The following is a 57252-nucleotide window of genomic DNA, read 5'->3' as shown; positions in this document are numbered from 1 at the left end:
AAGGGTCGTCGCCGTGGTGGAGCACGACCACGTCGTCGCGCTCGGAGACGACCGGGAAGTACCCGTAGGCGACCGAGGCATCCAACATGCCCTCTGCGAGGATCCGATCGAGCCAGTACCGCAGCCGCGGCCGCCCCTCGCGCTCGACGAGTTCGTCGTAGGATGCCCCGTCGGCGCCGCGCCCGGGCTTCAGCCCCCACTGCCCCATGAACGTCGCACGCTCGTCGAGGTACGCGGCGAAGTCGGCGAGCGCGATGCCGCGCACGACGCGCGTTCCCCAGAACGGCGGAGCCGGAACGACGTTGTCGCGTGCGACATCCGACCTGGTGGGCATGGCCGCCGGCTCGGTCAGGGTGAGCTTCGCTCCCTGCGCGTGGATGCGCTTCTTCAGCGGCGGCAGCCCGACCTCGTCGGGCGCGGCGCCGCGCGCGACCTTGACGAGCGGTTCCATCAGCGCGAGCCCCTCGAACGCGTCGCGCGCGTAGCGTACCTCGCCGTCGAAGATCGAGGCGAGGTCGTCTTCGACGTAGGTGCGGGTGAGGGCTGCGCCGCCGAGAATGATCGGCCAGCGCTTCGCCAGCCCGCGCGAATTCAGCTCCTCGAGGTTCTCTTTCATGACGACGGTCGACTTCACGAGCAGACCGCTCATGCCGATGACATCGGCGCCGTGCGCTTCTGCCGCGGCGATGATGTCGGAGATGGGCTGCTTGATGCCGAGGTTGACGACCTTGTACCCGTTGTTCGTGAGGATGATGTCGACGAGGTTCTTGCCGATGTCGTGCACATCGCCGCGGACGGTGGCGATCACCATGGTGCCCTTGCCGGATGCCTCCTGCTTCTCCATGTGCGGTTCGAGCAGCGCGACCGCGGCCTTCATCGTCTCGGCCGACTGCAGCACGAACGGCAGCTGCATCTCGCCCGAGCCGAACCGCTCGCCGACCACCTTCATGCCGGCCAGCAGGTGCACGTTGATGATGTCGAGGGCGCTGAGCCCGCCCGCCATCGCGAGGTCGAGGTCGGCCTCGAGCCCTTTCTGCTCGCCGTCGATGATGCGGCGCTCGAGGCGCTCGCCGACGGGCAGGGCGGCGAGCTCGGCGGCGCGCTGGTCGCGCAGTGCCGCCGTGTCGACGCCGGCGAACAGGTCGAGCATGCGGGCGAGCGGGTCGTACGTCAGGTTGCCGTCGTCGTCGTAGCGGCGGCGGTCCCACACCAGGTCGAGCGCGACTTCGCGCTGCTCGGCGTCGACTGACGCCAGCGGCACGATCTTCGCGGCGTCCACGATCGCCGAGTCGAGGCCGGCCTCGACGGCCTCGTGCAGGAACACCGAGTTCAGCACGCTGCGGGCGGCCGGGTTGAGGCCGAACGACACGTTCGAGACGCCGAGCGTCGTGTGGATGCCGGGATAGCGGCGAGTGATCTCGCGAATGGCCTCGATCGTCTCGATCGCGTCGCGGCGGGTCTCTTCCTGACCCGTCGCGATCGGGAAGGTCAGGCAGTCGACGATGATGTCGCTGACCTTGAGGCCCCATTCGCCGACGAGCGAGTCGACGAGCCGTGACGCGATCGCGACCTTTCCTTCGGTGGTGCGGGCCTGCCCCTGCTCGTCGATCGTGAGCGCGATGACCGCGGTGCCGTGCTCTTTCACGAGCGGCATGATGCGACCGAACCGGCTCGCCGCGGCATCCCCGTCTTCGTAGTTGACCGAGTTGATCACCGGACGCCCGCCGATGAGCTCGAGGCCGGCCTGGATGACGGCCGGCTCGGTCGAGTCGATCACGAGCGGCAGCGTCGACGCGCTCGCGAACCGCGAGACGACCTCGCGGATGTCGGCGACGCCGTCACGGCCCACGTAGTCGACGCACACGTCGAGCAGGTGCGCGCCGACCCGGATCTGATTGCGGGCGATCTCGACGCACTCGTCCCAGTTCTCGGCGAGCATCGCCTCGCGGAACGCCTTCGACCCGTTGGCGTTCGTGCGCTCGCCGATCGCCAGGTACGAGGCGTCCTGATCGAAGGGCACGTGCTGATAGAGGGATGCCACGCCGGGCTCGGGCTGGGCATGCCGGGATGCCGGGGTCGAGGCATCCGACCCGCGCAGCCGCTCCACCACGGCGGCGAGGTGCTCGGGCGTGGTGCCGCAGCATCCGCCGACCAGGCCCAACCCGAACTCGCGCACGAACTGCTCGTGCGCGGTCGCGAGTTCGGCGGGCGTGAGGGGGTAGTGCGCGCCGTCGGCGCCGAGCACCGGGAGCCCGGCGTTGGGCATGCACGCGACGGGCACGGGCGAGTGCTTCGACAGGTGCCGCAGATGCTCGCTCATCTCGGCGGGGCCGGTCGCGCAGTTGAGGCCGATCGCGTCGACGCCGAGGGGCTCGAGCGCGGTGAGCGCGGCGCCGATCTCGCTGCCCATGAGCATGGTTCCGGTGGTCTCGACGGTCACCTCGACGAGGATGGGCAGTCGGATGCCGCGGTGCACGATCGCCTGCTTGCAGCCGTTGACCGCGGCCTTGGTCTGCAGCAGGTCTTGGCTCGTCTCGATGAGGAATGCGTCGGCGCCGCCGTCGATGAGCCCCTCGGCCTGCTCGGCGAAGGTCTGCTTCAGGTGCGCGTAGGTGGTGTGCCCGAGGCTCGGCAGCTTGGTGCCCGGGCCCATCGAGCCGAGCACCCAGCGGATGCGGCCGTCGTCGTGTTCGAGCGCCTCGACGCGCTCGCGGGCGATGCGGGCGCCCGCCTCGGCGAGTTCGTGGATGCGGTCGTCGATGCCGTAGTCGGAGAGGTTCGACCAGTTCGCGCCGAACGTGTTCGTCTCGATCGCGTCGACGCCGACCGCGAGGTACGCATCGTGGATGCTGCCGACCACGTCGGGCCGCGTGACGTTCAGCACCTCGTTGCAGCCCTCGTGGCCCTCGAAGTCGGCCTCGATGGAGAGGTCGTGCTGTTGCAGCATCGTGCCCATCGCACCGTCGGCGATGACCACCCGGCTCTGCAGTGCGTCGAGCAGCGCCTGCGCCCGCTCGGGGCGGGGCACGCCGTCGATGTCGAGGGCGAAGCGGACGGCGGTGGCGGATGTCACGCGGGGATTCTAGCGGCGGCCACCGACCGCGGTGCCGGGCCGGCCCGCTCGCGCCGCGCGGCGCCGCTCGCCCATGGTCGCGAGCGCGGCCCCGGCGACCAGCAGCACAGCGATCAGGGCGAGGGATGCTCCGGGAGCGACGCCGGTGGCCGGCAGCCCGCCCGGTTCGATCGGGGCCGGCGGTTCGGGTGGAACCGGCGGCGTCGGCGGGGGCGTCGGCGTCGGGGTCGGCGGGGGCGTCGGCGTCAGCGTGTTGACGATCGTGCAGACGGCGTCGTCGCCCGCCTCGAGCGTGACCGACGTCGACGTGAAGGCGGTGGCGCCGACGCACACCCACCCCGATGGGGCGTATCCGGCCGGGCCGGATTCGGAGAGCAGGTACGTGCCCGGGTCGACGATCGCGTCGGTCACGGTGTCGTCGCCGGTCGCACCCGTGATCGTGATCGTGTCGCCCTCGGCGGTGAGCTGCCAGTCGCCCTGGCTCGCCGTACCGCCGACGACCTCCTTCACGAGAGTGAGCTCGGCCTGCTCGGCGAAGGTCGTGCAGCTCAGTTCGGCAGCGAACGGGAAGTCGTGGATCTCACGAGGAGTCCCGGTCGCCGGCTCCCCGCCGTGCGTGAACGCCGCCGCGATGATGTTGCCCTCGATGTTCTGGGTGACCTCCCAGTGCAGGTCCGCGCGCGGCGCGTAGATCGTGCCCTCGAGCGAATCGCCGCCGGTCACGGTGATGGCCGTGGCATCCGCGAAATTCCACAGGATGTAGGGCGCCGCCGCCGAACCCGATCCGGGCATGTTCGGCGTCGTGACCGAGACCTCTGTGCCCGTGACGTTCACCAGCAGCGGCGTCGTGGCCGTCGGCACGTCGTCGAAGACCATCTCGCTGAGCGCATCCCAGTCGTCGCCGCTGATGGTCAGCACGTTCGTCTGCCCCTCGACGAGTTGCACGTGCCCGCGCGCGCCGGCCGGAATCGGCGACGGCAACGAGACGCCCTGGTCGTCGAGCAGCTGGATGGTGGCCGGGCAGGCGGCGAGATCGGTCGACAGCGTGCGATAGAGCTCGAAGGCGGCGGGGATGTCGATGAGCCCGGGCGGCACGGGCGTCGCGATCGACTCGGCGGACTGCGGGACGACGCCCTCCATGCGCGGCAGCGAATCGGCGGGCGTGCCCGCCGGCGTCACCTGCCACCCCGGGGGAACCTGGTAGGCACTGTAGGTCGAGGTGTCGCCGATCTTGGCGTAGCCGCCGTTCAGCACCCGCAGGATGTTGCCGCCCGCCTGGCTGAAGTCCATGCCGCCGGCCACGTAGGCGTAGACATACGCCCCGTCGGGGTCGCCCGGCGCGACGAAGGTGGGCGACGGGTTGCCGGACGCACCGATGTTGTAGCCGGTGCCGAACCCGAGGTCGCCGCCGACCGCGATGGTGCCCTCGGCCTCGTCGGCGCCGAGGAACGCGTCGCCCTCGATGAACGCGAGGAAGCCGCTGTTCGCCGGGTGCCCGTCGAGGTCGACCCGCACCGGATTCACGGGCTCGACATCGGCGGCGGCGGGCGGCGCGCCCGCCGTCGCGCCGGTCGCGAGCAGTCCCGCCGCAAGCGCAGCGACTGCGCCGAGCCCGATCCGTCGAGTGCGTTCTGGCCGTTCCCCCATCTCCTCACCTTGCGCGACGGGGGCCGCGAGGTCAACCGCTCGCGGACATCGGATCCCCGAGGCATCCGCCCGAAGCATCCACCCGAGACATCGCTCAGGCCGGCACGACCGACCCCGGCCAGCAGCGGTACTCGAGCGCATTGTCGAAGGCGGCGACCGACTCGTTCTGCGATCCGGGGCGGTGCCGCCACCACAGGTCGGCGCCGCCCTCCAGCTGGAAGTCGAACCGCAGCAGCGTCGTGAGGATCATCGACACCCCGCGTCGGCGCAGGTCCGCGAAATCGGCGTCGAACCGCAGGATCGGACCCCAGCCGAGGAACTCGTTCACGTTCGCCTGCCCCACCGGGTTCGCGTTCTCGAGGAAGATCAGCGAGTCGTGCAGGGCGGAGGCCGCGAGCGACTCGCCCGAGCTCAGCGTCAGGTTCGCCTCGAACCGGCGCCAGAGCTTCGACCACTTGTCGTCGGCGTGCCAGATGGGGTGGTACTGGTCGGTCCACCCCGACAGCCAGCCGCCGGTGCGCAGCTCGGGCCGCACCTCGAAGGTGCGCTTGGGCATGCGCGGGTACCGGTCGGGGCTGAGGATGAACGTCATCGCGATGCCGACCGACCCGGTCATCAGGTCGTCGCCGGCGTAGCGGATGTGCCCCCAGATGCGGGAGCGGTCGCCGCTGTCGATGTCGACGAAGAGGCTGTTCGCGGGTGCGGTCACGCCCCAGCTCGTCTCGGCCCACCAGAGCTCGCCAGCCCCCGCCGGCTGGGTGAGCGCGCCGACATGCGCGCCGCCGATCAGGTCGAGGTCGTCGAAGGTCACGAGGTGCGGGGGCGCCGGGAAGGCGACGAGGTCGTCGAGGTCGAAGCCGCGCGCAGGGTCGATCACGCCGCCGAGGCCCTTGACCTCGTCGAACGCGGTCTCGAACGCCTCGGAGTGCTCGCGGGCGCGATCGGACAGGCCGGGGATGAGTTCGGTGAACGCGTCGCGCGTCAGTCGGTTGAGCTCGCGCCTCGAGCGCTCGACGCGCAGGTCGGCCTCGCTCGGCGCGGGCGCGGCGAGCCCGCGGGCTCCGATCCGCTCGGCGACGCCGCGCTCGGCGTCGGTGAGTGTCAGACGTTCGTTGCGGGATGCCCCGCCGGTGCCGTCTTCGATGCGCATGAGGCGCCCCTCTCCCTGGTCGGGTCCGTCGGGGCCGGGTCGTGCGGCCCGGTCGGCACCATGTTCCGCCTGCGCGGCGGTCGGCTGCCACGGTGCCAGCACTGATTCGGGACGGACGGCACTGCGGCCGGGCTCCGATCGGATGTCTCGGGCGAGGGAATGCGGGCCCGACCTGCGTGTTCGCCGACCGCGTACCGCGGTTCGAGGCCCCCGGCGTGACGATGTCGGAGGCCCCGTCCAGAATGGACGAGTGCCCGCCGACGGGCACCCGTCTCGGAGATCTCCTCGTGCTCATCAAGCTCATGGCGCGCTACCTGAAGCCCTACTGGCTGCTTCTCGTGGGCGTGCTCGTCTTCCAATTCCTGTCCGCGCTCGCCAGCCTCTACCTGCCGAGTCTCAACGCCGACATCGTCGACAAAGGCGTCTCGCAAGGAGACACCGCCTTCATCTGGTCGACGGGGTCGTTCATGCTCGCGATCTCACTCGGGCAGATCCTCTGCTCGATCATCGCGACGTACTTCGCCGCCAAGGCCGCGATGCGGCTCGGCCGCGACATCCGCAACGACGTCTTCGAACGCGTGTCGGGCTTCTCCGAGCGCGAGGTGAGCACGTTCGGCCCCGGCTCGCTCATCACCCGCAACACCAACGACGTGCAGCAGGTGCAGATGCTCACGATGATGGCGGCGACGTTCCTCGTGACCGCGCCGCTGCTCGCCATCGGCGGCATCATCCTCGCCCTGCGCCAAGACGTCGGCCTGAGCTGGATCATCGCGGTCGCGGTGCCCACGCTGCTCATCGTCGCGGGCCTCATCATCAGCCGCATGGTGCCGCTGTTCCGCAGCTTCCAGGGCAAGCTCGACGGCGTCAACCGCATCATGCGCGAGCAGCTCACCGGCATCCGGGTCATCCGTGCCTTCGTGCGCGAGCCCATCGAAGAGGCGCGGTTCCGCGACGCGAACACCGACATCATGATCGTCGGTCGCAAGATCGGCTCGCTGTTCGTGCTGCTGTTCCCGCTCGTCATGCTGGTGCTCAACGTCACCATCATCGGCGTCATCTGGTTCGGTGCGATCCGCATCGACGCCGGCGACATGCAGATCGGCACGCTGTTCGCGTTCATGCAGTACGTCATGACGATCCTGTCGGGCGTGCTCATGGCGAGCTTCATGACGATGATGATCCCGCGTGCAGCGGTTTCGGCCGGCCGCATCGGCGAGGTGCTCGCGACCGACACATCGCTCGCACGCCCCGCCGACGCGGTCACCGACTTCCCCGAGCCGGGCGCGGTCGAATTCCGCGGCGCGACGTTCACGTACCCCGGTGCCGAGCACCCGGTGCTCTCGCAGATCACCTTCCGGGCCGAGCCCGGTGAGACGGTCGCGGTCGTGGGGTCGACGGGCGCCGGCAAGACGACGCTCGTCTCGCTGATCCCGCGGCTGTTCGACGTCACCGGCGGCGAGGTGCTCGTGAACGGCGTCGACGTGCGCCGCGCCGACCTCGATGCGCTGTGGCAGAGCATCGGGCTCGTGCCGCAGCGACCGTTCCTGTTCGCCGGCACCGTCGCGTCGAACCTCCGCTTCGGCCGGGAAGACGCGACCGACGACGAACTCTGGCGGGCGCTCGAGATCGCCCAGGGGCGCGACTTCGTCGAAGAGATGGAGGGCCGGCTCGACGCGCGCATCGCGCAGGGCGGCACGAACGTGTCGGGCGGGCAGCGGCAGCGACTCGCGATCGCACGCGCGATCGTGCACCGGCCGAAGATCCTGGTCTTCGACGACTCGTTCTCGGCGCTCGACCTCACGACCGACGCGCGGCTGCGCCAGGCGCTCTGGAACGAGCTGCCCGAGGTGACGAAGGTGGTCGTCGCACAGCGCGTGTCGACCATCACCGACGCCGACCGCATCATCGTGCTCGACGACGGCGGCATGGTCGGCATCGGCACGCACGACGAGCTGCTCGAAACGTGCCAGACCTACCGCGAGATCGTCGAATCCCAGCTCGGAGTGGAGGCCGCGCGATGAGCGGGCGCAAGGAATTGAAGGCGGAGAAGGCCGGCGAGATCGTCGGCGAAGCCGCCGCACCGGCGGTCGCGCAGACCGAAGAGGAGCGGCTCGAACTCGAGCTCGCCGAGCAGGCCCGCCTGTCGGCCGACGACTGGAGCGGTGCGGTCGCGCCCGGCAAGGCGCAGGACTTCCCGAAGGCGTTCCGCCGCATGCTCGGGCTGCTGAAGCCGTGGGCGTTCGGGTTCGCGTTCGTGTCGCTGCTCGGCGCGATCGGCGTCGTGCTGACCGTGGCCGCGCCCAAGATCCTCGGCGAGGCGACGAACATCATCTTCGCCGGGTTCATCGGCGCGCAGCTGCCGCCCGAGCTCACCACCGAGCAGGCCGTCGAGATGCTGCGCGCCTCGGGCCAGGGCGACATCGCGAACATCGTCGCGGCAGCCGGCGCGGTGCCCGGCGAGGGCGTCGACTTCGTGCGGCTCAGCCAGGTGCTGATCCTCGTGATGTTCCTCTACCTCGCCGCATCGGTGCTCACCTGGCTGCAGGGCTACGTCATCAACGTCATCATGGTGCGGGCGATGTGGCGGCTGCGCGACCAGGTCGAGGCGAAGATCAACCGTCTGCCGCTCAGCTACTTCGACCGGGTGCAGCGCGGCGAGCTGATCTCGCGTGTGACGAACGACATCGACAACATCACCCAGACGATGCAGCAGTCGCTGTCGGGCGCGCTCACCGCGGTGCTCACGGTCGTCGGCGTGCTCATCATGATGTTCTCGATCTCGTGGCAGCTCTCGCTCGTGGCGCTCGTCACCCTGCCGCTCATGGCCGTCATCTTCGGCGTCATCGGGCCGAAGTCGCAGAAGGCGTTCGGCATCCAGTGGCGCAAGGTCGGCCGTCTGAACGCGCGCGTCGAGGAGTCGTTCTCGGGCCACGCGCTCGTGAAGGTCTTCGGTCGCGAGCGGTCGTCGCTCGAGGCGTTCCGCGCCGAGAACGACGAGCTGTACGAGGCATCCTTCAAGGCGCAGTTCCTGTCGAACATCATGATGCCCGCGATGATGTTCATCGGAAACCTGACCTACGTCGGCATCGCCGTGATCGGCGGGCTCATGGTCGCGACCGGTCAGCTGCGGCTCGGCGACGTGCAGGCGTTCATCCAGTACTCGCAGCAGTTCACGCAGCCCCTGTCCGAACTCGGCGGCATGATGGCCGTCGTGCAGTCGGGCACCGCGTCGGCCGAGCGCGTCTTCGACCTGCTCGACCAGGACGAGCAGGAGGCCGACGACGCCGACGCCCCGGCGCCCGCCGACGGCGACGGCACGATCGAGTTCGAGCACGTCGCGTTCTCGTACTCGCCCGAGCACCCGCTGATCCGCGACCTGTCGTTCCGGGTCGAACCCGGGCAGACGGTCGCCATCGTCGGGCCGACGGGTGCTGGCAAGACGACGCTGGTGAACCTGCTGATGCGGTTCTACGAGCTCGACGGCGGGCGCATCCTCGTGAACGGTCAGGACATCGCGGCACTCACCCGCCACGATGTGCGGGCGCGCACCGGCATGGTGCTGCAGGATCCGTGGCTGTTCGCCGGCTCGATCCGCGAGAACATCCGCTACGGCCGCGACGACGCCACCGACGACGAGATCATCGAGGCGGCGAAGGCGACCTATGTCGACCGGTTCGTGCATTCGCTGCCCGACGGCTACGACACGGTGCTCGACGAGGACGCCTCGAACATCTCGGCCGGCGAGAAGCAGCTGATCACGATCGCCCGCGCGTTCGTGTCGCAGCCGTCGGTGCTGATTCTCGACGAGGCGACGAGTTCGGTCGACACCCGCACCGAGCTGCTGCTGCAGCACGCGATGGCCGCGCTGCGCGAGGGTCGCACGTCGTTCGTCATCGCGCACCGGCTCTCGACGATCCGCGACGCCGATCTCATCCTCGTGATGGAGCACGGCGACATCGTCGAGCAGGGCACGCACGACGAGCTGATCACCGCGCAGGGTGCGTACTTCCGCCTCTACAACTCGCAGTTCGAGCAGGCCGCCACCGACCTCGATGCCGAGGCGGCGCTCGCAGGCGGTCAGGGTGCGACCGGCGACGAGGGTGCATCGGGTGACGAGGGTGCGACCGAACCGGAGTCGGCGCGCGTCTGACGCCCTGTTCCCCGCTGAAGGCACCGTGTTCAGTCCGAGGCACGCCAGGCGGTGCCTCCGTCTGAACACGGTGCCTCGGTTGCGAGTGCGCGGCTCAAAGCGCGGCGTACACCGCCCGCGTGTACGCGTCCGACCGCTCCGAGCCGATGATTCCCGGAGACATCCGGTTCATCACGTAGGCGAAGGTGACGCCGCGGTCGGCGTCGGCGATCACGATCGAACCGCCCCACCCGCCCCAGAACGCGACCCGGCCCTCGGGGATCGCGGGCGTCGAGACGGGATTCGACACCGCCCACCCGAGCGCGAACCTCAGCGGGATGCCGAGCACGAGGTCGATGCCGTCGGTGTGCTCGGCGAACACCCGCTCGACGGTCTCGGGCGCGACGATGCGACGGCCGCCGGCCTCGCCTCGGCCGGCGAGCACCGAGTTCAACCGGGCGACCGAACGGGCGTTGCCCTGCCCGCCGGCGCCGCCGATGCCGGCCGTGCGCCACTCGGAGGTCCAGGTGAGCTCGGCACTCAGGATCGGGCCGGTGAAGGTGCGGAACGCGGGCGAGTCGGGCGGCACCGCGCCGAGATCGAGGGTGCCGGCGGGCGGAACGACGTCGCTCACCCGGTGATGCTCCGACTCGGGCAGGCCGAGCCAGAAGTCGGCGCCCAGCGGCTCGGCGAGCTCCTCCCGCACGAAGTCGCCGAGCGCCCGCCCGTCGACCCGCCGCACGAGTTCGCCGACGAGGTGCCCGTAGTCGAGCAGGTGGTAGCCCGACATCGCGCCCGCGGGCCACCAGCTCGGCTGGGCGGCGAGTCGCGCAGCCGCCGCCGGCTGGTCGTACAGGTCGGCCGGCGCGATGGGCTGCGCCCACCCCGAGACGCCCGACGTGTGCATGAGCACGTGCTTGACCAGCACGCCCTCCTTGCCGGCGGCGGCGAACTCGGGCCAGTACTGCGCGACGGGCCGGTCGGGGTCGAGTTGCCCGCGGTCGATGAGCACGAGCGCGGCGAGCGCGCTCACCGTCTTCGAGATCGACCACACGTTGGTGAGCGTGTCGCGCTGCCACGGCCGGGTACGGTTCGCGTCGGCGAAGCCGCCCCAGAGGTCGACGACGAGGTCGTCGCCCACGAATACGGCGACGGATGCTCCGAGCTCGTCGCCGTTCGCGAGCCGGTGGGCGAACTCGTCGCGGAGGGCGGCGAACTCGGGCGCGCAGGTGCCGGCGGGTTCGGGGGCGGGGCTGCTCGCGGTGCGGTCGCGTTCGGTGGTGGTGTTCGTCATGGGTGCTCCTCAGCGTCGTCGGTGGGAGGCTCGTCGCGCTCGGCGCGAGAGTTGACTCAACATACCGCGCGGTCGGTATGCTTGTCATCTTGCGCACGATTCGTGCGACAACTCGACGAGGAGGCGAGATGCGCATCACCGGAGCCGTGCTCGAACGCTCGGGCGCCGAGGCGCCGTTCGCGGTGAGCCGCCCGTTCACGGTCGGTGAGCTCGAACTCGACCCGCCGGGCCCCGGCGAGGTGCTCGTGCGCATCGAGGCCGCCGGCGTCTGCCACTCCGACCTCAGCGTCGTCGACGGCAACCGCGTGCGACCGACGCCGATGCTGCTCGGCCACGAGGCCGCGGGCATCGTCGAACAGATCGGCGCCGGCGTCGACGATCTCGCGGTCGGCACGCGCGTGGTGATGACGTTCCTCCCCCGGTGCGGCGAGTGCGACGGCTGCCGCACCGACGGACGCCTGCCGTGCGATGTCGGCACGGCGGCGAACACCGCGGGCACGCTGGTCGGCGGCGGCATCCGGCTGCGACGCGACGCGGGCGAGCCCGGCGAACGCGCCCAGCCCGTGCACCACCACCTCGGCGTCAGCGCGTTCGCCACGCACGCGGTCGTGAGCCGCACCTCGATCGTGCCGGTCGAGGCCGACGTGCCCGCCGACGTCGCCGCGCTGCTGGGCTGCGCGGTGCTCACGGGCGGCGGCGCGGTCGTGAACGCCGGCCGACCCGCACCCGGCGACCGCGTCATCGTGGTCGGCCTCGGCGGCGTCGGCATGGCGGCCTTGCTCGTCGCGATCGCGCTCGGCCACGAGGTCGTCGGCGTCGACGCCGTGCCCGCCAAGCTCGACCTCGCACGCGGCTTCGGAGCATCCGATGCGCTGCTGCCGCAGGACGCGACCGACCGAGGCCTGCGCGCTCCCGTCGTGATCGAGGCCGCCGGGTCGGCGCGCGCGTTCGAGACCGCGTTCGCGCTCACGGCGCCGGGCGGTACGACCGTGACCGTCGGCCTGCCGGCACCCGGGGCGAGGGCGTCGGTCTCACCGCTCGCCCTCACCGCCGAGGCGCGAACCGTGATCGGCAGCTACCTGGGCTCCGCGGTGCCGAGCCGAGACATCCCGCGCTACGTCGACCTGTGGCGAGCCGGCCGGTTGCCGCTCGAACGGCTGGTGTCGTCGCGCATCCGCCTCGACGAGATCGACGCCGCGATGGACCGACTCGCCGCCGGCGACGAACTGCGCCAGCTCATCGACCTCGAGGCATCCGCTTCGCCCGACCGCCCCACCACCCCCGCAACCGAGAGGACCACCGCATGACCCGCACCGCCATCGTCACCGGAGCCGCCCGCGGCATCGGCGCCGCGACCGCACGCCGACTCGCCGCCGACGGGCACGCCGTCGCCGTCGTCGACCTGCTCGAAGACCAGGCCGCCGCGACCGCGGCCTCGATCGAGGCCGACGGCGGTCGCGCGATCGCGGTCGGGGCGGACGTCTCCGACGCCGACGCCGTCGCATCCGCCGTCGCCCGCGTGACCGACGAGCTCGGCGCGCCGACGATCCTCGTGAACAACGCCGGGATCCTGCGCGACAACCTGCTGTTCAAGATGAGCGAGGCCGACTGGGACGCGGTGCTGAACGTGCACCTGCGCGGCGCGTTCCTCATGTCGCGCGCGGTGCAGGCGCACCAGGTCGAGGCTGGGTGGGGGCGCATCGTCAACCTGTCGTCGACGTCGGCGCTCGGCAACCGCGGGCAGGCGAACTACGCCGCTGCGAAGGCCGGCATGCAGGGCTTCACGAAGACCCTCGCGATCGAACTCGGCCGGTACGGCGTCACCGCGAACGCGGTCGCACCCGGGTTCATCGAGACCGATATGACGCGCGCGACCGCCGAACGCGTCGGCGTGCCGTTCGAGGACTTCCTCGCGGCCGCGGCGCGCGAGATCCCCGTCGGGCGCGCCGGGCAGCCCGAGGACATCGCCGCCGCCGTCTCGTTCTTCGCCTCCGAAGAGACCGGGTTCGTGTCGGGCCAGGTGCTCTACGTGGCGGGTGGGCCGCGCGCATGAGCACCGCACCCGACGCGCGCACCGCGCCCGCCCGCTTCGCTTCGCCCGCCGACCTGCTCGGCGCCGCCGGAACCGCGCTCGGACCCGGCGACTGGTTCGCGATCGACCAGGCGCGCATCGACGCGTTCGCCGACGCGACCGACGACCACCAGTGGATCCACGTCGACGTCGAGCGGGCCGCCGCCGGTCCGTTCGGCGCGCCCATCGCACACGGGTTCCTCACGCTCTCACTGCTCACCGCGCTCGCCGGGCCCCTGCTCGCCGTCGACGGCGTCGCGATGGGGGTGAACTACGGGTTCGAGAAGGTGCGATTCTTGCAGCCGGTCACGGTCGGCTCGCGCGTGCGCGCGGTCGGCTCGATCGCGTCGGCCGAGCAGACCGGCACCGGCATCCGTGTCGTCCAAGACCTCGCGATCGAGATCGAGGGCGCAGGCCGCCCCGCCCTCGTCGCCCAGTGGGTGACGCTGATCGTGCCGGGCTGAGCGTCGACCGTTGCGACGAACACGAATGGATGCCTCGGGCGCGACGCCCGAGGCATCCATTCTGTTGCTCGCGGCCTCGTCAACCCGCCGAGCAGGCCGCTTCCCGTGATCACGTACGCATTCCAGACCGGAACCGGGTCGAAGTGATTCAGGTCTTCGCGTGTGCTGAAGACCGACGTGGGGAACAGGACACCGGCTCCGAGCAGCCATCCGCCGATCAGGGCTCCCGGTGCGATCAGGCTCAAGACGAGGATCACGCCCATGCGTCGATCCGATCGGCGCTGCGCGATGTCGATCTCATCTGCTTCCTCTCGTCCCGCGCGTCACTCCCGGGCGGGCGCGGTCAGCCATCAACAGTCGCCGCCGAGAGCACTCCTACGACGGCGACGTGACTCGTGCAGCGGTCGGCCCGTTGATGGCGCGCTTGCCTCGATTCACCCGGTTCTGAACCTTCGGGTTCACGCCCTTCGACCCGAGGATCTGAGAGACACGGCCTGGCGACATCTTGAGCACGCCGGCGATGTCGCGCACCGAGTAGCCGGCTGCTGCCAGCTTCGCCGCGGTCGTAGCCGTTGCGGCATTGAGGTCACGCTGCCGGCGTTCGGCAGCATCACGAGCTTCGCCGAGCTCGGCGGCGCGGGTGAACTCGGCGTCGACGCCGACGTAGACGTAGTGCAGGTCAGGGCGTTCGTCGTCGTCAGCAGCATCGGTGACGAGCGCGATGACCTCGTGCACAGCCTCGTCGAGGGCGGTGAGGTTGCGCGCGTAGGTGTGGGCTCCGTCGAGGTCGATGACGTCTGCGATCCACGCGTCGCCCTCGCGGGTCACTTCGACCGTGTAGCTCATCGGAGCCATCCCTTCCCGAGCACCGGTTCGAGGTCTCGTTCGATCTTGCGGAGGAGCCCGGTCGGGATATCGCCGGTGTGCTGTGGGACCGTGGTGTGCCCAACGACACCGTCGACCTCGACCCGGTAGAAGCGGTGCGATCCCTTCTGGCGGAGCACCGCGCCACCGCGGACCTCGATCGCCCGGTTCACCTCGCGTGCCTTCACAGTCTAAGTTTAGTTCCTAAACAGCGCAAGTGTCCAGACGCTAAACACCTTGGCTCGGGAGGCCGTTCCCGCATTTCGCCTCCCTCGTCTCGTGCGTTCGTCTGATCATGTCCGGAACCAGCGAGATCGATATGCTCACGTCCAGATGCACGCCGAACACGAGAAGAGTGTGACGCAGATTCCACGAACCGAGCGGCAGGGATGAGCCGACATCGACGACGATTCCGTATCGCGACGGGAATCCTCGCCGCGGGGTGTTGCGCGTTCTACCTGGGATTCGCCGCCGTGCTCTTCGTCAACCAGCGCGTGGCCGAGGCTGAACACATCACCGCAGACGGCTGGTTCGCCACGCCGATCGCCCTCGACCCCGACCTGATGAACACCGCGCTCGTCGTCGTCGCGATGGTCGCGCCGCCGTTGATCTGGTTCTTCGGGTGGCTCGCCGCGCTGGCGCGCACCAACCTCCGACCCGCCGGGATCCTCTGTTGGATGGTCGCGGTGAGCGCAGCACTCGCCGGCGCCCTCGCCACGTCGCCCGTCGTCTTCGTCGTCTTGCACATCGTGTCAACGGTGATCGCGGTCGTCGTCGCGATCCTGCTCGTCCTGTCCGTGACCGGCATGGTCCGCGACATTACGGCATTGCGAGCAGAGGATGCACTGAGCCGCCCATCGGATTCGGACGGGACGCCGGGTCGCGTGCGTTGGCCGTAGGCCCCGCGGAATCCGCGTCTCATCACGAGCAACAGCACGGATGCCTCGAGCGCGAAGCACGAGGCATCCATCTGTGTAGAGCGCAAATCAGACCCGCTCGACCACCATCGCCATGCCCTGGCCGCCGCCGACGCACATGGTCTCGAGGCCGTACCGGCCGCCGGTCGCGGCGAGGCCGTTCAGCAGCGTCGAGGTGATGCGCGCGCCCGTCATGCCGAACGGATGCCCCACCGCGATCGCCCCGCCGTGCACGTTCAGCCGCTCGGGGTCGATGCCGAGCTCGCGTGCCGACGGGATCACCTGGGCCGCGAACGCCTCGTTCAGCTCGACGAGGTCGATGTCGTCGATCGACAGGCCGGCGCGGGTGAGCGCCTGCCGCGAGGCATCCACTGGGCCGAGGCCCATGATCTCGGGCGAGAGCGCCGAGACGCCCGTCGAGACGATGCGCGCGAGCGGCTGCAGGCCGAGCTCGTCGACAATGCGCTCGGACACCACGACCACGGCCGCCGCGCCGTCGTTGAGCGGGCAGCAGTTGCCCGCCGTCACGGTTCCGTCGGCGCGGAACACCGGGTCGAGCCCGGCGAGCGCCTCGACCGTGACCCCGGCGCGGGGGCCGTCGTCGGCGTCGACCACCCGCCCGTCGGGCAGCGTGACGGGCGTGATCTCGCGCGCCCAGAACCCGGAGGCGATCGCGCGCTCGGCGCGCTGCTGGCTGCGTGCGGCGAACTCGTCCTGCTCGGCGCGGGTCACGCCCATCAGCTCGGCGACGTTCTCGGCGGTCTGGCCCATCGCGATGTACGGGTCGGGCAGCGCGCCGTCGTCGCGCGGGTCGCGCCACGGGCGAGCGGATGCCTCACCCCCGGCCCGTGCGTCGGTGCGCGCCCACGACTCCGCGAACCTCGGGTTGCGCACATCGACGCCGGGCGTGACATCCGCCGCGCCGCGGTCGTAGTGCGTGACCGACTCGACCCCGGCCGAGACGAACACGTCGCCCTCGCCGGCCTTGATCGCGTGGAACGCCATGCGCGTGGTCTGCAGGCTCGACGAGCAGTACCGGTTCACGGTCGTGCCGGGCACGCCGTCGAGCTCGAGCAGCACGGCCACGATGCGGGCGAGGTTGTTGCCCTGCTCGCCCGCGGGCTGACCGCAGCCGATGAGCAGGTCCTCGACGCGGGCGGGGTCGAGCCCCGGCACCGCGGCGAGCGCGGCGGCGACCATCTGCGCGGCGAGGTCGTCGGGTCGCAGATCGACGAGCGACCCTTTGCGGGCGCGCCCGATCGGCGAACGGGCGGTGGCGACGATGAAGGCTTCGGTCATGCGTGTCATCCCCGATCAGTGGAACGCCGCGATGCCGGTGATGGCCCGGCCGACGATGAGGGTGTTCATGTCGTAGGTGCCCTCGAACGTGTACACCGCTTCGGCGTCGGCGAAGAAGCGGGCGACGCCGTGGTCGAGCTGGATCCCGTTGCCGCCGACGAGCTCGCGGCAGCGGGCGACGACCTCGCGCATCTTCTTCGTGACGTACGCCTTCGCCATGGCCGAGTGGTGGTCCTTCTGCTCGTCCTCGTCGAGCATCTCGCTGACGCGCACGCACATCGCGATCGACGCGGTGATGTCGCCGATCGACTCGGCGAGCTTCTGCTGCACGAGCTGGAACGATGCGATCGGCTTGCCGAACTGCACGCGCTCCTTCGCGTAGGCGAGCGCCGCCTCGTAGGCGCCGACGGCGACGCCGACGGCCTGCCACGCGACGCCCTCGCGGGTGAGGCGCAGCACGACCGCGAGGTCGCGGAATCCGTTGATCGCCTGGAGCCGGTCGGACTCGGGCACGATCACGCCGTCGAGCACGATGTCGGCGTTCTGCACGCCGCGCAGCGACTGCTTGCGCTCGATCTTCGTGGCGGTGAAGCCGGCTGCGGGCTGGCGCACGAGGAATCCCTTGACCTGGTCGTCGGCGGTGTCGCGCGCCCAGATCACGACGACGTCGGCGAACGTCGCGTTGCCGATCCAGCGCTTGGCGCCGTTCAGCACCCACTCGTCGCTGCCGTCGGCGGCGGTGCGCCGGGTGGCGGTCGTCTCGAGGCCGCGCGCGGTGTCGGAGCCGTGCCCGGGCTCGGTGAGCCCGAAGGCGCCGATCAGCTCGCCGCGGGCCATCGGCTCCAGCCACTCGGCTTTCTGCTCGGGCGAGCCGCCGACGGCGATGGAGTTCATCGCGAGCCCCGAGTGCACGCCGACGAACGTCGCGCACGACGGGTCGATGCGCGAGATCTCGAGCGCGACCCAGCCGCGGTAGACGGCGCTGTTCGCGAAGTGGCGCACCTCGGGCAGGGCCGAGCCGAACATGCCGAGCTCGGCGAAGCCGGGGATGAGGTGCCGCGGGCTCTCGGCGCGCTCCCACAGGTCGTCGGCGTGCGGGCGCACCTCGCGCTCGAAGAACGCGCGGATGTCGGCGATCGACGCCTGCTCGGCGGGCGTCAGCTTCTGCTGGAAGCGGTAGAAGTCGGCGTCGAGCAGGGCGGCCGGCTCGCCGACGGCCTCGTCGGGGCCGTCGAGGGGGGTGGTGATGGTGAGGGTCATGGGGTCTCCGATCGTCGGTGATCACAGGCAGTATGCAACATTTTCTAGAATGTTGCATCATTCGGATGCCACGGGGGTACGATTCCCGCATGCCCTCCACGTCCTCCACCGCGACGGTCGAGCCCGGTGCATCCGGCGCATCCGGCGCATCCGGAGCATCCGCGACGCCCTCCCGCCCGCCGATCGCGACGGTCGGCCTCGAGTCCGCGCCCTCGTGGCTGAGCGAGCGCCTCGAGACGCACGCCGACGCACGCCGGGCGTTCGACGAGGCCCGCGAGACCTTCATCGCGGGCCGCCGCATCGACATGGGTGCGCTCGCGACCTCGCTCGGCGTCGATCGCACGTCGCTGTTCCGCTGGGTGGGCAACCGCGACGCACTGCTCAGCGAGGTGCTGTGGTCGCTGGCCATGCCGACCCTCGCACAGGCCGAGGAGGCCGGCGACGAAGCCGGACTCGCGGGCGCCGAGCGGGTCGCCGCGATCCTCACCCACTTCGTCGCCGACCTGAACCGGGCCGACTACTTCCGCCAGTTCCTGCGACGCGAGCCCGCGCGGGCGCTGCGGCTGCTCACCACGAAGGAGAGCGAGATCCAGCGCCGCTACCTCGCGACCGCCGAGTGGCTCGTGCGGCGCGACCTCGGCGAGACGCCGCTCGGCGGCGCGATCGACCCGGCGTCGCTCGCGTACCTGCTCGTGCGGGTGTCGGAGTCGTTCACCTACGCCGACCTCATCACCGGCGACCAGCCCAGCGCCGAGCGCGCACGGGTCGCGTTCCGCGTGCTGCTGCGGGCCGACTGAACCCCTGCCCCGATCCCGACCCGAACGGATGCCCCGATGACGCGCTGGCCCGACCGCCACCCCTTCCCGACCCGCTGGAACGACAACGACCAGTACGGGCACGTCAACAACGTCGTCTACTACGCCGCGATGGACACGGCCGTGAACGCGTGGATGATCCGCCACGGCGGGCTCGACCCGCACGGTGACGGGCCGATCGCGGTCGTGAAGGCGTCGTCGTGCGAGTACCACGCGTCGGCCTCGTACCCAGAAGAGCTCGAGGTCGGCATCGGCGTGGGCCGGCTCGGGCGCACCAGCGTCACCTGGTCGCTCGGGATCCTCCGGCCGGGTTCGGATGCCCCGATCGCCGAGGGCTCGTTCGTGCACGTGTTCGTCGGGGCCGACGACCGGCGGCCGGTGGACATCCCGGCGGGCGTGCGCGCCGCGATCGAGGCGCGGCTCGGCGCCTGAGCCGCGTGCCGGCCCCGCCGACCGGTGCCGACCGGTGCCGACCGCGCCGACCGCGTGCGCGGCGTAGGAAATTCGCAGCGACACGCCGATCGCCCGCCGGCATCCTCGGCGAGTCGCCGGGAATCTCCTACGCCGCGCACGCGGTCAGGCCGGCACAGTCGGTTTCCGGCGGTCGCGGTACATACCGACCGCGCGGTATGCTGTCGAGGTGCGGCGAACGCCGGGCTCCGATCGGATGCCTCGCGCCGACGCCGGCACCACCTGATGACGAACGGCGCGCAGCGCCGCGAGACGACGAGAGGCGGTCGAGGATGACCGACGTCCCTGGCCTGGACACCGCGGGGCTGACCCGCTGGATCGCGGCGGAGCATCCCGAGCTCGTGGCGGGCGACGACCCCGCCACTCCGCTCACCGCGACCCTCATCGCCGGCGGGCGCAGCAACCTCACCTACCGCGTCGACGGCGCCGCGCGGCCGCTCGTGCTGCGCCGTCCGCCGCTCGGGCACGTGCTCTCGAGCGCGCACGACATGTTCCGCGAGCACCGGGTGATCGACGCGCTCCGGGACTCGGCGGTGCCGGTGCCCGACGCGATCGACGTCGTCGACGACACCGCCGACGCGCGCGTGACCGGCACGCCGTTCTTCCTGATGGAGCGCGTCGAGGGTGTCGTGCTGAACGACCGCCGGCACAACGCCGGCCGCCCGCCCGCCGCGCTGCACCGACTCGGCCTCGAACTCGCCGAGGTGCTCGCCGAGCTGCACTCGGTCGATCCCGATCGGGTCGGCCTCGACGGGTTCGGCCGCGGCGACGGCTACCTCGACCGGCAGCTCGCGACCTGGCGGCGCCAGTACGACGCCAGCCGGTCGCGCGAGCTGCCCGCGCTCGACGAACTGCAGCACCGGCTCGGCGAGCGCCGCCCTGAGGCATCCGTCTCGACCCTCGTGCACGGCGACTACCGCCTCGACAACGCGATCGTCGCCGGGCCGGTCGAGGCGCCGCGGATCGCGGCGATCCTCGACTGGGAGATGGCGACGATCGGCGACCCGCTCGTCGACCTCGGCATGCTCGGCCTCTACTGGACCATCGCCGATCTGCCGGGCGGCTCCGGCATCGCGCCGAGCTCGGTCGACCCGGTGGCCGGCTACCCGTCGTTCGACGAGCTCGTCGACGCGTACGCGGCCCGGCTCGGCCGACGCGCACCCGACCTGGCGTGGTACCGGGCGTTCGCGGCGTACAAGCTCGCGGTGATCCTCGAGGGCATCCACTTCCGGTTCCAGGCCGGCGGCACCGTCGGCGACGGCTTCGACCGCATCGGCGAGCTGGTCGAACCGCTCACACGCGAGGGGCTGGCGTGGGCGACGAGGCGCGCAGCCACCGCGCCGGCAGCCGCCGCGGCCTCGGCCGGAGGCATCCGCTGATGGATTTCGCACTCGACTCCCGCACCGCCGCCCTGCGCGACGAGGTGCGCGCCTTCGTGCGCGACGAGGCGATCCCCGCCGAGGCGGTGCTCGACGCCCAGCTCGCCGCGACGCCCGACGAGTGGCGCTTCCGCCCGATCGTCGACGACCTGCGCACCGCCGCCCGCGACCGCGGGCTCTGGAATCTGTTCCTGCCCGGCGAGCGCGGCGCGGGCCTCACGAACCTGCAGTACGCGCCCCTCGCCGAGGAGACCGGCTGGAGCCCGCGCCTCGCGCCGGTCGCGTTCAACTGCGCGGCCCCCGACACCGGCAACATGGAGCTGCTCGCCGAGTTCGGCACGCCCGCGCAGCAGGCCGAGTGGCTCGACCCGCTGCTCGACGCGCGCATCCGCTCGGCGTTCTGCATGACCGAGCCCGAGGTCGCCTCATCGGATGCCACGAACATCGCGACCCGCATCCGCCGCGACGGCGACCACTACGTGGTCACCGGTCGCAAGTGGTGGTCGACGGGTGCGATGAACCCGGATGCGCGGTTGCTCATCGTGATGGGCAAGACCGATCCGGATGCTCCGCGCCACCGCCGGCAGTCGATGATCCTGGTGCCGCGGGACGCTCCCGGGGTGCGGGTCGTGCGGCCGCTCACCGTGTTCGGCTACGACGACCGCGACCACGGCGGGCATGCCGAGATCGTGTTCGACGACGTGCGCGTGCCCGCCGCGAACCTGTTGGGCGGCGAGGGCGAGGGGTTCGCGATCGCGCAAGCGCGGCTCGGGCCGGGGCGCATCCACCACTGCATGCGCGCGATCGGCATGGCCGAGCGGGCGCTCGCGCTCGTCGGCGACCGGGCGCGTGAGCGCGTGGCGTTCGGGGTGCCGCTGGCCGAGCAGGGCGTCGTGCGCGAGTGGGTCGCCGAGGCGCGCGTCGAGATCGAGGCGCTGCGACTGCTCGTGCTGAAGACCGCATGGCTCATGGACACCGTCGGCAACCGACGGGCGATGACCGAGATCCAGGCGATCAAGATCGCCGTGCCCCGTGCGGTGCAGCGCATCGTCGACCGGGCCATCCAGGTGTTCGGCGCGGCGGGGCTGAGCGCCGACCAGCCGCTGGCCGAGCTCTACGCCGGCGCGCGTGCGCTGCGCCTCGCCGACGGCCCCGACGAGGTGCACCTCGCCTCGCTCGGGCGGGCCGAACTGCGGCATGCCGACCCCCGGCGTGCCGACCCCCGGCATGCCGACCTCCGGCATGCCGACCACGCCGCGGGCGAGTGACCCCGGCCCGAGGCATCCGACCACCACCCAACCCCAACGGAAGGAACCTGCAATGACGCACTCCCCCGACCCCGCCGTCGACGGCGCCGGCTTCGGCACCCTCTCGGTCGCGAGCATCCTCGCCGAGACCGCGGCGCGGCACCCCGACCGGCCCGCCCTGCACTTCATGGGCGCGACCACCACGTACCGCGATCTGTGGCAGCAGACCCGCGCCTACGCGGGCGCCCTCGCGGCCCGCGGCATCGGCCGCGGCGACCGGGTCGCGATCATCGTGCCGAACGTGCCCGACTTCGCGCGCGTCTACTACGCGGTTCTGTCGCTCGGCGCGGTCGTCGTGCCCGTGCACCTGCTGTTCAAGGCCGAGGAGATCGAGTACGTGCTGCGCGACTCGGGCGCGGACCTCGTCGTGGTCGCCGCACCCCTGCTCGGCGAGGCCGTGCCCGCCGCGACCGCCGCGGGCGTGCCGCTCGTGACCGTGCTGCTGCCCGCACCGGGCACCGTCGCGGGGGTGCCGCCGCTGCCGCGGCTCGAGGACGAGGCATCCGCGGCGACGCCCATCGAGCGTCACGTCGCGGTGCAACCGACGGATGCCGCGACGATCCTCTACACGAGCGGTACGACCGGGTTCCCGAAGGGCGCCGTCGGATCGCACCTCGCGGTCGTCGAGCAGGTGCACTGCTCGCTCATCGACTCGTTCGACATCAGGGCCGACGACGTCGTGTTCGGCGGGCTGCCGCTGTTCCACGCGTTCGGGCAGACCGCGGTGCTGAACATCGCGTTCCGGGTCGGCGCGTCGATCATCCTGCTGCCGAAGTTCGACCCCGACCAGGCCGTCGAGCTGCTCGTCGCGCACCGCGCGACGGTGTTCACGGCGGTGCCGACGATGTTCGTCGGGCTGATCGAGGCGGCCGGCCGCACCGAGGCGCGCCCGCCGCTGCGGTTCGCCGTGTCGGGCGGAGCGGCGCTGCCGGTCGCGGTGCTCGAGGCGTTCCGCGAGGCGTTCGCCGCCGACGTGCACGAGGGCTACGGCCTCACCGAGACCGCGCCGATCGTGTCGTCGAACATCCTCGGCGAGCCGATCCGCCCGGGCACCGTCGGCCGCCCGCTCTGGGGCGTCGACGTCGCGGTCGCCGACCCCGAGGTCGAGGGCCGCATCGAACTGCTCGCCGAGCCCGGCGCGCTCGGCGAGATCGTCGTGCGCGGGCACAACCTCATGAAGGGGTACCTGGGCCGACCCGACGCGACCGACGAGGTGATGGTCGACGGGTGGTTCCGCACCGGCGACCTCGGCACCGTCGCCGACCGGGTCGTCACGATCGTCGACCGCAAGAAGGACATGATCGTGCGCAACGGCTACAACGTGTACCCGTCGGAGGTCGAGGCGGTGCTCGCACGCCACCCGCACGTCGCGCTGTCGGCCGTGTTCGGCGTCGACGACCACGTGCACGGCCAGGAGGTGCACGCCGCCGTCATCGCGCACGACGGGCACGAGCTCGACGCCGACGAGGTCGTCACGTTCGTGAAGGAGCGCCTCGCCGCCTACAAGTACCCGCGCGTCGTGCACGTCGTCGACGAGCTGCCGATCGGCGCGAGCGGCAAGGTGCTGAAGCGCTCCCTGGTCGAGCAGTTCGCCGGCGTCGCGAGCTGAGGCGGGGCCGGGCCGGGCTGCCCCGGTCAGCCCCCGCGTCCGCCGGGCACGGTGTTCAGCGCGTCACGTCACCGCGATGCCGCGATGACGGCGGCCATCGCTTCGGCAGCCAGTCGCTCGTGCGTTCCACCACGATGTACGCGCCCGGCACGCTGTCGGGCTGCGTGTCGTCGGCGTCGTTGCCGCCGGCATGCAGCGCCGCCAGCGCGATGGTGCGCGCGCGACGCAGCAGCTCACGGTCACCGCGAACGGCGAACACCTGCTCGAGCTCGGCGAACAGGCGCTGCCGCTCGTGCTCGACCTCGACGAGCACCTCGGCCCGCACGGTCTCGAGCGCGGCGTCGATGCGGGCCGTGGATTCGGGATCGCGGATCCGGCCGAACCAGAAGACGATGACGGCGAGCACGAGGCCGATCGCCCCGACGGCCAACCAGGTCCGCGTCGACGGGTCTGCGCCCGACGCGAGGATCCACAGCAGCGCGAACCCGCCGAGCAGCACGCAGACGACGCCCGACTGGAAGAAGGTGGGCCGTGCGACGGGCCGTCCGAGCGTGAGCATCGACGCGGCCAGCATCACCGTGCCGACGATCGCGGTGAGGAGTGCCCCGGTTCGGGGATCGGGTTCGAGCGCGTGCCCGCGATAGCCGATCCCGAGCAGCACGAGCGGCGCCACCATGCCGAGCACGCACACGAGCACCAGGACGGTGACCAGCCCGCCGCGGGGACTGCGGATGCCGTACCGAGCACGCAGCAGCGCTCCGACCCGTCGGTGCGCGCGATCCGAGACGGCGCGCGACTCGCGCCACACGCGGGCCGACTCGTCGCGGAGGCCGAGTTCGACGAACAGCGCGGACTCGATCTCGGCGCCGCTCAGCGGCCGCGACCCGCCGCCGTTGCTGCGCCGCCAGAACCACGGTGCCGTGACTCGCTCTGCGAGCGCGTGTGCTTCGGCCGCCCGGTCGGCTGGTCGACCGGGATCTGCGGGCGCAGCATCCGTCATCGTCGGTGCTCACCCTCCCTGCCGCGGACCGACACGGCCCGGCCATCCTACGGGCGTCCGTGGGTTCGGCTCAGTCCGAGCGTCGTCGTGCTGCAATCTCAGCTCGGTGTTCCACGACCCAGTCGGCGAGGGCGGACAGCGGCACGAGCAGACTCTCGCCGAGCGGGGTGAGGCGGTATTCGACGCTGGGAGGGGTGGTCGGGAACACCGCAGCTTCGACGCAGCGAGTCCGGCGTGATCGTCAACATCGCCGGAGTCGGCATCACGAAGGGCGGGATCCATTGGGGCGATCTGCAACTCGAGCACGGCTACGGGATGGTCGCCGCCCAACTCCAGGCCGGCCGGGCCAACGATCTGCTCGGCGTCGCCTTCGCCGCCCGGCGCGACAACCCGATCCGCTATGTGCTCTACCACCCCGGCTTCACCAGGAGCGGAGACCTCAGCCCGCTGCCACCCGTACTGCGTGCGTCGATTCGCGCCGCCGCGCGCCTCTCGGCGCGCCCCGTCACCGAGTCGGTCGCGCCGATCCACGACTTCATCGACCGCCCTCCTTCCGCACCCCTGACCGCGATCGACCGCGACAAGCCCGTCCCGCTCACGCTCTCCACATTGGATCCGGCCGACGCCGAGCGCCTCGCGGGGATCACCGGGTCTCTCCTCGCGACCATCCGTGGGCGGTCGTGACGGCGATCGATCGTGCAGCTGCGAACTGACGCCGCACGGGCCGGCCCTCTCGTGGAGGGCCGGCCCGTTCCGGGTGCGCCGTGAGGGTTCAGTCGCCCGTCGGCACCCCGGCGTTCTCGACCGGCACGTCCTCGGGCTCGACCGCCTCGACGGTGTCGCCGTCGAGCACGTACGTCGCGCCGACGAAGTCCTGCACGCCCTGGTCGACGGTCGTGATGCCGACGCCGAGGTAGGCGGCGTGAATGTCGGCCGAGAACGCGAGCGGCACGATGCCGTTGCCGACCAGGTCGCCCGACGTGATGGCGTCGACGATGCCCTGCCGGGTGGGGTGTTCGCCGGCGCGCGCGAGCGCCTCGGCGAACAGGTAGCCGACGCTCATGCCGTAGACGGTGTTGCCGGTGAACGGTGCGCCGTCGTTGTACTCGTCGTTGATCTGCTGGAACAGCGCGACCCACTCGCCCGAGGGGCTGAACGGCAGGTAGTTCGACGATGTGAAGCCCTGGAGCAGCTTCGGGCCGAGGTCTTCGCCCAGGTAGCCGACGAGCGTCGGGTAGTCGCCGCCCGACGACGACGAGTACCACTGCGGGAACCAGCCGAGCTTCGCGGCGGTGCCCACGGCGAGCGCGGTGAACCCGTTGATGGTCGCGAGCAGGTTGATCTCGCAGCCGGCGGCCTGCATGGCGCCGATCTGCGCGGTCACGTCCTGGTTCGACACCGAGTACCGCTCGATGTGCGCGAGCCCGCCCTCGCCGAGGACGAGTTCGGCACCTTCGATGAACTCGTCGCCGAAGTCGTCGTCCTGGCCGAGCAGGCACACGGTCGCATCGGGCGCCTGGTCTTCGGCGTACTGCGCGAGCGCGGCCCCCTCGACGACGTAGTCGGCGTTGAATCCGAAGGTCCACGGGTATTTCTCGGGCTGGTTCCAGCTCGTCGAACCGGATGCCACGAACAGGTCGGGCACCTCGTTCTGGTTGAGGAAGTCGAGCACGGCGGTGTGCGTGGGCGTGCCGAGGCCGTTCAGGATGGCGAACACCTCGTCCTCCTGCACGAGTTCGCGCACGACGGTCTGCGTGGTCGCCGGGTTGTAGCCGTCGTCCTTCACGAGGTACTCGATGGTGCGGCCGTTGATGCCGCCCTGGTCGTTGACGTAGTCGAAGTACGCCTTCGTGGCGGCCGAGATCGACGAGTACCCGGCGGCGGCCGGGCCCGTGAGCGGCGTGTGCGTGCCGATGGTCACGGTGTCGTCGGTGATGCCGGGTGCGGCCGCGGCTTCGCCGCCGCCCGAGACGGCGGCGGGCGAGCTGCAGGCGGCGAGGGCGGCGACGAGCGCGACCGACGTGGTGAGCGCCGCGAAGGTGCGGCGGCGGGGTGTGCTGTGGAACATGATCACCTCTCTGATTCGGTTGGGACTGACTGCGGGTGCGGTGGGGCGGGCACGGGAGCGAGCGGGTCGGATGCCACGGGCGAGACGGATGCCACGGGCGAGACGGATGCGACGGGCTGCGGTGCTCCGCCGGTCGAGGAGCGCCCGAGCGCAGCGAGGACGCGTCTCGAGAACCCGCGCGCCGGGGTCGACACGCGCGCGACCGCCCCCGCGAGTCCGCCGGGCCAGGCGGCCATGACGACGATGAGCAGCGCGCCGAACACGAGCACGGGCAGGTTGCCGCTGAGCCGCTGTTCGAGGTCGCTCGGCAGTGCCAGCGCGGCGGTCAGCGTGCCGATGACCCACGGCAGCAGCACGACGACGACCGCGCCGGCGAGTGCGCCGCCGAGGCTGCCGAGCCCGCCGACGACGACCGCGACGACGAGCAGCAGCGAGTAGGCGAGCGTGTAGGCGCCGGGACTCACCGACTGCGCGATGAAGCACAGCAGCGCCCCGCCGGTGCCGGCGGCGACCGCGCTGACCGCGAACGCCTGCACCTTGACCCGCCGGGTCGGCACGCCGGCGAGGCGCGCCGCGGTCTCGTCGCCGTGCACGGCCCGCATGCGCAGCCCGAGCCGGCCGCGCCGCAGCGCCGCGAGCCAGGTCACGACGACCGCGGTGACGAGGATCGCGACCCACGCCTGCCACTGCTCGACGACGATGACGAGCTTCAGGAACTCGGGCACCCCCGAGTACGCGATCTGCACGCCCTGGTCGCCGCGGAACACGCTCGGGAACACCGCGGTCACCGCCGGCAGCGCGATGACCACCGCGAGCGTGACGCCCGCGAGGTACGGCCCGCGCAGCCGCGCCCCGGCGAGCCCGAGCAGCAGCCCGAGCGCGCCGGACGCGGCGATCGCGCCGGCCATGCCGATGAGGAACCGCGGCACCCCGTCGACGCCCGCCTCGGTCACGGCGTTCGCGGCGAGTGCGTACCCGTAGCCGCCCGCCGCCATGAGCGCGGCATGCCCGAGCGAGAGCTGGCCGCTGAGGCCGATGAGCAGCGTGAGCCCGCCGGTCGCGCAGAACGTCGCCGCGACGAGCGCGAGCTGGTAGTTGCGGTATGGGTCGAGCAGGAACGTTCCGCCGATCGCGAGCGCGGTCAGCAGCAGGGCGGTCGCGAGGAGGCGGCCGGTCGAGGCGCGGCGCGCGACGGCCGGTCGCGCGGCAGCGGCGCGAGCGGCTGCGGGGTGCACCGCCGCTGGGAGCGGCTGGTTCGCGGATGCCTCGGGCACGGACGCCCCCTCGGGCACGGACGTCTCGCTCACGGATGTCTCGCTCACGCTGCCCTCGCCTCCCGCATCGCGAAGATGCCTCCGGGTCGCACGAGCAGCACCGCGACGAGCAGCACGAGCACCGCGATGGGCGCGACGGTCGAGCCGAGGTATCCGGTGACGAGGCTCATCAGCACGCCGACGACGAGCCCGCCGACGAGCGCGCCGACCGGCGAGTCGAGCCCGCCGACCACCGCGACGGTGAACGCGTAGACGAACAGCAGGTCGGTCGAGTGTGGCGTGAGCCCGAGCTCGGTGGGCACGAGCAGCAGGGCGGCGAGCGCGGCGACCGCCGACGCGAGCATCCACCCGGTGGTGAGCATGCGCGGCACGCGCACGCCGAGCAGGCGCGACACCTCGGGCGCGAACGCCGAGGCGCGCAACTGCAGGCCGAGCGTGGTTCGGGTGAACAGCAGCCCGAGCCCGCCCATTACGACGATCGCGACGACGAGCACGAACACGTCGTACGGCGAGAGCACCGGGACCCCGCCGATCACGATCGGCGACTGGTCGAACGGCGCCCGCATCGGCAGGTGCTGCTGCCCGAACAGGATGCCGAGCAGCGACTGCAGCACCATGACGAGCCCGATCGCGATGATGACCCCGGCCAGCGGCGACCGGGCGGGGGCGAAGCGCATGACCCCGCGTTCGACGCCGACGCCGACGAGCGCGCCGGCGATGAGCGCCGAGGCGAGCCCGATCCAGTACGACCCGGTGAGTCCGGTGACGGCGAACGCGACGTAGGCGGCGACCACGGCCATCGCGCCCTGCGCGAAGTTCACGATGCGCGCGGCGCGCCAGATGATGACGAGCGACAGCGCGAACAAGGCGAAGATCGCGCCGCGCGCGAGCCCGGTGGCGAGGAGGAAGAGCAGGCGGTCCATTCAGAATCCCAGGTAGGCGTGGCGGAGGGCGGGGTCGGCGGCGAGGTCGGCCGCTGGCGCGTCGGCGACGATCTCGCCGAGGCCGAGCACGATGCCGCGGTCGGCGATCGACAGCGCACTGGTGACGTTCTGCTCGGCGAGCAGCACGGTGAGCCCGGTGCGGTCGGCGGCGTCGCGCAGCACGCCCATGAGCTGGGCGACGACGAGCGGCGCGAGGCCGAGCGAGGGTTCGTCGAGCAGCAGCACGCGCGGGTTCGCGACGAGCGCGCGGGCGAGGGCGAGCATCTGGCGTTCGCCGCCCGAGAGCTGGTGCCCGAGGCTGCGCCGGCGCCGGGCGAGCGGTTCGAACAGCTCGTACATCGCGGCGACGGCGCGGTCGCGTTCGGCGCCGCGGTACCGCCAGAGCGCGCCGAGCCGCAGGTTCTCGTCGACGGTGAGCTCGGCGACGACGCTGCGCCCTTCGGGCACCTGCGCGAGCCCTGAGCGGGTGCGGTCTTCGACGGCGACGCCCGCGAGGTCGCGGCCGTCGAAGCGGATGCCTCCGGCCCGCGTCGGCAGCAACCCGGCGACGGCCCGCATGAGCGTGGTCTTGCCGGCGCCGTTGGCTCCGAGCAGGGCGACGACGGCGCCTTCGGGGATGGAGAGCGTGAGCCGGTCGAGCACGGGCGCGCCGACGTAGCCGACGGTGACGGCGTCGAGTTCGAGGATGCCGTTCACGATGCCGCCGTGACGCCGAGGTAGGCGGCCTCGACCGCGGGGTCGGCCTGCACGTCGGCGGGCGCGCCGCGCGCGATGACCCGGCCGAAGTCGAGGACGACGACCCGGTCGGCCAGCCCCATGACGAAGTCGACGTGGTGCTCGACCAGCAGCACGGAGCATCCGTCTGCCGCGACCTTGCGCACCACCGCGGCGAGCGCGTCGATGTCGTCGGAGCCGAGTCCGCCCGCGGGCTCGTCGAGCAGCAGCAGCGACGGGCGGGCGGCGAGCGCCCGGGCGAGCGCGACCCGTTTGCGCACCGGGTAGGGCAATTCGTCGACGCGGCGGGCGGCCTCGGCGGTCAGGTGGAGGTCGTCGAGCACCTGCGCGATCCGATCGGATGCCTCGCCGGCGCGGGCCGTCCGCGACAGCGGGACGAGCAGGTGCTCGGCGACGGTCATGCCGTCGAACAGGCCGAGCCCCTGGAGCGTGCGGGCGACGCCGGCCGCGGTGAGGCCGACGGGGGTGCGCGGCGCGGGGCGCCCGTCGAGCCGGATCGCACCCGCGCGGCGACGCACGAGCCCGCAGATCGCGTTGAAGACGGTCGTCTTGCCGGCGCCGTTCGGGCCGATAAGCGCGACGGTCTCGCCGCGGCCGACGTCGAAGGTCACGTCGTCGAGGGCGAGGAGCCCGCCGAACGCGACGGTCAGGCCGTCGACCTCGAGACGCGGGACGGCGCTGGGTGGAGTGGGGGTTCGGTCGGGCATCGGCACCTCTTCGTGTCGGAGTGATGCTCACTGTACCCGAGAAACCGACTAGACGGTATGTCAATGTTGCGCGCGCATCCGTTGGTCGAGGAGCGCGCGACGAAGGAGCACGCGTCTCGAGACCTCGTGACGTGCGCTGGGTCGCGCTGCGCTACTCCGCGGCGGGCTGCTTCACGACGGTGAGGAGCACGGCGGCGTCCTCGAGTGCGTCGAGGCTGTGCCGGCGCGGAGGGATCGCGATGTGGTCGCCGACGGCGCCCTCCCACGAGTCGTCGCCCGCGACGAGCCGCACCCGCCCGACGAGCACCTGCAGGGTCGCCTCACCGGGGCTCTCGTGCTCGGCGAGCTGCCGGCCGCCGGCCAGCGCGATGACCGTCTCGCGCAGGGCGTGCACGTGATCGCCCTGGATGGTGCGGGCGGCGCGCCCGCTCGAGGCGGTTCGGGCGATCGCGAGCAGTTCTTCGACCAGCTCGACCAGGCTCTCGTCCTGCGCCACGATGCCACCCTTCGTCGTCGACGACACGTGCGGTCAGGCTACGGCATCGCCGGCCGTGCCGGGCGGAACCCCTCAGCGGTGCGCGATCGCGGTGACCATGCCGCCGTCGACGACGAGCTCGGCGCCGGTGACGAACGACGACGCGTCGGAGGCGAGGAACACGACCGCGCCCGCGACGTCCACCGGGTCGCCCGGCCGCCCGAGCGGGATGTCGAGCCGTTCGGGGTCGATCCGCGTCGTCATGTCGGTGCGGATGAACCCCGGATGCACCGAGTTCACCCGGATGCCGTCGGCTCCGAGCTCGACGGCGAGCGACTTCGTCAGTCCGCGCACGCCGAACTTCGACGCCGTGTACCCGTGCAGGTGCGGGCTGCCGCGCAGCCCCTCGACCGACGAGACGTTGACGATCGATCCGCGTCCGGCGGCCTTCATCGCGGGCACGACGGCCCGGCAGCCGAGGAACACCCCGGTGAGGTTCACGCCGATCACAGCGTCCCATTTCGCGAGCGAGAAGTGCTCGATGGGCGCGGCGTTCGCGATGCCGGCGTTGTTCACGAGCACGTCGACGGCGCCGAGCTCGGCCACGGCCTGTTCGATGAGCGCGGCCCACCCGGCTTCGTCGGTCACGTCGAGGTGGGCGAACCGGGCGCGTTCGCCGAGCTCCGCGGCGAGCGCGGCGCCGGCGTCGTCGAGCACGTCGGCGATGACGACGGTCGCCCCGGCCGCGTGCAGCGAGCGGGCGTACGCCTCGCCGAGTCCGCGCGCACCGCCGGTCACGACGGCGACGCGCCCGTCGAGCGCGAACGAGGGCGCGGCGAAGGGCGCAGACACGGATGCTCCGCTCACGAGCCGACCCGCACGACGATGCGGCCCGTGGTCGCTCCGCCGGCGAGGCGCTGCACGGCGGCCGGTGCGTCGGCGAACGGCACCACATCGATGACGGGGGCGATCGCACCCGAGGCGGCGAGCTTGGCGAGTTCGTCGTGCGCTTCGGCGACGAGGTCGGGCCGGCGCTGCTGGTAGAGCGCCCAGTGCAGTCCGAGCACCGAGTAGTTCTTCACGAGCGGATGGTTCGCGGCGACCTGCTGGATGCGCCCGCCGGCGAATCCGACCACGACGATGCGGCCCTCGAACGCGATGCACTTGGTGGACGCGTCGTAGGCGTCGCCGCCGACCGGGTCGAACACGACATCGGCGCCGTGGCCGCCCGTCGCCTCCTTCACCGCGGCGACCAGGTCGTCGCGTCCGCGCACGAGCACCGCCTCGGCGCCGGCCGCGCGCGCGACCTCGGCCTTCGCGTCGCTGCCGACGACGCCGATCACCCGCGCGCCGGCCGCGACGCCGAGCTGCACCGCGGCCACGCCGACCCCGCCTGCGGCGGCGTGCACGAGCAGCCAGTCGCCGGCGCGCAGCTCGGCCCGCCGGCGCAGGCCGAACCACGCGGTCTGGTACGCGATCGTCAGCGCGGCGGATGCCTCGTCGTCGAGCGCGTCGGGCGCGAGCCGCACGGCGGCGGCGGGCAGCACGGCGTACTCCGAGAGCACGCCGATCTCGGATCCGACGACCCGGTCGCCGATCGCGAACACGTCGGGGCCCGAGGCATCCGGAGTTCCGCCGACCGCGACGACGTCGCCGCTCAGCTCGATGCCGGGCACGAAGGGCAGTTCGGGCCGCACCTGGTACTGGCCGCGCGCGAGCAGCACGTCGGGGAAGTTCAGCGCGACCGCGCGCGTGCGCACGAGCACTTCGCCGGGGCCGGGCGACGGCACGGGGACGTCGTGCAGTTCGAGCACGTCCTCGGGCTCGCCGAGCCTGGTCACACGCCAGGCGCGCATCGTCGCGGGCAGGTCGTCGGTGGGGGCCATCCGTCCTCCTAGGTTGCGGATCCGTTCGTGAGCCTGATCCCGGTGAGGAACAGGTCGGTGAGCTGCTCGGCGACCTCGGACTTCGTCTCGGGGCCTTCGGGCGAGTACCAGTGCGACAGGTAGTGCACGTCGCTGAAGAAGTGCGCGATGAGCACGGGCTGCGGGATGTCGGTGCGGTACAGCCCGGCGTCCTGCCCCTGCTGCAGCAGCGCAGCGAACCGGTCGTGGTAGACGCGGCGGCGTCGGGTGACCTCCTGCTGGCGCGGGGCGCTCAGCATGTGCAGGCTGCGGAAGAACACGGTGCCCTCGGGCAGGAAGTCGATCGACGTCTCGATGACGTCGACGCAGACGGCGCGCAGCACGTCGTCGACCTCGCCGCCGCGCGCGATGATCTCGTCGAGCCGCGATTGCTGCAGGGTCAGCATGCGGTCGTAGATCGCGAACAGCAGGTCGTCCTTCGATTCGAAGTAGTGGTACATGGCGCCCTTGGTGACGCCTGCGGCCTCGACGATCTGCTGCACGCTCGTGTTGGCGTACCCCTGTGCTGCGAAGAGCTCGACGGCGGCCCTGGTGACCTCGTCGGCGACGCTGACGTCCTTCATATGCGGCTTCCTCCTGCGTCCATCCTCGCCCGTGCGGGCGGTGCATCCGCGGTCATCCGATCGGCCGGATGCTCGCGCCGCCGTCGATGAGCAGGGTCTGCCCGGTGATCCAGGCGGCATCGTCGGAGAGGAGGAATGCGACGGGCCCGGCCACGTCGTCGGGTTCGCCCAGCCGGGCGAGGGGGTATTCGGATGCCACGGATGCTTCGCGCCCCTCGTAGAGCGCACGGGCGAAGTCGGTCTTCACGACTGCGGGGGCCACCGCGTTCACGCGCACGCCGGGCGCGAGCTCGGCCGCGAGCTGCTGCGTCAGGTTGATGAGCGCGGCCTTCGAGACGCCGTAGAAGGGGATGTTCGGCGCGGCCGCGACGCCCGAGATCGAGGAGAGGTTCACGATCGAGCGCAGCCCGGGCGACGACTCGGCGCGGGCGCGCACCGCGTCGCGGGTCCACTCGAAGGCGGCGATGACGTTCACCTCGAGGATCTTGCGGATGACGACGGGGTCGGCGTCGAGCGCCGGACCCCAGATCGGGTTGATGCCGGCATTGTTCACCAGGTGGTCGAGCCGGCCGTGCGTCGCGACGGCGTGGGCGATGGCGGCTGCGCGGTGCTCGGGGTCATCCGCCCGACCGGCGATCGCGCTGACGCGCGGCCCGGCGCCGCTCCCGGCCGCGACCTGCTCGGCCTCGAGCACCGCCTCGAGCTCGGCGACGGCGGCGTCGAGCGAGTCCTGCTTGCGCCCGGTGATGACGACGGATGCCCCTTCGGCGACGAGTCGACGGGCGATGGCGAACCCGATGCCGCGGCTGCCGCCGGTGACCAGGGCCACCCTGCCCTCGAATCGCTGCACTGCTGCTCCTTTGCGTTCCGGCCCGCCAGCCACATACCGTCTGGTCGGTTTGGCCAACCTATCACAGCCCCGACCAGCCGCCTTGCCCCGATTGCGCCGGAAGGTACAGACTCGCCCCAGGGGGAAACCGGGTGGATGGCAGCGCCGCCGCCCGCGGACGGCAGGCCGAGCGCCCGCCCGGGGAGGAGCACGCGATGAGCGGATCGACGACCGAGGGGCCCACGAAAGCCATGCAGGCCAAGGCCATCGGCCTGGCGATCGCCGCCGCCGTCGGCGGATTCCTGTTCGGGTTCGACTCGTCGGTCATCAACGGCGCGGTCGACGCGATCTCGCACGACTTCGAGCTCAACGACGTGATCACGGGCTTCGTCGTCGCGATCGCACTGCTCGGCTGCGCACTCGGCGCGTGGCTCGCCGGCGGCATCGCCGACCGGTGGGGGCGTCTGCGGGTGATGTTCCTCGGCGGCATCATGTTCCTGGTGAGCTCGATCGGCTCGGGCTTCGCGTTCGCCGCGTGGGATCTCGCGCTCTGGCGCGTCATCGGCGGCATCGGCATCGGCATCGCCTCGGTCGTGGCGCCGGCGTACATCGCCGAGATCGCGCCGAAGCGCATTCGCGGCAGCCTGGCATCCCTGCAGCAGCTCGCGATCACCCTCGGCATCTTCGCCGCCCTGCTCAGCGACGCTCTGTTCGCCTGGGGCGCGGGCGGTGCGAACCAGCCGTTCTGGTTCGGGCTCGACGCGTGGCGGTGGATGTTCCTCGCCTGCGTGGTGCCCGCCGCGGTCTACACGTTGCTCGCGTTCACCCTGCCCGAGTCGCCCCGCTACCTGCTCACCAAGGACCGCGAGGAGGAGGCGCGCGAGATCTTCGCCCAGTTGGTGCCGTCGAGCGAGCTCGACCGGTCGATCGCCGACATCGAGAAGCAGATCGCCGAGGATCAGGCCGGCAAGCAGGCCAGCCTGCGCGGCCCGAAGCTCGGCCTGAAGGGCATCGTCTGGATCGGCATCATCCTGTCGGTGTTCCAGCAGTTCGTCGGCATCAACGTGATCTTCTACTACTCGACGACGCTGTGGAGCGCGGTCGGGTTCGACGAGAGCGACTCGTTCGGCATCAGCGTGTTCACCTCGGTGACGAACGTCGTCGTCACGGTGGTCGCGATCCTGCTCGTCGACCGCGTCGGCCGGCGCCCGATCCTGATCGCGGGTTCGGCGGGCATGTTCGTGTCGCTGGGAGTGATGGCGATCGCGTTCGCGTTCGCGAGCACCGACGCCGACGGCAACGTGACCCTGCCCGGCGCGTGGGGGCCGATCGCGCTCATCGCGGCGAACCTGTTCGTCGTCGCGTTCGGCGCGTCGTGGGGCCCGATCGTGTGGGTGCTGCTCGGCGAGATCTTCCCGTCGCGCATCCGCGGCAAGGCGCTCGGCGTCGCGGCCTCCGCCCAGTGGATCGCGAACTTCCTCATCACGGTCAGCTTCCCGGCCCTGTCGGGCTGGTCGCTGCCGCTCACGTACGGCATGTACACGGTGTTCGCGCTGCTGTCGGGCATCTTCGTCATCGCGAAGATCCCCGAGACGCGCGGCATGGCGCTCGAGGAGGCCGAGGTCACCTTCGCGCGCAAGGGCAGCGCGAAGACGGGCACGTCGGCCTGACGGCGAGGGCTCGGGCGAAACGGTCGCGGCAGGGCGGAGCATCCGGATGGCCGAGCACGAGCGGATGCCTCGCCGCCGCGAGTGGCCCGCCCGCGTGCGCCGCGCGTGGCTGACCACGCTGAAGCACACCCTCAACCGCCTGACCGGCGCGCTCGCGCGATGGGGCCACGGGCCGTTCTCGCTGATCCGCACCACCGGGCGCAAGACCGGCCGCACGTACGAGACGCCGCTCATCCTCGCCGAGGTACCCGACGGGTTCGTCGCCGAGCTCACCTACGGCGAGAACGTGAACTGGTACCGCAACCTCGTCGCCGCGGGCGGCGGCGTCGTGGTGCGCGGCCGGCGCGAGGTGCCGATCGACGCGATCGAGCCGATCTCGACCGAGGAGGGCCTGCGCGCGTTCGGGCCACCGGCGTCCTGGGTGCTGCGGTTGCTGCATCGGTCGGAGTTCCGCCACCTGCACGCGACGTACCATGGAGGGCAGTGACCGCAACTCCCCCGCCCCTCGCGCGCCCCTGGCGCATGTGGCTGGTGTGGTCGGTCGCGGTCGCCGCGTACGTCGTCTCGGTCACCAACCGGTCGTCGCTGTCCGCCGTCGGCGTCGATGCTGCGGTGCGATTCGACGCGGATGCCTCGGTGCTGTCGATGTTCGCGGTCATCCAGCTGGCCGTGTACGGCGGCATGCAGATCCCGGTGGGGCTGCTGCTCGACAAGTTCGGCGCGCGGCCGATCATCACGATCGGCATGGCGCTGCTGGCCGTCGGGCAGGGGGTGATGGCGTTCGCGCCCGACACGGCGACCGCGCTCATCGCACGCGTGCTGCTCGGCGCGGGCGACGCCGCGATCTTCCCGAGCGCGCTGCGCGTCATCGCGACCTGGTTCCCTCAGCAGCGGGCGCCGCTCATGGTGCAGCTCACCGGCATCATCGGGCAGGGCGGCCAGCTGCTCGCGCTGCTGCCGATGGCGGCACTGCTGCACGCCACGAACTGGACGATCGCGTTCGGCAGCCTCGCCGGGCTCGGCGTGCTGTTCACGATCCTGACCGTCGCGATCATCCGCAACCACCCGCCCACCGTCGACGCGGATGTCTCGGTGAACACCGACACCGGCGCCATCCAGGTCGTGCGCTCCTCGGCCGACCTGCGACAGGGCTTCCGCGAGTCATGGTCGCACCCCGGCACGCGGCTCGCGTTCTGGTCGCACTTCACGACGCCGTTCGCGGGCACCGCGTTCGCGCTGCTGTGGGGGTTCCCCTTCCTCACCGCCGGTGAGGGGCTGTCGCCCGCGATGGCCTCGACGGTGATCAGCACGTTCGTGATCTTCGGCATGGCGGTCGGCCCGGTGCTCGGGGCGCTCTCGGCGAGGCATCCGCTTCGTCGGTCGCGGATGCTCGTCCTGCCCGTCGTGGCCGTGCAGGCGGTGGTGTGGATCGCGGTGGCCGCGTGGCCCGGGCCCGCGCCGCTCTGGCTGCTGTTCGCCCTCGCGCTCGCGCTCGCGACCGGAGGCCCGGCGTCGATGATCGCGTTCGACCACGCCCGCACCCACAACCCGAGTCACCGGCTCAGCACGGCGACCGGCATCGTGAACGGCGGCGGATTCATCGCCGGGCTCATCGCGATCTTCCTGATCGGACTCGCGATGGACCTGCAGGGCGCCGGGTCGCCCGAGACGTACTCGCTCGACGCGTTCCGGCTCGCGTTCCTCACCCAACTGCCGATCTGGGCGATCGGCACGCTGTTCATCGTGATCGAGCGGGCGCGTACGCGGGTGCACATCGGGCTGGACGAGCCGCGGGCGCGGCGGCGCGGGCGCTGAGGTTCGTGTCGGTGGGGCGGCGCTCACGTCGGTGTCGGTGTCGGTGTCGGTGTCGGTGTCGGTGTCGGTGTCGGTGTCGGTGTCGGTGTCGGTGTCGGTGGGGCGGCGTAGCGTCACGATATGAGCGCGCTCCGTGGCATCCGGCCCTTCGAACTCCACGTCGACGACGCCGTGCTCGACGACCTGCGCGAGCGGCTCAGGCGCACCCGGTTCCTCGACGATTCGCCGCGCCGGCCGCCGTCGGGCATGACCGCGGCGTACCTGCGCGAGCTCGTCGACAGCTGGCGCGAGTGGGACTGGCGCGGGCGCGAAGCGTGGCTGAACGCGCACCCGCAGTTCCTCGCCGAGATCGACGACACGGTGGTGCATTTCGCGCATCTGCGCTCCGCCGCGGCCGATGCGCCCGCGCTGCTCGTGATGCACGGCTGGCCGCACACGTTCGCGCTGCAGCTCGACTTCGCCGACGCGCTGCCCGAGTTCGACGTCGTGGTCGCGAGCCTGCCGGGGTTCGCGTTCTCGACGCCGTACGCCGCCGGGCCCATGAGCGAGACCCGCATCGCCGCGACGATGCACCGCCTCATGACCGAGGTGCTGGGCTACGAGCGGTACCTGACCTACGGCGAGGATGTCACGGCGAACGTCAGCGACCTCATCGCGGCGACCTACCCCGGGCACGTCGCCGGCATCCTCGTGACCCACGCGCACTTCCCGACCGACGACGAACGTGCCGCGCTCACCGAGCCGGCCGAGCGCGCGTTCTTCGACGAACTGGCCGCCAAGCATGGCACCGATGGCGCGTACGGGCACGTGCAGGCGACCCGCCCCGACACCCTCGCCGCGGCGCTGAACGACTCGCCCGCGGGCCTCATCGCCTGGCTCGCCGAGAAGCTCGTCGAGTGGAGCGACACGCCGCCCGGCGACCCGTCTGCCGTCGAGCGCCGCATCTCACGCGACCGCATCCTCACCGAGGCGATGATCTACTGGACCACCCAGTCGATCGGCACGTCGTTCCGCCCGTACTTCGAAGGCGCCGACAAGCCCGCCCCGATCCCGCCGACCTCGGTGCCGGCATCGGTGCACATCCAGCGCCACGAGGCGTCGAACCCCGAGTCGATCTCACGCCGCCACTACCGCGACCTGCGGACCTTCGAACGGCTGGACGAGGGCGGGCACTTCACGGCCGCCGAGGTGCCCGAGGTGCTCGCCGATCGGTTGCGGGGGTTTGCACGGGAGCTGGGGTTGCTTGTGGGCGCCTGATCCCGCCGGCGTCGTGCGAAAACAGGATGAGCCGGGTCATCCCCGCCATATGGGGTGGATGACCCGGCCCATCCTGTTCTCGCAGGCGTCTTGCGCCTCGGCGGCCTACGAAAGCACCTCGAGAACCTCTGTCAGCCCGTCCACGGTCAGCACTGGAGCTGCAAGAAGGACGGTCGGCCCCCTCGCCCTCGCGTTGACAGGCACTCGTGTGCAATGAAGATCCAACTGACGTCGCTGTACTTCCCGGTGTTGCGCGACAGGAGGACCTCATGCCTCGACGACACGTCCACATCGCACCCAGGCCAGGCGACACGATCTTCTCCACATAGACGCGCCTTCAACACGGCCGGGTCTGGTCCGACTATCCCGTCGCCTGCGAGAGAGCACCGAGCATCTGGCGGAACCACTCGGTCATCGTCAGGCCGTCGTCGCGGGGATCGTAAGCGGCGTCAGCCTCTTTCAGCCAAAGTAACGCCAACTCATCCTCAGACGGGTGCGAGGCGACAACGGACCGCAGTTCCTCTTTCAACAACTCGACGTCCGCTGGCGGCTCGTCATCTCGAAAGGTATGAACGACGTCGATCGGAGTCGGGGCCTCAAGGTCATAGTCCTGGTGAAAGTACGCCCGCGCCAGGTAGACGAGCTGCCCGTCGCTGTCGATGTTTGCCATTGCGATCTCCTCATGGGGTTGGGTACGAGGTCGTGATGCGAAAGCCGATTTCCAAGGTCGTGCTTCGGTGGAGGACCGTTCGAATGCCGCTGGGTTTTACGAACTCGTGAGTGCTGCGAACCCACACGCGACCGCCTTGTGGATTCATCGTCCCATCGAGAACGAGCTTCGGCTTCGAGCCGGCAAGCCACTCCGTGATCTTCGCTTGGTGCGTCAACAGGTTCGCCCTTGTCGCTGCGGAGGCAGTCGCCAAGTCGACGAACGTCGAGGCGTACTCGATGTTGCGGCCTTTGAGATAGTCAACGGACTTATCCACATGGCGGGCGATCACATGGCCGCCCGCAGCCTCATGATTCACGAGGTCGATGGTGTGAACCCGATCGACGCTGAACTTGATCGGGCCGCTGTTCGGCAGCGCCGCGCCCGATGCCCCACCGACGACACCGGCGATGAGCCCTCCGGCGAGGGCGTCGCTGAGGCTTTGGCGTTCGTAGGTCGGGTCGGTTGCGGCGCGGAGTTCGTTGAAGCCGATCTGGGACGCCACGCCGGCGACCCCGGCCGCGATGGAGTCCTTGACGAGGTGGGCGGCTCCGCGGCCGGCGAGGCGTGCTGCGGTCAGCGCCGTGCGGATCAGGGTGGTGAGGCGGTGGCAGACCTCGGCGATGCGAAGGACCCATCGGGCGACGGTGAACGTGATCTTGGCTGCCGTCGCGATCGCCCCGGCCCCGAAGGTGACGGTCGACAGCAGTACCCCGACGCCGATCTCGAGCACGATCTCGGCGGCCATCTGCGCAAGGAGCCAGCCGATCTCCTCCCAGGCCTTGCCGACCGCGTCGCCGAGGGTGCGCACGTAGGCGGCGATCGAGTCCGCGGCAGCGGCAGTGTCGTCGATGCGGCGGGCGACCGCGTCACGACAGGAGGCGATGCGGGCGTGCTGGGGCAGCCCGGCCGACACGGCGATGTGCAAGCTCTGGTCGACCTCGGCGCGGTGGCGGCGCAACGCAACGGCGAGGTCGGTCCACGCGTGCTGCGCGGCGTCGATCTTGCCGGCATCCGCGTCGGGCAGCACGACGCCGATCGCCGCGAGCGCGTCCTGCACGAATTCGGCGAACTCACCCAGCGGGGTCGACGGGCCGGGGCCGAGCGCGGACGGCACCCGCACTGACGTCGGCACGAGCTGCGGTTCGGCCGCCCGGTAGATCGAGGTGGATGCTTCGCGGTACGCGCCGACCAGCTGGGCCCCGTCGTACGCGCGAGCGGTGTCGCGAGCGCGGCATCCATCGCCCGCAGTGCGTTCACGCTTTCCAGTGCCGACTGCAAGACCTGCGCGGCATATGCGTCGTAGCCGGGGTCGCCTCCGTCACCGAACGCGAACACGCGGGCGGTGTCCTCGTCGCCGGCCATACCGCCGCTACCGGAGAGGGCTGCTTCGCAGGTGTGCACGGATGCTTCGATCCGGTGCCCGATCGCCCATAACGCGTCACCCTCGGCGACGAGACGAGCCGGGTCAACGAGCACCAGCGACATCCGCGTACCCTCCGTTCGAATCGGCTGACGAATCGTGACGGTATCGGGGCGCAGACGAGGTGCACCGACCGCTCTCCACACCTGTGGATGGAGAACCGGCAAACGTCCGCTCGCCGCTATGGTGCGCAGCCCGACCGCGGGCAGCTCACGGGATCTCGAGACGCGTCCGACTCCGTCGGCGCTCTTCGACCGGCGGCTCCAGCGATGCAGCAACGCGACGTCACCTGAGGTCACCTCATGACACGTCCGTGACGGCAGGTTGGGCCCTCTCTAGCCTCGCGAGTGAAGCCGGATGAAGGAGGAACCGATGTCGGTGCTCGACGAAGTGCTCACGGCGAACGCGGCCTACGTGAAGGATTTCGGGACGAAAGGCGAGCTGGCTCTCCCGCCGGCGCGTGGGTTCGCCATCCTCACATGTATGGATGCGCGGCTCGACCCCGCGAAGTACGCCGGGCTCGCCGAGGGTGACGCGCATGTCATCCGCAACGCCGGCGGGCGCGCATCCGATGACGCGATCCGCTCGCTCGTCATCTCCCACAAGCTGCTCGGCACGAACGAGTGGTTCGTGATCCACCACTCGAACTGCGGCATGGAATTCTTCACCGACGAGGTGATCCGCGGCCTGCTGGCGAACTCGCTCGAGACCGCAGCCCTCACCGAACAGGGTTTCGTCGACGTCGGCACCGGCCCGGGGTCGGCCGAGGGGAAGTACATCGACTGGCTGACCATCGCCGATCAGGCTGAAAGCATCCGCGAGGACATTGCCCGCATCACCGCCCATCCGCTCGTGCCCGCCGACATCGTCGTGCACGGCTACCTGTACGACGTGCGCAGCGGTCGGCTCATCGAGGTACCTGCGTCCGGGTCGTTCGAGATCGGCGAAGAGGGTGCCTCGGGCGAGGGGTTGGTGGCGTAGGGCAGCCGCTGGCATGGGCTGAGCCTGCAGTGCGCAGCCAACTGGGATCCGCGCGCAGCTCACAGGGTCTCGAGACGCGTGACGGTGCAGGCGACCGCGTGGCTGTGGAGAACTGAACGAGTCGGTGCGGTCTTCGCCTACCGTTGGATCTCATGCCCCGTACGTTCCACGCCATCGCCGCGACCACCCTCGCGTGCGTGCTGCTGCTCACCGGCTGCGCTGGCGAGGCAACGCCGACGGAATCTCCCGAGCCGACCGCGACCGAAGCCGCTCCGATCTTCGCGTCGGACGAGGAAGCGCTCGTCGCCGCAGCGGCGGCTTACGACCGCTATCTCGAGTCGTACTCGGCAATCGCAGCCGATGGCGGCGCCGAGCCGGAACGAATCCGGGAGCATCTGACGGATGAGTACGGCGCTCAGCTAGTTGAGGAGTTCAAGGGTATGCAGGAGGTGGGCGTCCACACCACCGGTCAAGTGACGGCGAGCGGCTACCGCATCCAGGAGTATGCGCACAACTCCGAGAAGATCACTGTCTACGCATGTCAAGACGTCAGCAGTACTCGCGTGATCGATGTAGACGGCGGAGATATCACGCCGACCGATCGAGAAACATCGGTCCCGCTTGTCCTCGAGTTCGTCGCCGTTGGTTCGGGTGTCTTGCTTGATGGGAGCACGCGGTGGGATGGCGACAGTTTCTGCTGATCGCGGCTCTGCTCCCACAGGTTGCGCTACCTATGGCCATCACAACGGCAGCGCAGTCCGGGTGCACGGTTGGCGGCTCGATCGTCGGAACGTGCGACGATGCTGGAGCGGACGCTGGCATTAGCGATGGCCAGGTAGATGTCTCGGCCTGGCAGACCTGGTACGAGGATGGCCGTCCGGTGAATCCCGGACTGATCGGGATGGGCGGCGGCGAGGCGCGCGAGCCCGTCACTGAGCTTCCCGATGGCACGCGTCTGATCGATGACTGCCGAGTACTCGACCCGACCGACCTCTGCGAGCCCTGGACGGAGCCCGAGCCCGGCTCCCCCGGCGTGACGATCCGTGATGTCGCGCAGTTCCGGCCGGCGGAGCCCGGTGGCTTCATGGAACCCGACGGGTGGGCCGTGATCGGGCTTCCGGCGAACTTCATCGGCGAGACATCCGCGCACACCACGACCGGCACCCTGCTCGGCAGGCCCGCCGAGGTGCGCTTCACCCCGGTCGGGTACCGGTGGGAGTTCTCCGACGGCGCCACCGTCACATCCGACGACCCGGGTGCGACGTGGGCCGAACTCGGCCAGCGCGAGTTCACGGCGACCGCGACGAGCCATGTGTTCACCGAGCGCGGCACGTTCACCGTGACTCCGACCACGACGTATCTCGCCGAGTACCGGTTCGACGGATCCGCATGGTTGCCCGTGCCCGGCGCCCTCGAGATTCCGGGCGAGGCCCGAAGCATCCAAGTCGGTCGAATCGACACCGTCCTGGTCAACGGAACCTGCACCCAGAACCCCTCGGGCCCCGGCTGCTGAACTCAGCCGTACAGCCGCATGTCGGCGAGGCTCCACCAGTTGCCGGCGGAAGCGGTCGATGCGATCCGCAGGTAGCGCGCCGTCGTCGGCGCGACATCCACGTTCGTCAACTGCCCGACGCCGGCTCCGCTCGCGAGCGAAGTCCACGACGAACCATCCGACGACACCGACAGCTCCCACCCGCGCGCGTAGTCGCCGAGGTTGCCGCCCGAGTCGATCGCGACGCGCGAGAACGACCGCGCGACGCCGAGGTCGATGGTCAGGGCCTGCCCAGGAGCCTGCGCCTGTCCGCTCGACCAGCGCGTCGAGGCATCCGCATCAACGGCGAAGCGAGCCTCAGCGTCGGACCCGGCCGACGAGGTCGCCGACGCGGTCGCGCCCTCGACCGAGACCGGCACGAGCCCGTCATCGAACGCCGCCGAAGCCGCCCACGTGTACGTCGCGAGCGCGCCGCCCGGCAGCGTGGTCTCGAACGTCTTCGACCCGACCGACACCGCAACGGCACGCGGGTCGTCGTTCTCGTTGTGCGCCACGAGCACGAACGATCCGTCGGGGTTGCGGAACGCGACATCCGTGACCTGCCCGTTCCATCCGGTGGTGCCGAACGAGGTCGACGCGATGCGCACCGCGCCCGGCTGCACGAACTTCGAGAGGTGGCCGATCGTGTAGTACTCGGCATTGGTGGTGACCGTGCCGTCGGAGTGGGTGGTGACCAGGCCGGTGCACGTGCCGCAGCCGCCGAGGTGCGGCCCGCCGGTCTCGTCGAGCGCGAGGTTCCAGTTCGCGGTCGTCTTCGACCAGTTGCGGGGCACGCCGATCGTGATCGTGCGCGCGTGCCAGACGAGCGTGTCGCGGAAGAACTTCGCGGGCGGGTCGTCGGCGCCGTGGGATCCCGAGCACTCGGTGAACCAGATGCCCCTGTCGGGGAACCGCTCGTGCAGCGCGGTCTGCGCGCTCGGGTCGCCGTAATAGCAGTGGAACGCGGTGCCGGCGATCCACTTCGCGGCCTTCGTCAGCAGCAGCTTGGCGGGGTAGTCGGGCTCGGGGTCTTGCCCCGGCGGCACGTTCGCGAGGTCGTTCGGGTGCGTCGCCCAGTTGTGGTCGTACCCGAGGATCTTCGTCTTCGGGCTCGCGACCTTGAGCAGCGGGCCGAGGATCCGGATGACCCGGGCCTGGTCGGCGACCGGCATGTCCATGCCCGGGTAGGCGTCGGGCGTGCGGTTCTGCGGCTCGTTCTGGATCGTCAGGAAGTCGATCGGCACGCCCGCCTTCTTGTACTCGACGACGTAGCGCACGAGGTAGGCGGCGTACGCGGTCGCGTTCAGCACGCCCGGCTCGAGCTTGCCGCCGACGAGCGAGTCGTTCGTCTTCATCCACGCGGGCGGGCTCCACGGGCTCGCCACAATCTTCAGCTTCGGGTTGAGCTGCTTCGCCTGGCGCAGCAGCGGCAGGATCTGCGCCTCGTCGTGCGCGATCGTGAACTTGCGCTGCAGGTAGTCGTTCTTGCCGGGCGCGACATCGTCGTAGGTGTAGTGCGCGGAGGTCGCGGTGAAATCGGATGACCCGATCGGCTGCCGCAGCAGGCTGATGCCGATGCCGTCGACCGGGTGGAAGAGCTTGCGCATGGTCGCGTCGCGCTCTGCCTTGCTCAGGTTGTAGAGCACGTGCGCCGAGGAATCGGTGATGGATGCTCCGAAGCCATCCATCTCTTGATAGCCGAGCTCGGGGTCGATGACGATCGTCGGCGCGGTCGACGGGGTGTCGGTGAACTGCAGCGGCGGCTGCTCTTCGAGCAGGCGCGCGCGGTCGACGGTGGTGAGCCAGGAGCGCACCTCGGGCGGTTGGTCTGTGGCGGTGGCGGGCGCCGCGCCGGCGGCGAGCGCGCCGCTCGTGGCGAGTGCGATCACGGTCGCGACCGTGATCGTCTTCGTACGGAATCTCATGACGGGCCTCCACATTGAGTGCTCGGTCGATGTAACAATTGGAACAACTGGGCGATGATGCGCCGGTATCTTGCTCGCTCGGCTCACGGGCGTCAAGGGGTCGGATGCTTCTGAGCCCGCGTTGTTCGAGGCATCCCCTGTTGGAGGAGCGATGACCGCAGCCCTTCCCCCACGCGCCCGTGCGTCGGTTCGCGATGTCGCCGCCGCGACCGGGTGCTCGATTGCGACGGTCTCACGAGTGTTGAACGGGGATGCGCGCGTCGCGGCATCCACTCGCACCCTCGTGCTCGAGGCGCTCGACCGACTCGGACCCGCCGCCCCGATCGCCCGCGGACATGCCGGGCCCGACCTCGGCCCCGTCTTCGTGCGCTGCCCCTACCTGCTGACCGACTACTTCGGCCTCATCGTCACGGCGATCGCCGACGAGCTCGCCTCTCGCAACCGCCCGATGCTGCTCGACGCGGGCGAATCGTCGCAGTCGCGGCATCCGCTCGGCCGCCTGCCCATGCGCGCCGAAACCGCGGGCGCCATCCTCGTGCTGCCGCCCGAGCACCCCGACGAGCTCGCGCGGCTCGCGCGCCAGGGCTTCCCGTTCGTCATCGTCGACCCGCGCACCGACCCGCCGGCGGGTGCGGTCGTGGTGTCGGCGGCGCATCACGATGGGGCTTCGGCGTTGACTTCCCATCTCGTATCGCTGGGGCATCGGCGCATCGGGGTGATCGCCGGGCCCACCGAGTGGCTCGTGAGTCGTGAGCGGTTGACGGGGCATGCGGCGGCGCTGGGCACGGTCGATTTGCGGCAGGACCCGGCGCTCGTGCTGTCGGTGCCGCCGACGATGTCCGAGGGGTTCGTGGCGGCGCGGCGGCTGCTGTCGCTGCCCGACCGGCCGACCGCGCTCGTGTGCTTCAACGACAAGGTCGCGGTGGGGGCGCTGCGCGCCGCGGGATCGCTCGGGCTGCAGGTACCGGCGGATGTCTCGGTCGCGGGCTTCGACGACAACGACTTGAGCGCCGCGGCGACGCCGGGGCTGACGACCGTGCGTCAGCCGCTCGAAGAGATGGGGCGGGTTGCGGTGGAACGGCTGCTGCGGGTCGTGGCGCGGGAAGAGAGTGAGCCGGGGCGGGTGGAGTTGGCGACGACGCTGGTGGTGCGGGGGTCGACGGGCCCCACGGCCCGTTGACCGGCCGCTGCAGCGCAGGAGGATCTGTGCTGCAGTTCGGTCGCGCACTTCGTACGAGTGGTTGCGTTGGGCCGGACACCGGATACTGTGAACTGTTACAGACAAAGTATCTTGGAGGTTCAGATGCCCACGATTCGAATAGGCGACGAGACATACTCGCGTCTGCAGGTACTCGCGGTTCCGTTTACCGACACTCCGAGCACTGTGATCGATCGGCTGCTCGACTATTGGAACCAAGGACAGACGCATGGCGAACGAGTAGTGCGGGACGAGCCTCGAACCATGCTGACTCCGGAACTTCTCGAGCTTGTTCGTTCCGGCATCCTTGAAGATGGAGAGTCCCTGATCTGGCGCCGTCCACAGAAGGGGGTCACACATCGCGCTCACATCCGTGCGGACGGGATACACCTCGAAGACGGCTCAACTCACTCGACGCCTTCGAGTGCAGCGAAGCATCTGGCTGGCGGCGAGGTCAACGGCTGGAGAGTCTGGCGCACGGAGCGCGGGGATCTCCCGCTCGCCTCCTACACTTCCCGTGCCGACGCGGTGGCAAGTCCAGACCAAGAGATTGCACGTGACGGTGAGTTTCGACTCACGGCGGGCGCAGCCAAGGCAACCGCGCGGCGTGGGGATGGAAACTCGATGGTGCTGACGTCGTTCCTCGGGCCGCTGCCCGTCCACGAATCGATGTCTGAGCGAAATCGGGCACGGCGTCACGCAGCGCTGCGCTCAGAGCGATTCGTAGAAGTTGAGCCCGGGATCTTCGAACTCGTCGGCGAACTCGAGCTGCCGTCACCTTCGGCTGCGTCCACGATCATCCTCGGGCACGAGTCGAATGGCCGCGAACTCTGGAAAGACCGTGCGGGATTGCCGCTTGGAGATCGGTAGTGCCTCGAAAATGTGTCGGACCAGTTGCCGTTCGGCGCACAACAACGCCACGGTCGACTACGGCAACAGGTACCGCCAGTCTGGTCGCGGGACTAGACGACAGTGATACGAGCCGGCTCACGACCGTCCGTCGGGCGCGAGCAGATGGGGTGGGTTGCAGCAGAGAGGGTGCTGGGCGTCGGGTTGCGGGATCGACGGTCTTCCGGGTGACGAGGCGGCCCCAGCGCGCTGAAATCCAGCTAACCCGCGACCGCACGCCGTTGGGCGCTGTCCCCGAACAACCGCTCCCGTTCGGCTTCGAGCACCTCGCGCACCAGTTCCGGCTCCGACACGTCGAACGCCTCGGGCGCGGCCGCGGCTGTTTCGCTCATCCGAGCGAAGTCCTCGAACAGTTCCTTCTTCTTGGCCAGGATCTCGGTGACGCGCACGTCGACGCCCTCCTCCGAGAGCAGTCGGTGCACCTGTACGGAGTGGAGCTGCCCCATCCGCCGTGCGCGTGCGATCGCCTGCCACTCGATGGTCGGTTTCAGCTGGGGTTCGCAGATGATCACGACGGAAGCAGCCTGGATGTTGAGCCCCACCCCGCCCGCGAGGATCTGCGCGACGAGCACTGCGCCGTGCTGGGCCGAAGCGAACGTGTCGACCATCGTCTGCCGCTTCGCAGCGGGCACGCTTCCCGTGAGCGGGCCGAACACCCGACCTGGCAGCGCAGCCGCAACGGTACTGAGAACGCTCAAGTAGCTCGAGAAGACGATGACCTTCCGTCCGTTGTCTTCGGCTTCTTCCACGATCTCGATCAGCCGCTTGAGCTTCTCCGAATCGGGTGAGAGCATCGCGGACTGGCGCAGTGCATGGAAGTTCCCCTGGGTGACCGCATTGCGATACGCCTGCTCGTCGGCCCTCGACATCGGCAGCCATTCGGAGACCTCTACGAGCTCGGGAAGTTCGGTGAGGACGTCCTCCTGGTTGCGTCGGAGGTACGCGGGTGCGACCTGCTGCCGGAAGAGCCTCGGCCGCAGATCCGAGGCGTCGATGACGAGATCGGGGCGCAGATAGCTCACGAGGTTCCGGAACTCCTCGACCCGGTTCTCGAGCGGGGTACCCGACAACAGGATCGCGCGCTCCGCGTGGTCGATGATCACCGCGCTCCGGCGCGAACGCTGCGCGGCCGGATTCTTGATGTAGTGCGCCTCATCGAAGACCGCACAGCCGATCGATGGGAGTCCGGCCGACGCACGCCGAGCCATCCGAGCGATTCGTACGTGGTGACCGCGATGCCGCCATCCCGAACCCAAGACTGAAACGCGGCGTCCCGCCCGGCACCGTGCAGCCGGTGCGCGCTCAGGGTCGACTTCGACTCGATCTCTCGCATCCAGTTCGTGACGACGGCGGCTGGGCACACGACGATGCCGTGCCGGGCTCCCTTGGCGTGCAGGTGGGCGAACGTCGCGAGGGCTTCGACCGTCTTGCCGAGACCCATCTCGTCGCCGACGATCACCTTGCGCTGGACGAGCGCGAAGCGCGCGCCGAAGGTCTGGTATCCACGCAGTGAGACCGTGAGGTGGCGCGTATCGAGTTCGAACGCTCGGATCGCGTCGGCGATCTCATGCGGCAGGCCGCCGGCGACCGCATCCTCGTTCTCGCTGAGGAAGCCCAACTCGTTCAGCATCGCGAAGTAGTCGGCCGGCCTGGCGAGGAAGTCGGCCCAGGCGTCAGCGGGCCCGAGCCCGGTCGTCGTCCGCGAGATGAGCGAGGCCCGGTTCACCACGGCCGCGACCGATTCGAGGAACGACGCGCGGTCGCCGCGCCCTTCCATCACGATCAGCGTCGAGCAATCGTGTCCGACACTCCGCGCGAGCGGAGCGAGCGCCTCGGCGAGCGCCACGTCGTCGGTCGCGTTCTTCGTCTTTCGCGTCGCATCCCACACCGCGAGGCTCTGCACGAGTTGGTGCATCTCGGCGGTCGGGCGATCGACGTCGATACGCACCGGCGCCTCCTCGTACGCCGCCTGCCAGATGGCCTGCGCTGCTCCGCTGATACGGTTGGCGGTCGTCGCACCGATGCCCGGAATCATGCCGAGTTGGGCGCGGCGCATCAGCACATCGTGCACGGTGCGGAAGCCGAAAGCGACGAGCGGCCCCGTACGGATCCGATCTCGAGTCGCATCCTTCAACCGCTCGACCGACATCTCGGCCACGACGCGCGCTGCTTCGGCGAGGCGCACCGACGCACCGGCCTCGAGGGCACGCCGACGGTTCGCGCCCTCGAGTACGAGCGTTCGGTCGATGAGATCGACACTGTGAGCGAGTCCCGCGATCGATGACGCATCCAGCAGATGGGATGCTCCGTACTGCCCGAGACGTTTCGACAGCCCGACGCTGGGATCGAGTGCCGAGGCGGGGTCGACGACCCCGGGCGTGCGGCCACGATCGTCGATCCGCGAGAGCAGCGCGGAAAGGTTGCTCGAACGGCCCCACGAATGGAACTCGACGAGGTAACGGGCGGCGCGCGCCGCCGCTTCCTTCGCTGCTGAGCCGCTGAACAGCCGACGCACACCGAGCATGGCCTTGACCTCGCCGAGCGCGGTCACGACCGACGTGGTCAGCTGCTCCAGCACCTCCGCCTCGTGCGTGGTCACTGCTGGGAGTAGTTCGGAGCGGGCGATCAATCCGAGACGGGCGCCGTCGCCGACGCGCAACGGGAGCACGCTCCAGTGCCGCTCCCCCGCGAGTCGTACATCGATCAGCGCAGTCTGCAGCTCAGCGAATGCCTGCTCGGCGGCGGTCAAGACGTTCACACGGTGGGCGCGAACCGCACTGGCGCTCCGCGTCCACACAGTGAGGTCGGCGACCGCCTCACGCAGGCGCTCGAGATCTTGGGTCTTCATGGGGGTGGATTGCTCGGGTTCGGTGGAGGGCGGACCACTCGAAGCTACCCGGAAGCGGTCGCCCACGACTCGGTTGGCACCCGAAGTGGGGCAACGCCGGTCGCGCAGCCTTCAGAGCTGCGAAGTGCTCTCCCCGACCCCGCCCCGAGACGTTCACCGTCGCCCGCTCCAGGTCGTGCGCCTCGGGAATCCCCGCACTGCGGAGGTCGGTGAGCACCGTGCGACCGAGTTCGGCGAGTACGAACTCAGCGGAGCGTTCGCAGCGCAGACTTCAGCACGCCGGAAGCGAAGCCTCGGGTCTGAGGGATGACGACGAGCACCCCCGCACCGACGACCGCCGCTCCGGCCACCGCCTTCGGTCCGGCTTCCATGGCCGCCGCTTTCCACTGTTCGGCGTCGCGGATCGCTTCCCTCCAGCGGGTCGTCTCGATCTGGTCTCTCACCGGCTCGATGCTGAGCGGCTCGCGGAAATCGTCTACGGCAGCGCCGACCTGGTTGACGGCACCGACGATGGCGCGGGCCGCGGGAAGGTGAAGCAGAACGTTGAGGTTCGCGTCGTCCGCCGCGGCTTCCAGCCTGTTCATCAGACGCGCGGTGTGCTCCAGAATCAGCTCACGCCGCTTTTCCCGTGCGACCGCCAGGCCGAGCCGATGGCCATCGAGCTCGTCGGGAGCCGCCTGCGCAACGCGGTCCAGTTCGAGCACCGCGATCGCCTCGTGCAGCTCGAAACAGCGCGCGAGCACAGCCAACCAGACGGCGACATCGTCCTCGGCCGCCCGCACCGCCTTCGCGACGTCGCCGATCTTGGCCTTCTCCTCGAGCTTCTCCGCGTGGGCGGCCAGCGCGCGCAGGGCATGCGCCTGGGTTTCCGCGATCGAGCCGGCGGCGGTCTGGACCTTGGACCACACCGTCGCCAGGTGCCCACCGTGCTCCCGGACCGTCAGGCCCTCCTCGATCGCCAGCGCGACTCCATCCATGCGTGCGAGGACTGCGTCGCGCTGGCCCCGGCGGACGTCATCGATCTTCTCGTCGATCCGCTGCAGGTATGCCTTGATCTCGCGAATCTCCGCCTGTCGGGCGAGCTGCGCCATGATGCCCGCCGCCCCGGCGAGCATGGCGGGGTTGGTCAGCACTGCCCCACGGCTCGTGTCGATCTGAAGCCATTTGCTGATGGAGCCCGGGTCGCCGACCATGGCGTGGCTGATCCCCGCCGTCTTCGTCTCCATGAGCCCGAACTCCTGCACGACCGCGGCCGACTCTTCGGTCAGCTTGAGCCACCGCCCCGAGTTCGCCGCGATCTCCGAGGCACCCCCGGCGATGCCGTCGACGGCCTGCGCGAGCGCTCCGAGCCGGTGAAGCCCCAGATCTTCGGTGAACGTCAGAAGGCCGCGGGCTCGGAGGAAGCGCTCGACGGCGGACGGTTCGCCGATGACGGCCAGTCCTGCACCGTCACTGATCAGCTCGATCTCGTCACTCATCGTGCGCTCTCCTCGGGTTGGTCGATCGATCTGTCCGCGGCACGTATGCCGTCCTTTCGGATCGCCAAGACGCTCGGGGCGGATGCGTCGCGTCGATCGGTCATTGCACGATCCTTCCCGATTCGATCGGCGCGATCGGCCCCACCGCTCGCCCCAGAACGAGGGGGATGACACGCAATCGGTGGACGCAGACCGCCTGCGAACCACCTGCCTTCTCCTCGATCGGTTGCTGCGGCCGCGCATGCTGCGTGCACACGTACGGACGCGATATCCGACGAGGATGACCGGTAGCGGCTCAGCCCGTCACCGACCGGATCCGCTCGCTTCGCCCGGGCACACCATCGGCGACCGGATGCCACGACCCATCACGCTCGACCTCGTACGCCGCGAACGCGCACGGCACGCCCTTCGCCGTCATCAGGTCGGCCGAGTCCATCAGCTGGAAGTGCAGGTGCGGCGACGTCGAGTTGCCGGTGTGGCCGACGCGTCCGAGCAGGTCGCCGGCGGCGACGTGGTCGCCCGCCGCGACGGCGACCGACCCCGGCGCGAGGTGCGCGAAGCCCGCGAAGATCGGGGAACGCGAACCCGCCGGGGAACGCCCGACCGAGGCATCCGTCGCCCGTAGCAGCACATGGTTGCCGAGCACCCGGGGCAGCATCTCGGGCGTGAACGTGATCGCCGTGCGCAGCACGCCGAACAGCTCGCGGAACATGTTCACCCACTGCCGTTCGGCGATGCCGTCGGCGGCCTCGATCACCTCGGCGTCGAACGGGGCGTGCACCGGCTCGCCCCACGCGTAGCACTCGTTCGTGCGCACGCCGATGGTCGCGGTGCGCCACGTGCTCGCAGGGTGAACGTGCGCGCCGCGGCGCCCGTCGACCCTCAAGAAGTCGTACGCGAACCGCTGCCCCAGCATGTCGGTGCCGTGGCTCGGCACGCGATGCGCAGGCGTGGTGACGGCCATCCACCCCTCGCCCCGCAGCGGGAAGTCGACCACGACGGGGTCGCGAAGCTCCTCATGCACGCGCCGGACGATACGCCGCGTGCGGGTCAGCCGCCTCCCCCGCGCGGCGGACGCGCGACAGATCCGCGCGCCAGCGCGGAGGCATCCGATCAGCTGGTCGCGCGATCAGGCGGCCGCGGCCTGCCGCTCGACCTCCTCGAGCACCGACGGATGCTCCGGAATCCAGCCGAGCTCGCGCGCCTTGCGGCCCGACGCACGCTGGTCGAGCAGCAGCGCATCCGCGAACACGGCGCCAAGACGCGCGCGCGAGGCATCCGCGGACTCGCCGGCGACGCCGGCCTCGCCCGCGACCGCTTCCCCGAGTGCGCGCACCGTGAGCGGCGCGCCATCGACGGCGACGATACGGCCGGATGCCACGCCACTGGATGCCGCGGGCGAGACGAGCACGAGTTCGTAGAGCCGCGCGAGGTCGTCGACGTGCACCCAGCTCCAGTGCTGCTCGCCGTCGCCGACGAGGGTGAGCGCGCCCGACTCGGTGCGCGGCGCGTCGGTGATCAGGCTGATGAGCCCGCGGCCGTGCCCGTACACGAGGCCGGGCGCGACGATGGCGGCGTCGACGTCGGATGCGAGCAGCCGCTGCTCGATCGGCACGCGCCAGGCGACGAGCTCGGGCGGGTCGAGCGGGCCGTCGTCGTCGAGGTCGCCGGCGCCGAACTCCCAGATGCCGCTCGTCAGCACGAAGCGCCGCCCGGTGCCCGCATAGGCGGCGATCGCCGCGTCGACGACGGCCTCGTTCAGCGCGGCGGCGCCGTCGCTGGGCGCGGCGAGGTGGATCGCGCCGTCGGCGTCGGCGAGCGCAGCCGTCAGCCACGCGACATCCGTGAGGTCGCCGACGAGCGCGCGGGCGCCGCGCGCGGTGACGCGCTCGGCCGACCCGGGCGAACGCACGACCGCGACGACGTCGTACCCGCTCGCGACGAGGCGGTCGAGCACGGCTGATCCGAGGTATCCGGTGGCACCGGTGAGCAGTGAGGTCATGCCGGGCACAGCGTTCAGCGCGGGGGCGGTATTCCGTGCGAGGCGAAGTGTGACGACGCGCACCGCGGCGGAGTCGAGCCCGGCCGAGTGGCGCTCAGCACGCTCAGCGCGGGGCGCACGACGCGCGCCACTTCCCCACTCCCGCACGCGCACACCCGCCGCTAGGGTGAACCCATCGGCAGCTTGGGGGAGCAGATGAGCACAGGGGCATCGTCGCAGGTCGAGTCGTCGGGGTCGGCGGCTGGCGAGGCATCCGGCCCGCTCTGGTGGACCCTCACGCCCGAGGCGGCCGTCGCCGAAGCGGGCTCCGACGCGGCGACCGGTCTGACCGATGCCGAGGCGGCGAAGCGTCTCGCGCAGTTCGGGTCGAACACGCTCGACGCGGCACCGCCGCCGAGCTGGTGGAAGATCGCGCTGCGACAACTCGTCGAACCGATGACCCTGATGCTCATCGCGGTCGCGATCGTGTCGCTGCTGATCGCCCAGGTCACCACCGCGATCGTCGTCGCCGTGCTCGTGCTGTTCAACATCGTGCTCGGCACCCGACAAGAGCTGAAAGCCCGCCGCAGCGTCGACGCGCTCGCCAACCTGCAGACCCCGCACGCCCGCGTCACCCGCGGCGGGGTGCTGAAAGAGCTGCCCGCACCCGACATCGTGCCCGGTGACCTCGTCGAGCTCGAAGCCGGCGACCTGGTGCCGGCCGACGGCCGCATCATCCGCGCCGCGAACCTCGAGACGCAGGAATCCGCGCTCACCGGCGAATCGCTGCCGATCGCCAAGCGCGTCGAACCGAACACCGACCCGGCGACCGCACTCGCCGACCGCAGTTCGATGCTGTTCCAGAACACCTCGGTGACCCGCGGCACCGCCACCATGGTCGTCGTCGAAACGGGCATGCGGTCGCAGGTCGGGCAGATCGCGACCCTGCTCACCGGGGTCGGCACCTCGCGCTCGCCGCTGCAGCGCGAACTCGACGGGCTCACCAAAGTGCTCGGCTTCGTCGCATGGGGCGCGGTGCTGCTCATCATCATCATCGGCTTCGTGCGCGGACAAGACCTGGGCTCGCTGCTCTTCCTCGGCACGGCCGTCGCGATCTCGGCGATTCCGACGGGCCTGCCAGTGTTCGTGCAGGGCCTGCTGTCGTGGGGTGCGACGAAGCTCGCCGCCGAGCGAGCCGTCGTCGCGAGCCTCAACGACGTCGAGACCCTCGGGGCGACGAGCGCGATCTGCAGCGACAAGACCGGCACGCTGACGCTCAACCAGATGACCGCCCGCTCGGTCTGGTTCGCCGGGCAGTGGTACACGGTGACCGGCGAGGGCTATTCGTTCGACGGCAAGGTGCTGAAGCCGGGCGGCGACGAGGTGGATGCCGCGCCCCTCGCCGCGGTGCTGTCGCTGCCGAACGATGCGACGGTGAGCCTCGACGGGCAGGTCGTGGGTGACCCGACCGAGGCGGCGTTCATCGTGCTCGCCGCCAAGCTCGGCGTCGATGCCGACGCCGCCCGCTCGCAGTACCCGCGCGTGGCCGAGGTGCCGTTCGACTCCGACTACAAGTTCATGGCGACGTTCCAGCACTTCCCCTGGCAGGGCGAGACGCACTTCCTCGAGCTCGTGAAGGGCGCACCCGACATCGTGCTGTCACGGTGCACGAAGATGCTCACCGCCGACCGCACCCCGGCACCCGTCGACGCGGCCGCCGCGACTGCCGCCATGGAGCAGATGTCGAAGCAGGGCCTGCGCACGCTGACGCTCGCCGCGCGGGTGCTGCCCGACGGCGATGAGGCGGCGGTCAAAGCCGACCCGATGTCGTACGTGCAAGACCTGGTGCTGATCGGCATCGTCGGCATCGTCGACCCGCCGCGCGCCGAGGCGAAGGGCGCGATCGAGGTCGCGCAGCGCGCCGGCATCGAGGTGCGCATGATCACCGGCGACCACGCCGTCACGGCGGGCGCGATCGGCGCCGAGCTCGGACTCGGCCCCGGCGCGATCAGCGGGCACGACCTGCAGCAGCTCAGCGACGACGAGCTCAACCGCGACCTGGCCGACCTGCACGTGTTCGGCCGGGTCACCCCGCAGGACAAGCTGCGGCTCGTGAAACTGCTGCAGGGGCAGGGCTCGATCGTCGCGATGACGGGCGACGCGGTGAACGACGCCGCAGCAATCAAGCAGGCCAACGTCGGCGTCGCAATGGGGTCGGGCTCCGAGGTCACCAAGCAGGCCGCGAAGCTCGTGCTCACCGACGACAACTTCGCGACGCTCGTGCACGCCGTCGAGATCGGCCGCATGGTCTACGAGAAGATCGTCGGCTACCTGCGGTTCCAGATGTCGCAGCTGTTCTCGCTGCTCATGCTGTTCGTGGCGGCGAGCGCGTTCGGCATCAACGACGGCGTCGCGCTGTTCCCCGTGATGGTGCTGTTCCTGAACTTCTTCGTCACGCTGTTCGCGGTGCTCGCCATCGCCGCCGACCCCTCGCCCCCCGGCCTCATGGACCGCCCGCCGCGCGACCCCAAGCTCGGTGTCGCCAACCCGCGGGCGATCGGCGAATGGCTGCTGTACGGTTTCGCGATCTTCATCGTGTCGCTGGTGCCGTTGATCTGGGGGCCCGATCGGCCCGACCCGCTCGAGCCGAGCGCGTCGATGACGATGGTCTACGTGATCGTCGGGTTGGGCACCGTTCTGAGCGGCATCCTGATGCGACGCTCGCCCGAATCGGGCCTGCTGCCGCCGATCGCCTCGACCCTGAAGTACCTGGTGTGGCCGGTGATCATCATCGTCTGCTCGACCGAGATCGGGTTCCTGCAGCGCATCGTCGGCGCGGTCTCGCTCACCGGATGGCAGTGGCTCGAGTGCATCGCACTGCTGCTGGTGCCGCTCGCCGTCGTCGAGGGCGACAAGTGGCTGAAGCGGCGACGGATCGCGCGGCGGGCGTAGAACGCGTCCCCGCCCCCGCTAGTCGAGTAGCGAGCGCCAGCGAGCGCGCCCCCGCTGGTCGAGTAGCGAGCGCCAGCGAGCGCGCCCCCGCTGGTCGAGTAGCGAGCGCCAGCGAGCGTATCGAGACCCGGCGACCCGCCTCGCCGGGTCTCGATATGCCCGCTCAGCCCAACCCGTACCGCTCGGCGAGCAGCTCGAGCACGTGCCGGTAGGGGCGGCCGGTCGCGCGGGTCATGCCGATCTCGCACGCGCGGTTGCACGAGGCGTGCTCGTCGGCGTCGATGCGGCCCACCTCCGCGGCCTCGG

50 protein-coding genes and 1 pseudogene (2 of these 51 running past the window's edge) are annotated in these 57252 nt (G+C 70.6%); 22 read left to right on the top strand and 29 right to left on the bottom strand.

Annotation, left to right across the window (positions count from 1 at the left end; genetic code table 11):
* The 3 genes from metH to FLP10_RS11635 form a co-directional block, all read right to left on the bottom strand.
* Positions 1-3073, bottom strand: partial view of a methionine synthase gene (gene metH / locus FLP10_RS11645; RefSeq protein WP_149161015.1) — the 5' portion only. The gene continues 569 nt to the left of window position 1, outside the view; 3073 of the gene's 3642 nt are visible here — the first part of the coding sequence; it begins with the start codon at positions 3071-3073; its stop codon lies off the left edge, out of view.
* Between the two features lie 9 nt (positions 3074-3082).
* Complete coding sequence (locus FLP10_RS11640) at positions 3083-4720, bottom strand: collagen-binding domain-containing protein (RefSeq protein WP_168209186.1); 1638 nt, start codon at positions 4718-4720, stop codon at positions 3083-3085.
* 94 nt (positions 4721-4814) lie between these two features.
* Entirely contained in the window at positions 4815-5870 is a 1056-nt protein-coding gene (locus tag FLP10_RS11635) for a hypothetical protein (protein WP_149161013.1), read from the bottom strand.
* Positions 5871-6172: 302 nt separating this feature from the next.
* On the opposite strand from FLP10_RS11635, the gene FLP10_RS11630 reads away from it, so the two are divergent.
* Together FLP10_RS11630 and FLP10_RS11625 are read left to right on the top strand one after the other, a co-directional pair.
* Entirely contained in the window at positions 6173-7891 is a 1719-nt protein-coding gene (locus tag FLP10_RS11630; RefSeq protein WP_425457644.1) for an ABC transporter ATP-binding protein, read from the top strand.
* A complete protein-coding gene (locus FLP10_RS11625) occupies positions 7888-10020 on the top strand; it encodes an ABC transporter ATP-binding protein (RefSeq protein WP_149161011.1) in 2133 nt (710 codons plus the stop codon). The genes FLP10_RS11630 and FLP10_RS11625 overlap by 4 nt, the downstream gene beginning before the upstream one ends.
* Before the next feature lie 94 nt (positions 10021-10114).
* Here FLP10_RS11625 and FLP10_RS11620 read toward each other — a convergent pair whose 3' ends face one another.
* Positions 10115-11293, bottom strand: coding sequence for a serine hydrolase domain-containing protein (locus FLP10_RS11620; RefSeq protein ID WP_149161010.1), 1179 nt, complete (start codon positions 11291-11293; stop codon positions 10115-10117).
* Between the two features lie 128 nt (positions 11294-11421).
* Here FLP10_RS11620 and FLP10_RS11615 point away from each other — a divergent pair, with 128 nt between their 5' ends.
* From FLP10_RS11615 to FLP10_RS11605, 3 genes are read left to right on the top strand one after another with little or no spacing between them, the layout of a single operon-like run.
* The gene (locus tag FLP10_RS11615; RefSeq protein ID WP_149161009.1) at positions 11422-12600 is read left to right on the top strand and encodes an alcohol dehydrogenase catalytic domain-containing protein; all 1179 of its coding nucleotides are present in this window, start codon (positions 11422-11424) and stop codon (positions 12598-12600) included.
* On the top strand, positions 12597-13346 hold the full coding sequence (fabG, locus tag FLP10_RS11610) for a 3-oxoacyl-ACP reductase FabG (protein WP_149161008.1): 750 nt from the start codon (positions 12597-12599) through the stop codon (positions 13344-13346). Before FLP10_RS11615 ends, fabG begins: the two co-directional genes overlap by 4 nt.
* The gene (locus FLP10_RS11605; protein ID WP_149161007.1) at positions 13343-13828 is read left to right on the top strand and encodes a MaoC family dehydratase; all 486 of its coding nucleotides are present in this window, start codon (positions 13343-13345) and stop codon (positions 13826-13828) included. Before fabG ends, FLP10_RS11605 begins: the two co-directional genes overlap by 4 nt.
* A gap of 375 nt (positions 13829-14203) precedes the next feature.
* On the opposite strand, the gene FLP10_RS11600 is transcribed toward FLP10_RS11605, so the two are convergent.
* Together FLP10_RS11600 and FLP10_RS11595 are read right to left on the bottom strand one after the other, a co-directional pair.
* Positions 14204-14674, bottom strand: a complete 471-nt coding sequence (locus FLP10_RS11600) for a type II toxin-antitoxin system HicB family antitoxin (RefSeq protein WP_149161006.1) — start codon at positions 14672-14674, stop codon at positions 14204-14206.
* On the bottom strand, positions 14671-14880 hold the full coding sequence (locus FLP10_RS11595) for a type II toxin-antitoxin system HicA family toxin (RefSeq protein ID WP_149161005.1): 210 nt from the start codon (positions 14878-14880) through the stop codon (positions 14671-14673). The genes FLP10_RS11600 and FLP10_RS11595 overlap by 4 nt, the downstream gene beginning before the upstream one ends.
* A 201-nt stretch (positions 14881-15081) precedes the next feature.
* Here FLP10_RS11595 and FLP10_RS11590 point away from each other — a divergent pair, with 201 nt between their 5' ends.
* Positions 15082-15591 carry a hypothetical protein gene (locus FLP10_RS11590; RefSeq protein ID WP_149161004.1) on the top strand — a complete coding sequence of 170 codons (510 nt, stop codon included), beginning with the start codon at positions 15082-15084 and terminating at the stop codon, positions 15589-15591.
* Positions 15592-15678: 87 nt separating this feature from the next.
* Here the strand turns inward: FLP10_RS11590 and FLP10_RS11585 are convergent, their stop codons facing one another.
* On the bottom strand, positions 15679-16908 hold the full coding sequence (locus FLP10_RS11585; RefSeq protein ID WP_149161003.1) for an acetyl-CoA C-acetyltransferase: 1230 nt from the start codon (positions 16906-16908) through the stop codon (positions 15679-15681).
* 15 nt (positions 16909-16923) lie between these two features.
* Positions 16924-18168, bottom strand: a complete 1245-nt coding sequence (locus FLP10_RS11580; protein ID WP_149161002.1) for an acyl-CoA dehydrogenase family protein — start codon at positions 18166-18168, stop codon at positions 16924-16926.
* Positions 18169-18257: 89 nt separating this feature from the next.
* Here FLP10_RS11580 and FLP10_RS11575 point away from each other — a divergent pair, with 89 nt between their 5' ends.
* From FLP10_RS11575 to FLP10_RS11555, 5 genes are all read left to right on the top strand, one after another.
* The gene (locus tag FLP10_RS11575; protein ID WP_168209185.1) at positions 18258-18965 is read left to right on the top strand and encodes a QsdR family transcriptional regulator; all 708 of its coding nucleotides are present in this window, start codon (positions 18258-18260) and stop codon (positions 18963-18965) included.
* A 36-nt stretch (positions 18966-19001) separates the two neighbouring features.
* Positions 19002-19415 (top strand): acyl-CoA thioesterase, encoded by a 414-nt coding sequence (locus FLP10_RS11570; RefSeq protein ID WP_149161001.1) that lies wholly within the window; start codon positions 19002-19004, stop codon positions 19413-19415.
* Between the two features lie 311 nt (positions 19416-19726).
* Positions 19727-20833, top strand: a complete 1107-nt coding sequence (locus FLP10_RS11565; RefSeq protein WP_149161000.1) for a phosphotransferase family protein — start codon at positions 19727-19729, stop codon at positions 20831-20833.
* Entirely contained in the window at positions 20833-22101 is a 1269-nt protein-coding gene (locus FLP10_RS11560) for an acyl-CoA dehydrogenase family protein (protein ID WP_149160999.1), read from the top strand. The genes FLP10_RS11565 and FLP10_RS11560 overlap by 1 nt, the downstream gene beginning before the upstream one ends.
* A 52-nt stretch (positions 22102-22153) precedes the next feature.
* On the top strand, positions 22154-23749 hold the full coding sequence (locus tag FLP10_RS11555; protein ID WP_149160998.1) for a long-chain-fatty-acid--CoA ligase: 1596 nt from the start codon (positions 22154-22156) through the stop codon (positions 23747-23749).
* Between the two features lie 55 nt (positions 23750-23804).
* On the opposite strand, the gene FLP10_RS11550 is transcribed toward FLP10_RS11555, so the two are convergent.
* Together FLP10_RS11550 and FLP10_RS11545 are read right to left on the bottom strand one after the other, a co-directional pair.
* Positions 23805-24749 (bottom strand): hypothetical protein, encoded by a 945-nt coding sequence (locus FLP10_RS11550; RefSeq protein ID WP_149160997.1) that lies wholly within the window; start codon positions 24747-24749, stop codon positions 23805-23807.
* A 70-nt stretch (positions 24750-24819) separates the two neighbouring features.
* Positions 24820-24966, bottom strand: a pseudogene (locus tag FLP10_RS11545) (winged helix-turn-helix transcriptional regulator); the annotation flags it as partial.
* 17 nt (positions 24967-24983) lie between these two features.
* Here FLP10_RS11545 and FLP10_RS11540 point away from each other — a divergent pair.
* Positions 24984-25433: a hypothetical protein gene (locus FLP10_RS11540; RefSeq protein WP_149160995.1), complete on the top strand. Its 450-nt coding sequence runs from the start codon at positions 24984-24986 to the stop codon at positions 25431-25433.
* Between the two features lie 88 nt (positions 25434-25521).
* Here FLP10_RS11540 and FLP10_RS11535 read toward each other — a convergent pair whose 3' ends face one another.
* The 10 genes from FLP10_RS11535 to FLP10_RS11490 form a co-directional block, all read right to left on the bottom strand.
* Entirely contained in the window at positions 25522-26817 is a 1296-nt protein-coding gene (locus FLP10_RS11535) for an ABC transporter substrate-binding protein (protein ID WP_149160994.1), read from the bottom strand.
* Between the two features lie 2 nt (positions 26818-26819).
* The gene (locus tag FLP10_RS11530; protein WP_246150005.1) at positions 26820-28139 is read right to left on the bottom strand and encodes a branched-chain amino acid ABC transporter permease; all 1320 of its coding nucleotides are present in this window, start codon (positions 28137-28139) and stop codon (positions 26820-26822) included.
* On the bottom strand, positions 28136-29014 hold the full coding sequence (locus FLP10_RS11525) for a branched-chain amino acid ABC transporter permease (RefSeq protein ID WP_149160993.1): 879 nt from the start codon (positions 29012-29014) through the stop codon (positions 28136-28138). Before FLP10_RS11525 ends, FLP10_RS11530 begins: the two co-directional genes overlap by 4 nt.
* Positions 29015-29731, bottom strand: coding sequence for an ABC transporter ATP-binding protein (locus FLP10_RS11520; protein ID WP_149160992.1), 717 nt, complete (start codon positions 29729-29731; stop codon positions 29015-29017).
* A complete protein-coding gene (locus tag FLP10_RS17735; protein ID WP_149160991.1) occupies positions 29728-30477 on the bottom strand; it encodes an ABC transporter ATP-binding protein in 750 nt (249 codons plus the stop codon). The genes FLP10_RS11520 and FLP10_RS17735 overlap by 4 nt, the downstream gene beginning before the upstream one ends.
* A 151-nt stretch (positions 30478-30628) precedes the next feature.
* Positions 30629-31000 carry a cupin domain-containing protein gene (locus FLP10_RS11510; protein ID WP_246150004.1) on the bottom strand — a complete coding sequence of 124 codons (372 nt, stop codon included), beginning with the start codon at positions 30998-31000 and terminating at the stop codon, positions 30629-30631.
* Between the two features lie 45 nt (positions 31001-31045).
* A complete protein-coding gene (locus FLP10_RS11505; protein ID WP_149160990.1) occupies positions 31046-31804 on the bottom strand; it encodes a glucose 1-dehydrogenase in 759 nt (252 codons plus the stop codon).
* Between the two features lie 11 nt (positions 31805-31815).
* Positions 31816-32838, bottom strand: coding sequence for an NADPH:quinone oxidoreductase family protein (locus FLP10_RS11500; protein WP_246150003.1), 1023 nt, complete (start codon positions 32836-32838; stop codon positions 31816-31818).
* Positions 32839-32846: 8 nt separating this feature from the next.
* Positions 32847-33440: a TetR/AcrR family transcriptional regulator gene (locus FLP10_RS11495; RefSeq protein ID WP_149160989.1), complete on the bottom strand. Its 594-nt coding sequence runs from the start codon at positions 33438-33440 to the stop codon at positions 32847-32849.
* A gap of 52 nt (positions 33441-33492) precedes the next feature.
* On the bottom strand, positions 33493-34290 hold the full coding sequence (locus FLP10_RS11490; RefSeq protein ID WP_149160988.1) for an SDR family oxidoreductase: 798 nt from the start codon (positions 34288-34290) through the stop codon (positions 33493-33495).
* A gap of 194 nt (positions 34291-34484) precedes the next feature.
* Here FLP10_RS11490 and FLP10_RS11485 point away from each other — a divergent pair, with 194 nt between their 5' ends.
* From FLP10_RS11485 to FLP10_RS11470, 4 genes are all read left to right on the top strand, one after another.
* Positions 34485-35939 (top strand): sugar porter family MFS transporter, encoded by a 1455-nt coding sequence (locus tag FLP10_RS11485; protein ID WP_246150002.1) that lies wholly within the window; start codon positions 34485-34487, stop codon positions 35937-35939.
* Positions 35940-35985: 46 nt separating this feature from the next.
* Complete coding sequence (locus FLP10_RS11480) at positions 35986-36426, top strand: nitroreductase/quinone reductase family protein (protein WP_246150001.1); 441 nt, start codon at positions 35986-35988, stop codon at positions 36424-36426.
* A 35-nt stretch (positions 36427-36461) separates the two neighbouring features.
* Positions 36462-37754 (top strand): MFS transporter, encoded by a 1293-nt coding sequence (locus FLP10_RS11475; RefSeq protein WP_149162226.1) that lies wholly within the window; start codon positions 36462-36464, stop codon positions 37752-37754.
* A gap of 120 nt (positions 37755-37874) precedes the next feature.
* On the top strand, positions 37875-39011 hold the full coding sequence (locus FLP10_RS11470) for an epoxide hydrolase family protein (protein WP_149160987.1): 1137 nt from the start codon (positions 37875-37877) through the stop codon (positions 39009-39011).
* 361 nt (positions 39012-39372) lie between these two features.
* Here FLP10_RS11470 and FLP10_RS11465 read toward each other — a convergent pair whose 3' ends face one another.
* Positions 39373-39681 carry a contact-dependent growth inhibition system immunity protein gene (locus FLP10_RS11465; protein WP_149160986.1) on the bottom strand — a complete coding sequence of 103 codons (309 nt, stop codon included), beginning with the start codon at positions 39679-39681 and terminating at the stop codon, positions 39373-39375.
* 10 nt (positions 39682-39691) lie between these two features.
* Positions 39692-40855 carry an RNase A-like domain-containing protein gene (locus FLP10_RS11460; protein ID WP_149160985.1) on the bottom strand — a complete coding sequence of 388 codons (1164 nt, stop codon included), beginning with the start codon at positions 40853-40855 and terminating at the stop codon, positions 39692-39694.
* A 660-nt stretch (positions 40856-41515) separates the two neighbouring features.
* Here FLP10_RS11460 and FLP10_RS11455 point away from each other — a divergent pair.
* From FLP10_RS11455 to FLP10_RS11445, 3 genes are all read left to right on the top strand, one after another.
* Complete coding sequence (locus tag FLP10_RS11455) at positions 41516-42124, top strand: beta-class carbonic anhydrase (RefSeq protein ID WP_149160984.1); 609 nt, start codon at positions 41516-41518, stop codon at positions 42122-42124.
* Between the two features lie 152 nt (positions 42125-42276).
* Positions 42277-42825 (top strand): hypothetical protein, encoded by a 549-nt coding sequence (locus FLP10_RS11450; protein WP_149160983.1) that lies wholly within the window; start codon positions 42277-42279, stop codon positions 42823-42825.
* Between the two features lie 179 nt (positions 42826-43004).
* On the top strand, positions 43005-43637 hold the full coding sequence (locus FLP10_RS11445) for a hypothetical protein (protein WP_149160982.1): 633 nt from the start codon (positions 43005-43007) through the stop codon (positions 43635-43637).
* 2 nt (positions 43638-43639) lie between these two features.
* Here FLP10_RS11445 and FLP10_RS11440 read toward each other — a convergent pair whose 3' ends face one another.
* Positions 43640-45580, bottom strand: a complete 1941-nt coding sequence (locus FLP10_RS11440; protein WP_149160981.1) for a discoidin domain-containing protein — start codon at positions 45578-45580, stop codon at positions 43640-43642.
* Between the two features lie 151 nt (positions 45581-45731).
* Between FLP10_RS11440 and FLP10_RS17840 the strand changes: the two genes are divergently transcribed.
* Positions 45732-46760, top strand: coding sequence for a LacI family DNA-binding transcriptional regulator (locus FLP10_RS17840; RefSeq protein WP_149160980.1), 1029 nt, complete (start codon positions 45732-45734; stop codon positions 46758-46760).
* Positions 46761-46883: 123 nt separating this feature from the next.
* Positions 46884-47648 (top strand): restriction system modified-DNA reader domain-containing protein, encoded by a 765-nt coding sequence (locus tag FLP10_RS11430; RefSeq protein WP_149160979.1) that lies wholly within the window; start codon positions 46884-46886, stop codon positions 47646-47648.
* Positions 47649-47887: 239 nt separating this feature from the next.
* Here FLP10_RS11430 and FLP10_RS17835 read toward each other — a convergent pair whose 3' ends face one another.
* The 5 genes from FLP10_RS17835 to FLP10_RS11410 form a co-directional block, all read right to left on the bottom strand.
* Positions 47888-48895 carry a DEAD/DEAH box helicase gene (locus FLP10_RS17835; protein WP_210418390.1) on the bottom strand — a complete coding sequence of 336 codons (1008 nt, stop codon included), beginning with the start codon at positions 48893-48895 and terminating at the stop codon, positions 47888-47890.
* Positions 48787-50535, bottom strand: a complete 1749-nt coding sequence (locus FLP10_RS17830) for an SNF2-related protein (protein WP_210418389.1) — start codon at positions 50533-50535, stop codon at positions 48787-48789. The genes FLP10_RS17835 and FLP10_RS17830 overlap by 109 nt, the downstream gene beginning before the upstream one ends.
* 245 nt (positions 50536-50780) lie before the next feature.
* Positions 50781-52013 (bottom strand): hypothetical protein, encoded by a 1233-nt coding sequence (locus FLP10_RS11420; protein ID WP_149160978.1) that lies wholly within the window; start codon positions 52011-52013, stop codon positions 50781-50783.
* A gap of 295 nt (positions 52014-52308) precedes the next feature.
* A complete protein-coding gene (locus FLP10_RS11415) occupies positions 52309-53037 on the bottom strand; it encodes a M23 family metallopeptidase (protein ID WP_149160977.1) in 729 nt (242 codons plus the stop codon).
* 105 nt (positions 53038-53142) lie between these two features.
* Positions 53143-54015, bottom strand: coding sequence for an NAD-dependent epimerase/dehydratase family protein (locus tag FLP10_RS11410; protein ID WP_149160976.1), 873 nt, complete (start codon positions 54013-54015; stop codon positions 53143-53145).
* A gap of 195 nt (positions 54016-54210) precedes the next feature.
* On the opposite strand from FLP10_RS11410, the gene FLP10_RS11405 reads away from it, so the two are divergent.
* Complete coding sequence (locus FLP10_RS11405; protein ID WP_149160975.1) at positions 54211-56946, top strand: cation-translocating P-type ATPase; 2736 nt, start codon at positions 54211-54213, stop codon at positions 56944-56946.
* A gap of 163 nt (positions 56947-57109) precedes the next feature.
* Here the strand turns inward: FLP10_RS11405 and FLP10_RS11400 are convergent, their stop codons facing one another.
* Positions 57110-57252, bottom strand: the end of a protein-coding gene (locus FLP10_RS11400) for an FAD-binding and (Fe-S)-binding domain-containing protein (protein ID WP_342780529.1). 2761 nt of this gene lie beyond the right edge of the window; only the last 143 of its 2904 coding nucleotides appear in the window; its start codon lies beyond the right edge, outside the window; the stop codon is at positions 57110-57112.

The organism is Agromyces intestinalis (assembly GCF_008365295.1).
GTDB classification, from domain to species: Bacteria; Actinomycetota; Actinomycetes; order Actinomycetales; family Microbacteriaceae; genus Agromyces; species Agromyces intestinalis.
The sequence above is the reverse complement of the archived record's forward strand: the minus strand, read 5'-3'. Positions and strand labels throughout refer to the sequence as shown.

Coding starts and splice junctions, on each gene's coding strand:
- FLP10_RS11420 (WP_149160978.1), bottom strand. CDS start 52,013: ATGAGTGACGAGATCGAGCTGATCAGTGACGGTGCAGGACTGGCCGTC.
- fabG (WP_149161008.1), top strand. CDS start 12,597: ATGACCCGCACCGCCATCGTCACCGGAGCCGCCCGCGGCATCGGCGCC.
- FLP10_RS11565 (WP_149161000.1), top strand. CDS start 19,727: ATGACCGACGTCCCTGGCCTGGACACCGCGGGGCTGACCCGCTGGATC.
- FLP10_RS11475 (WP_149162226.1), top strand. CDS start 36,462: ATGTGGCTGGTGTGGTCGGTCGCGGTCGCCGCGTACGTCGTCTCGGTC.
- FLP10_RS11620 (WP_149161010.1), bottom strand. CDS start 11,293: ATGACGAACACCACCACCGAACGCGACCGCACCGCGAGCAGCCCCGCC.
- FLP10_RS11560 (WP_149160999.1), top strand. CDS start 20,833: ATGGATTTCGCACTCGACTCCCGCACCGCCGCCCTGCGCGACGAGGTG.
- FLP10_RS11585 (WP_149161003.1), bottom strand. CDS start 16,908: ATGACCGAAGCCTTCATCGTCGCCACCGCCCGTTCGCCGATCGGGCGC.
- FLP10_RS11555 (WP_149160998.1), top strand. CDS start 22,154: ATGACGCACTCCCCCGACCCCGCCGTCGACGGCGCCGGCTTCGGCACC.
- FLP10_RS11440 (WP_149160981.1), bottom strand. CDS start 45,580: ATGAGATTCCGTACGAAGACGATCACGGTCGCGACCGTGATCGCACTC.
- FLP10_RS11640 (WP_168209186.1), bottom strand. CDS start 4,720: ATGGGGGAACGGCCAGAACGCACTCGACGGATCGGGCTCGGCGCAGTC.
- FLP10_RS11605 (WP_149161007.1), top strand. CDS start 13,343: ATGAGCACCGCACCCGACGCGCGCACCGCGCCCGCCCGCTTCGCTTCG.
- FLP10_RS11450 (WP_149160983.1), top strand. CDS start 42,277: ATGCCCCGTACGTTCCACGCCATCGCCGCGACCACCCTCGCGTGCGTG.
- FLP10_RS11500 (WP_246150003.1), bottom strand. CDS start 32,838: ATGGCCCCCACCGACGACCTGCCCGCGACGATGCGCGCCTGGCGTGTG.
- FLP10_RS17735 (WP_149160991.1), bottom strand. CDS start 30,477: ATGCCCGACCGAACCCCCACTCCACCCAGCGCCGTCCCGCGTCTCGAG.
- FLP10_RS11630 (WP_425457644.1), top strand. CDS start 6,173: ATGGCGCGCTACCTGAAGCCCTACTGGCTGCTTCTCGTGGGCGTGCTC.
- FLP10_RS11575 (WP_168209185.1), top strand. CDS start 18,258: ATGCCCTCCACGTCCTCCACCGCGACGGTCGAGCCCGGTGCATCCGGC.
- FLP10_RS11495 (WP_149160989.1), bottom strand. CDS start 33,440: ATGAAGGACGTCAGCGTCGCCGACGAGGTCACCAGGGCCGCCGTCGAG.
- FLP10_RS11525 (WP_149160993.1), bottom strand. CDS start 29,014: ATGGACCGCCTGCTCTTCCTCCTCGCCACCGGGCTCGCGCGCGGCGCG.
- FLP10_RS11590 (WP_149161004.1), top strand. CDS start 15,082: ATGAGCCGACATCGACGACGATTCCGTATCGCGACGGGAATCCTCGCC.
- FLP10_RS11635 (WP_149161013.1), bottom strand. CDS start 5,870: ATGCGCATCGAAGACGGCACCGGCGGGGCATCCCGCAACGAACGTCTG.
- FLP10_RS11470 (WP_149160987.1), top strand. CDS start 37,875: ATGAGCGCGCTCCGTGGCATCCGGCCCTTCGAACTCCACGTCGACGAC.
- FLP10_RS11430 (WP_149160979.1), top strand. CDS start 46,884: ATGCCCACGATTCGAATAGGCGACGAGACATACTCGCGTCTGCAGGTA.
- FLP10_RS11615 (WP_149161009.1), top strand. CDS start 11,422: ATGCGCATCACCGGAGCCGTGCTCGAACGCTCGGGCGCCGAGGCGCCG.
- FLP10_RS17840 (WP_149160980.1), top strand. CDS start 45,732: ATGACCGCAGCCCTTCCCCCACGCGCCCGTGCGTCGGTTCGCGATGTC.
- FLP10_RS11600 (WP_149161006.1), bottom strand. CDS start 14,674: ATGAGCTACACGGTCGAAGTGACCCGCGAGGGCGACGCGTGGATCGCA.
- FLP10_RS11485 (WP_246150002.1), top strand. CDS start 34,485: ATGAGCGGATCGACGACCGAGGGGCCCACGAAAGCCATGCAGGCCAAG.
- FLP10_RS11405 (WP_149160975.1), top strand. CDS start 54,211: ATGAGCACAGGGGCATCGTCGCAGGTCGAGTCGTCGGGGTCGGCGGCT.
- FLP10_RS11465 (WP_149160986.1), bottom strand. CDS start 39,681: ATGGCAAACATCGACAGCGACGGGCAGCTCGTCTACCTGGCGCGGGCG.
- FLP10_RS11480 (WP_246150001.1), top strand. CDS start 35,986: ATGGCCGAGCACGAGCGGATGCCTCGCCGCCGCGAGTGGCCCGCCCGC.
- FLP10_RS11580 (WP_149161002.1), bottom strand. CDS start 18,168: ATGACCCTCACCATCACCACCCCCCTCGACGGCCCCGACGAGGCCGTC.
- FLP10_RS11455 (WP_149160984.1), top strand. CDS start 41,516: ATGTCGGTGCTCGACGAAGTGCTCACGGCGAACGCGGCCTACGTGAAG.
- FLP10_RS17835 (WP_210418390.1), bottom strand. CDS start 48,895: ATGGCTCGGCGTGCGTCGGCCGGACTCCCATCGATCGGCTGTGCGGTC.
- FLP10_RS11410 (WP_149160976.1), bottom strand. CDS start 54,015: ATGACCTCACTGCTCACCGGTGCCACCGGATACCTCGGATCAGCCGTG.
- FLP10_RS11535 (WP_149160994.1), bottom strand. CDS start 26,817: ATGTTCCACAGCACACCCCGCCGCCGCACCTTCGCGGCGCTCACCACG.
- FLP10_RS11550 (WP_149160997.1), bottom strand. CDS start 24,749: ATGACGGATGCTGCGCCCGCAGATCCCGGTCGACCAGCCGACCGGGCG.
- FLP10_RS17830 (WP_210418389.1), bottom strand. CDS start 50,535: ATGAAGACCCAAGATCTCGAGCGCCTGCGTGAGGCGGTCGCCGACCTC.
- FLP10_RS11570 (WP_149161001.1), top strand. CDS start 19,002: ATGACGCGCTGGCCCGACCGCCACCCCTTCCCGACCCGCTGGAACGAC.
- FLP10_RS11625 (WP_149161011.1), top strand. CDS start 7,888: ATGAGCGGGCGCAAGGAATTGAAGGCGGAGAAGGCCGGCGAGATCGTC.